Raw genomic sequence first — 43,473 nt, forward strand, 5'->3', positions numbered from 1 at the left:
ATACTTTTAAATCGATGCAAGCAATAGAGCGAAATAAAGTTGGTTTGTCTCTTGCTGATCTAGCAGAAAAAGAAGGCGCAGGGAAATGGATTGAAAAGCTTGCCGGTGATGGAAAAGAGTCTGTGGCAAAAGAAAATATCGTTACTGTGTTCCGTAATGGTGAAAAAGAACAGTATCAACTTGCGCCGGAGTTGTATCGTGCCGTGAAAGCAATGGACAAGGAAGTGACCAATAAATTTATATTGGCCGCATCGAAACCAAGCGATTGGCTACGTGCTGGGGCAACCTTAACGCCTGAATTTGCCTTGAGGAATCCGATTCGTGACCAGTTTGCAGCTTATGTGACGAGTGATGTCGGATACAATCCATTTGATTTTGTAAAGGGACTAAAAGAGGTTGGGAAGAAAAAGTTCGGAAAAGGCTCAGAACTATATGATGATTTTGTGAATCAAGGCGGTGCATATGGTGGATATTTATCTGCCGATCGTGATTTGTTGAAAGAACAATTAGAGGGGATAGGTAACCAGCAAAAAGAAGGTCTTTCAAAAGCCATACAAACCATCACCGCTCCTGTGAATCCGAAGAATTGGCTGAAAGTATTACAAACAATTTCTGAAGTGTCTGAGGAAGCGACAAAAGTGGGAGCGTATCAGAAAGGTTTGAAGAAAGGACTCACACCTGAAGAATCGGCTTATCAAGCGCGTGACCTCATGGACTTCAACCGTATGGGGAATTCCGTACAGTCTGCCAATCGTGTGTTCACATTCTTAAATGCCAATCTACAAGGAAAAGATAAATTGATTCGCTCCATGAAAGAACATCCGATTCGGACGAGCGCTCGTATTGCTGGTTCTACCCTTCCGCCAAGTGCGTTAGCTCTTGCAAGTTACGCAAATGCAAATGAGAAACAAAAAGAAATGATGGATAATATGACGCAGCAAGAAAAAGACACGTATTGGTCCTACGCGATTCCAGGTACGGATAAAGTAGGCAGGATTCCAAAACCATTTGATATTTCCTTACTGGCCAACACGGCAGAACGGGCGAATCGAATGAACGAAGGTGACCCCTACGCTTTTGAGGAATATGGGAAAACCATCAACGATGCGGTGAAAGTACCTTGGATGCCTACCGTCATTCAGCCAGTTGTGGAAAACATGGCAAACTATAGCTTTTTTAGAGATGGGAAGATTGTTCCAACGCGTGATGAAAAGAATTCACCGAAAGAACAGTATGGCCCGAATACGAGCCTGACGGCACGTGAAATGGCACATGCATTAGATACAGTTGGAATCGAAGCTTCTCCATACAAGATTGATAACGTATATAAAGGATATACGGCGGGATTGGGTCAGTATCCATTAAAAGGATTAGACGCAGTTATTTCATTGCTATCGAAGAAAGAAACACCGACACCGGTTGCGCAGGAATGGAATGAATCAGCGCCAGGTGCAAAAGCATTCTTTGTCAATGGACAAGGTGGCGGTAAAGTCATGGAAGATTACTACAACATCATGGAAGAACAACAAGCGATTGGGGCAGATAGTAAAAAGAATGACGAAGACGCACCAAATGCGGATGAAATGAAGGCGTTCCATAAAGTAGATAAAGCAATGGCGAAATTACGTAAAGAGTATTATCAAGTGAAATCAGATACAGCGATGGATTCAGAGATTAAACGAAGTGAATTAGATCGTCTGGATGAAGAGATGCGTGCACTTGCGCGAGAAGGCATTACCATTTTTAGACCTGATTACAAATAAGGGCTCTCCGGGGCTCTATTTTTTATTGCCGAGGAGTGGATACCAATGGAACACTGCAGAGAATGTGAGGAAGCAAAACAGGAAGTACAGGATATTCAAGTCCGTCTCGCCGTTGTGGAAAGCAAGGTGGCGAAGATTGAAGAGAATATCGAGAAAATTTTAAGTAACACCAATTGGTTAGTAAAAAGCATTGTAGGCGGAATGATTGCAGCAATACTTACGTTTGTATTAAAAGGGGGACTATAAAACATGACAAGAGAGAACATGCAAAAACGATTACGTAACTGGAAAACATGGGTGGCACTTGCCTCCCTTCTGGGATTTATTTGTGCGAAGGCTGGATTACTAGAGACGAAGAGTTTTATCGATGAAGTGTTACCGTATATTTTCACACTAGGTGTTTCAATAGGAGTATGGACCGACCACGAGGGAACAGCACAAACAGACAAATAAAAACAAAGAGAACGCATCGCCAATCGGTGGTGCGTTTTTCTATGGGAGGAGAAACAAAAATGAAACGATTACTGGGAATGTTGTTCACATTATGTCTTGTATTTTCACTTTCTACGAGTGTTTTTGCCGATAGAATACTTTTGATACCTGATGTACCGAAAACACCTTATCGAGGCGGTGTAGGGGCGTATGAGGGAGTGGTTGCCCACAGTACCGCAACACCGGAAGCACCGGCCATTAATATTCAACGTTATGAAACTCGTACCTGGAGAAATGCATTCGTTCATTACGCAGTGGACTGGAATGAAACCATTCAGATTGCGGATACAAAATATATTGCGTATGGTGCTGGACCAGCAGCGAATAAACGATTTGTCCATGTAGAATTGTGTGAAACGGCTGATTACGCGAAGTTTAAACGGAGTTATGAAAAGTATGTAAGATTACTGGCCAGAATCTTAAAAGATAATCATCTATCCGTAGAAAAAGGATTGTGGACGCATAACGACGTGAGAAAGTACCTCGGCGGTACAGATCATGAAGACCCGATTGACTATTTACGTAGCCATGGTGTATCAGAAACTCAATTTAGAAGTGATGTGCAGCGGGCGTATAACAGCGATAATGTATCTCTACCTGTTGAATCATGGGGACCTATGGAACCAACACAAGGTATTGCTTATATTCTTGGAAGCAATGTGAACCTGCGAAAAGGACCAGGAACAAATTATGGCGTGATTCGTCAGCTAAACAAACCGGAAGCGTATCAAGTGTGGGGAGAGAAAGATGGCTGGTTAAACTTAGGCGGTGACCAATGGGTGAAATATAATCCAGCGTACATCAGGTTTGAAAAGCAGGAATCAGTAAATCCAGTTGTAGGGAAACGTGTTGTGGCCAAAGTGGATAACCTTTGGTTCTATAATTCGCCTTCATGGCAGAATGAAGAGGTGGCGGGTACTTTGGACGCAGGGGAAGGATTTACAATTGATGAGAAGGTAATTGTAGATGGGTCTCCACAATTTAAGGTGCACAATAGTAAAGGGCGCACATACTATATGACATCAAGCGAAGCCTTTGTGTATGTGAAGTAGGGAATGAAGGGAGAATTATTATGGGTAATGATTCTAAAAATAATAAAGAAACAAATAAAAAAATTTCCCCCGAAGAAAGGACTACAAATATGAGGAGATTTCTGGAGGAACTTTATAGGATGGAGTATTCTGGATATTTACCAGAGGAATCTTATCATGTTCATGAGAAAATGAGAGGTATATATTTGTGAAATAGATAATTTACAAGCGGAGCACTTTTGAGAGAAAGTGCTCCGTATATTTATATGTAAAACGTAGAAAATTCCTACATAATCTTTAGCAGAATTTATAATATTAACAAGAAATATCAAGTGATAAGTCGAATAGGGAGATAAATCTAGCATTATATGACAATTACTAGTAAAATACTCATTTTGATATTGATGTTTTGTATCTTTTTGTTATAATTTTTGTATATACTACACATCATAAATCTGTTTAACTAATAGTTAAAAGAGGTGATTGGATGTGCAATAAGGAGGACAAGGATATGTTCGCCACTAGACGTAAAGTAGTTAGAAAACCAAAATTGTCAAAAAATAAATTTGCTAACTTAACTAAAAAAGATTGGAAAGAAACGAACGAACAGTCAAATAAAGACAGAGGGATTTCTGGTATCACCTATCGTGATATTTATGGAGGTAATTGAAGTTGTCTGATTTCTTAGATAAACGAGGTTGGCAAAATATTGAAAGAGGTTATGAGTATGAGGCGGTCATGTTATATCCATCAGATACTAAACGACCTCTTTCTTTTTTTGTGCCTGAAAGTGAGGGTGCGAATAAAGGTGAAATTTTAAATTCTATTGGGAATTTTAATCCCCAAGTAGTACGAGGGAAAATTCGGGCGAGGGAGCAGAAAGTTGTAGTCACTGTGAAACCTAGAAGAATTGTCGTACTAACAGATAATGAAATTAATGCAACGGAAGAATTTGAATACATACTTGTTGCCCCTATAAATACAATCAAAGAATATGAAAAATCTAAAGATTGGTATAGCAAATTAAAAGATGATGAGCATCCTATTTTCACATACCTTCCCAAGGGGAGTTTAGAAAGATACGTGGATTTAAGCCAAACAGTTAGTATACATAAGAGTTTGCTACTTTATAAGAAAGAAAAAGTTAGCGAGGAAAGAATGGAAATTCTTGAAGAAAATATTCTTCAATGTTTATCTCTAGGAATCATTGAAGAAGAGTAAAAGCAAAAAGCGCCTTCCCCAGTTGAAGGCGCCTCTCATGTGGTGATTCTCTAGATGTCATTTACAGTATATCCAATATAATTGAAAAATAGAACTTTTTATTGACTGTAAAAAATATGTATTGTATGTTTGAAGTGAAAGTTCTCTGATCTATTGTACAACGAAGAATCCGTCTCCTTTTGGAGGCGGATTTTTTATTTGTATACTTTAGAAATAACGAGACTGTTGTTATACATCTTATCTACTTGTTCTTTGTCATATCCATACAATAGCGTTTCTTTATCATCTACAAATAAACAAGTCCCCATATTAAACCCACGGCAGCCAGCCATAATTTTAGGAAGTTTAGGAATATAACCTATAGTCTCAATATCCATGAGAACAAATTTAACTGCATTTGCTTTTTTATTCTGCTGGATATTTTTCAGCAGATGACTCATAAATGAAAAAATCTGATTCCTCATAAAAGGTACAAAATCCTCTTTTTGTTGATCTCTTTCGGTATATGTAAAATAAACAATCATTTTTTGTTTCAACAGCTGTAGTAAGTCTTGTTTAGAGTTTGAATGTAATTCTGTATAAGGTAGTAGTAGGGTTTCATATCCTTGTGCATATTTTTGAGAAGAAGTTTTTTGATATAGGATGCCCTTATAGTCTAATATAAACAAGGATTCATTTTGATGTTCCACAATAAATTTTGTGACCTCAGACAGTCCACTTCCTAGATGATAGTATCCCTCCATAATCTGATTGAGTGTTTTGAATGGTGGTTTTTGCATTGTTTTCACCCCTTACTTCTTTTTCTTTACTGAACCTATATTTTCGGTTTCTTCAATCCAAATGTCTTCTAATCGCATTTCTAACACTCGAGCAATTCGATATGCAACAGGTAGTGTCGGCAATCCGCCTTTAAGTAAATTTGTCATTGCAGAATTACTAATTTTTGCTTGTTTTGCAACATGTGTATATTTGATTCCTTTTGTATCGAGTATTTGCTTCAATTCACTTCGCATAAATACCACATCCAGTTATAAATTTTAGATTGTCTTTATTAATAATTTTATATGGACAGGCAATAATCCTTCTTCCAGTTCATATACCTATATTACTTCCATACGGAAGCCCACGAGGACTTCTACTTAGAATTCCGTATAGCACTGCAGATATCAAGAAAGGAGAGGGTTATATGCGTTCTCAGTATAGTTATCTTAATGCGACACCGTATTTATATTCATCAAAAGAATTACGTCACATGTATAACGAGTCAAGATCCAGAAAAGAAACGGAAGCAATTCTTGCTCACATGAGGAATCATGAAGTATTTGATAACAAAGAGTACAAAGGGTATTTCAGCTTATCACAAGTCATTGAAGAAGATTTATATGGGGAAGAGGAGGATATATTGAATTGGCAAGATTTAATGGAGCGGTATCAGATTGTAGCTACTAAATCGGGGATTAAATTTCGTGAAAAAGAAGAACTGACCGAGGAGGAATGGTTATGACACTTGCAGGAGAAGCGGTAATTATTTGGACAGCAACAGGTTTGTCTGTAATCGCGATGAGTGTAGCTGAAAAAATGGGGAAGAGTGTTCCACATTGGCTTCCACGTATAACCTTGTATACGACGCTTACGGGCTCGTTCTTATATCTTCTACGTTATATTCTCGTTATGTTTCTATGAAGGAATACGATGTGGAAGAGAGGGACAATAGACCTCACAAGCAAAAATGCTCGTCCTGTTATCTTCCAAAAAAATGCAACTATATCCTTATAGGATATATAAGGAGTGTTCATCTATGCTTGAATTATTGTTAATACCCGTTGCTTCATTTGGATATGCCTTGGTAAGCAATAAGCTCAAACGTAAAGATGATGATAAACGCAAGATACAAGTATTCTTTGAAGTGTCTGGAATCGCAATCAAAAAAGAAGAAAAGCTCCATTATCCAAAATTTCAAAAGAAAAATATTGATGATCGCAGTACAACATACATTTACACTTTACCTGTTGGTATGCCAAGTAAAATCATTCAGAAGGTTGAGGATGTTGTTTCTGAAGGACTAAATAAACCCGTTCGAATCCAGTATGATAATTATGAATTGAACATTCGAGTATTCCATAAAGAAATACCTACGAGATGGGAATGGTCAACGGATTTAATTCAAGAGCGCAAATGGCGTGTACCAATTGGGCAAAGTTTAGAAGAGTTAATTTGTCATGACTTTGATAAAACACCGCACATGACTTTAGGTGGACTAACGAGGATGGGAAAAACGGTGTTTTTAAAGAATGTATTCACTTCACTTACTGTAGCTAATCCAGAGCATGTTCACTTTTACATTATTGATTTAAAGGGTGGATTGGAGTTTGGACCTTACACGAACGTAAAACAGGTAGAATCTATTGCGGAAAAGCCAATTGAGGCCTTTCAAGTATTGAGTATGATTTTAAAAAGGATGGAAGAAAAAATGCTTTTTATGAAAGGACACCATTATACCAATGTGGTAGAAACAAATATAAAAGAACGTTATTTTATTATCGTGGATGAAGGCGCAGAACTTTGTCCTGATAAAAGAATGAATAGAGAACAACAAAAGTTATTAGGAGCTTGCCAACAAATGCTGTCTCATATAGCGCGTATAGGTGGAGCATTAGGGTTTAGACTAATTTTCTGTACACAGTATCCAACTGGGGATACGTTACCACGCCAAGTGAAACAGAATTCAGATGCGAAGCTAGGCTTCAGGTTGCCAACAGCAACAGCTTCACAAGTTGTTATAGATGAACCAGGGCTTGAAACTATACACAGCATTCCAGGGCGTGCGATTTTTAAGACTGATCGATTGACTGAAGTGCAAGTTCCTTATATCTCGAATGAAAAGATGTGGGATGTACTAAAACAATATGAGGTGAAGAAAGATGAACATCCAGACACATATCAAAATCAACAGACAAATGCTGATTCTGACCTCGATTAGAAAGCTGAAATTTGCTACACGTAGGCATTTAATGGCTATACATGATTTAGGTGGCATAAGAAATGCAAACCGCATATTAAAGGATTTAAGCTTATTTGTGAATAGTACAGTGTATAAAAAAGAACATGTATATTACCTAAATAAAAATGGTAGAGAGCTATTTGATGATAATGAGAAAGTTATACCCAATAGTCGGTTAGCGCATAGTCTTATGAGAAATGAAGCATGGCTTTATCTGTTTTGTCCCGATGACTGGCAAATAGAAGCGCCCATCCGTTATAAAGTAAATGACCGAAAGAAAACGATTATTTCTGATGTGAAATTCCGAGATGACGACGGGATATTAAATGCTGTAGAAATTGATCGTAAACAGACGATGAATATAAACGCTGAAAAAATGAATCGGTACGGTGAATTCACTGTGTATTATAAAAATAAATATAACGGGAAAGTCCCTATTATTCACTTTTTTACACTTACATCATACAGGCAAAAGACGTTAGAACAATTCGCTGTGCAACAAGGTGTATATGCAAAAGTACATGTTATACCTGAATTGTAAAGTGAAATCAGGACATCTGCTCTATTCAATACAGCCCCATTTCATCAGCTTCTTCTTTTGATATTTTGTAATATACTCCTGGAACAAGAGAGCGGTCTATCGTCTTCGTGGATGGTTCTTTTATTCCAGTGTTTTCTAACCAATTGTAAAAAACGAATGGCTTTTCATTGTTAGGTACGTCAGAAGAGCTTGTATGCGCTTTTTTAGGTGCTTTAAGTAGTTTGATGTTGTCCGAATAGACACGAGAAAATAAGGCTTGTACACTGTCTGTAAGAATACCGTTGTTTTTTAAGAATCTATCAATTTTTCCTAGCGCATTAAATGCAAGACGAAATAGACTTTCATCACAATTGCTACCTACACGCAGACCAATAATCGATGCGGTAGTTTTTAGAATAGGATGATACGTTCCGGCTTTGATTGTATGGTACATCATTTCTTGGTATTCGTTCACAAAATACGTATGGACTCTTTCGAACTCTTTGTGTATATCGTTTTGCGCTTCATTTAGCTCAATTTCAATTGATTCCATTAAGGATACTCTATCATTATTTTTTTCTTGTTTTAAAGTAGTTAAAGAGTTAATAGAGTTATTATAGTTAGAACTCGTGTTTTCATCTTTCAGGCTTACAGCCTCAACGGTTTCAGGGTTTTTCTGTTCGGCAACCTGCTCGGCATTTTGTTCGGCAATTTGGTAGGCATCTATGTAAAATACTTCTTTCATGATTGTTGTGAAATTAGGGTGCGTTTTTAATACAAATACATATTTATTCTTACCATCAGCTAATCCAGCGACTAGGATTTCACCTGTTTGTTTTAATGCACGAACAGTATCGGTCACAGTTCTTACAGAACAGTCAGCCTTATCTGCTAGTGTTTCAGCAGAAATCTTGCATATGCCATTTCCTGAGAGCATGTAAATAATATGATCCATTACAACTTTCCGCTTAGAGCGAGAAGGAAATAGACATTCAAAACTTTGATTCGCATCATCGACACGTTTTCTCATAGCAGCTATAATTTCATATTTCTTTTGCGTGCTTAATCGATTTTGTTGTATATATTTTTGAACATCAGCATTATAAGCAGTCAGTTTTTTCATAAGGGCTCGTCTCCTTTGAAAATAAAAAAGCAACAGAATGCCACAAAATGTAAGCAAACTGTTGCTAGGAGACCCTTATGTACGGTAAAATGGGGTACATAAAGAGTTACAGCAAGTGTTTGCCTAGTAGACGTAGGCGGACGGTTAATAAAGTGGTTGCACACTCTATTAACACGCTGTGCTCTTTTATTTTTGTTAGTTTTATTTTGAATTTTTGAGGTAACAAATTGGTCACAAACAACTGGAAAAGTGTTGCCATTTATAATTTTCGATAAAGTACAAAACTGCGTAATCTAGCGGTTTGTTGCGCTTTTATGAAATATAAATTTCATACCTCACAGATTGTGTAGATCAATTAATGGTTATTAAAACATTACCTGGTAATGCACATGTTATTGGTGTTTTATTTGATGAATTAGATTGGAAAGAAAAAATAGGATGTATATGTGGAAATGATACATGCCTTATAATTTCACAGTCGAAATCAGATAGGGAGATTATAGAAGAAAGGTTAAATTTAATTATTTAGATGCAAAAATCCTGTTTTTAATTTTATTAAAAACAGGATTTTTGTTTAAATACGGAAGTTAAATATTCAACATATATGCGTAATATATGTATTTTTTATTGGGAAATCGAGATAGTTTGTTATAAAAATACATATTCGTATGATTTAAAAAAAATAACTTGTTTAATATTTCACAATGATAATGTGGATGATTTCACAAAGATGAAAGTGCAGAGCATTTATTATGTACTTGTAAGACATCAAACATATTTAAAAGGAGGTACAACAAATGAAACATCCGATACATGTTACTTCAGAAATTGGGGAATTACAAACGGTTTTATTAAAACGACCTGGTAAAGAAGTGGAAAACTTGACGCCAGATTATTTGCAGCAATTATTATTTGACGATATTCCATACTTACCAATTATTCAAAAAGAGCATGATTATTTTGCACAAACGTTACGCAATCGGGGTGTTGAAGTTCTTTATTTAGAAAAACTAGCCGCTGAGGCGTTAGTAGACAAAAAACTTCGAGAAGAATTTGTTGATCGTATTTTAAAAGAAGGACAGGCCGACGTAAATGTTGCACATCAAACTTTAAAAGAATATTTACTTTCCTTTTCAAATGAAGAATTAATTCAAAAAATTATGGGCGGTGTACGGAAAAGCGAAATTGAAACAAGTAAGAAGACACATTTATATGAATTAATGGAAGATCATTATCCGTTTTACTTAGATCCAATGCCTAATTTATATTTTACTCGTGATCCAGCAGCTAGCGTGGGCGATGGCTTAACGATAAATAAGATGAGAGAACCAGCGCGTAGACGTGAATCATTATTCATGGAGTACATCATTAAATATCATCCAAGATTTGCAAAACATAATGTACCAATCTGGTTAGATCGTGATTATAAATTTCCAATTGAAGGTGGCGACGAGCTAATTTTAAATGAAGAAACAATTGCAATTGGAGTATCTGCTCGTACTTCAGCTAAAGCAATTGAACGTTTAGCTAAAAATCTCTTTAGCCGACAAAATAAAATTAAGAAAGTGTTAGCAATAGAAATTCCAAAATGCCGAGCATTTATGCATTTAGATACAGTATTTACAATGGTTGATTATGACAAGTTTACAATTCACCCAGCCATTCAAGGGCCAAAAGGGAATATGAATATTTATATTTTAGAAAAAGGATCAGATGAGGAAACTCTTAAAATTACACATCGTACTTCTTTAATGGAAGCATTAAAAGAGGTATTAGGCTTAAGTGAATTAGTTCTTATTCCATGTGGAGGAGGAGATGTAATTGCTTCTGCTCGTGAACAATGGAATGATGGCTCGAACACATTAGCAATCGCACCAGGTGTAGTTGTTACATATGATCGCAACTATGTATCCAATACGTTATTACGGGAACACGGTATAGAAGTGGTTGAGGTGCTAAGTTCAGAATTATCTCGTGGTCGTGGGGGGCCACGTTGCATGAGTATGCCAATTGTTCGTAAAGATATTTAGTATAAATAACGGAGAAAGTAGGGATGAAGCATGTTAATGACTAGACCAAATTTAAAAGGAAGAAGCTTTCTAGCAGAAAAAGATTTTACACAAGAAGAATTGTTATATTTTCTAGATGTAGCAGCAGAATTAAAAGAGAAAAAGAAAAATGGTATCCCGCATCATTATTTAGAAGATAAGAATGTAGCGCTCTTATTTGAAAAAACCTCCACTCGTACGCGCTGTGCATTTACGGTAGCATGTACAGATTTAGGGGCGAATCCTGAATATTTAGGGAAAGGTGATATTCAGCTTGGGAAAAAAGAATCCGTAGAGGATACAGCAAAAGTGTTAGGGCGTATGTTTGACGGAATTGAGTTTCGTGGATTTAATCATGAGACTGTAGAATCTTTAGCACAAAATTCTGGTGTGCCAGTTTGGAATGGATTAACAGACATGTGGCATCCAACACAAACACTAGCAGATTTATTAACAATTAGAGAACATGTAGGGAAATTGAAAAATGTGAAGCTCGTTTACGTTGGAGATGGACGAAATAATGTTGCTAATAGCTTACTAGTTGGTGGAGCAATCGTTGGAATGGATGTACGTATTTGTACACCGGAATCTTTATGGCCTGCACAAGAAGTAATTGATTTAGCAAAAAAATATAATGAACAGGTAATGATAACAAGTAATGTGGAAGAAGCTGTTGCGAATGCAGATGTAATTTATACAGATGTATGGGTGTCTATGGGGGAAGAAGAAAAATTTGCTGAACGTGTCGAGTTATTGAAACCTTATCAAGTAAATATGAAAATGATTAAAGAAACAGGGAATGAAAACGTGATTTTCTTACATTGTTTACCTGCATTTCATGATGTTGAAACGATGTATGGCGAAGAAGTTTATGAGAAATATGGGTTGAAAGAAATGGAGGTAACTGACGAAGTATTCCGCAGTAAACATTCAAAAGTATTTGATCAAGCTGAAAATAGAATGCATACAATTAAAGCGGTTATGGCAGCTACTTTAGGAAACATGGAGTAAAGAAGAAAGGGAGTCTTCCTTTCTTCTTTCTCCTCCTTTAGACACTATCATTCACTATTGCTTTTGTATTGTTATTGCAATTAAAGAGAGGTGAGTGGAATGGGTGAAGATAAGAAATTAGGGTTGTTTACACTAACGGCTCTTGTAGTTGGGTCTATGATTGGCGGTGGAGCCTTTAATTTAGCGAGTGATATGGCAAAAGGTGCTGGTGCTGGAGCCATTATTATTGGCTGGGTTATAACAGGAATTGGGATGATTGCACTTGGATTATCTTTTCAAAATCTAACTGTAAAACGGCCAGATTTAGATGGTGGTATTTTTAGCTATGCAAAAGCAGGGTTTGGTAATTTTATGGGATTTAATAGTGCGTGGGGATACTGGCTATCTGCTTGGCTTGGGAATGTAGCTTACGGTACATTATTATTTTCTTCATTAGGATATTTCTTCCCGATCTTTGAAGGCGGTCAAAATGTAGAATCCATTATTGGTGCAAGCGTATTATTGTGGTGTGTTCACATGTTAATTTTACGTGGAGTTCAATCAGCAGCACTTGTGAATTTAGTAACTACAATCGCAAAATTAGTACCTGTATTTGTATTTATTGTCATAGGAATCTTTGCGTTTCATATTGATACGTTCTTAGATGGATTTTGGGGGCAAACTGGTTCTTTTTCATGGGGAGCAGTTGGCAGCCAAGTTAAAAGTACAATGCTTGTAACTCTATGGGTATTTATTGGGGTAGAAGGGGCTGTTGTTTTATCCAGTCGAGCAAAAAATAGAAGTGATGTAGGGAAAGCAACGGTTATTGGCTTAATTGGTACACTTATCATTTACATTTTAATCACATTATTGTCTCTTGGACTTATGCAGCAAGCAGATATTGCTGGTTTGAAAAATCCGGCTATGGCTTATTTATTTGAAAGTGTTGTTGGAAAATGGGGTGCTATTTTTATTAATTTAGGTTTGGTTATCTCTGTATTAGGTGCTTGGTTAGGTTGGACTTTGCTCGCTTCTGAAATTCCATATTTAGCGGCTAAAGATGGAGTATTTCCAAAATGGTTCGCAAAAGAAAATAAAAATAAGGCTCCAGTAAATTCATTATGGATAACAAATGGTTTAATTCAAATATTCTTGTTAACATTCGTCGTTTCTGATCAGGCGTATAACTTTGCATTCTCTTTAGCATCTTCAGCCATTTTAATCCCATATGCTTTTTCAGCATTTTATCAACTGAAGCATAGCTTAAAATCTGAAGAAGTAGATCGAAATAAAAATATAATAATTGGTTTGATAGCAAGTATTTATGGCGTGTGGTTAGTTTATGCAGCTGGTTTAGAGTATTTATTATTAACAATGACTTTATATGCGCCAGGTATTTTTATTTTTTACAATGTTCAAAAGCAAAAGAGTTCGAAGCAAATATTTACTCGAGTGGAATTAGCATCATCCGTAGCAATTGGTGCTTTAGCATTCTTTGCGATTTATGGATTAATTACAGGCAGTATTACTTTATAAAGCGCTGTGAAAGCGAAATCAACTGGAGGGCTGGAATATGGCACGAAGAAAAATTGTAGTGGCACTAGGAGGAAATGCGATACAGTCTGGAGAAGCTACTGCGGGAGCGCAGCAAGAAGCGTTGGAAAAAACGGCAGAACAACTTGTGAAAATAATGGAAAATGATGTGGATATAGTAATTGCGCATGGAAATGGCCCACAAGTGGGGAATATTTTATTACAGCAAAAAGCTGCAGAAACGGAAAAGACACCTGCAATGCCATTAGATACTTGTGGGGCAATGAGCCAAGGGATGATTGGATATTGGATGGAAAATGCGATTGAAAAGGCATTGAAAAAACGGAATATACAAAAAGATGTAGCAACGGTTATAACACGCGTTGTTGTGGATAAAAAAGATGAGGCATTTAAAAATCCAACTAAACCAATTGGTCCTTTTTATACAGAAGAAGAGGCCAGAAGATTAATGGATGAAACAAAAGCAGTGTTTAAAGAAGATGCTGGTAGAGGATGGAGACGTGTTGTTCCATCACCGAAGCCTGTAAGTATTCATGAACATAAAGTTATTAATTCTTTGGTCGAAGATGGAAACATAGTGATAGCTGTTGGCGGAGGGGGAATTCCAGTAATTGATTCCGAAGAAGGGTTAAAAGGAACTGAAGCGGTTATCGATAAAGATTTCGCTGCGCAGAAATTAGCAGAATTAGTAGATGCCGATACGCTCGTTATTTTAACTGCAGTTGATCATGTGTATGTAAATTATAATCAACCGAATCAAAAAAAATTAGAGCATGTCACAGTGAATCAACTAGAAGAATATATGGAAGAAAAACAATTTGCTGCGGGAAGCATGCTTCCAAAAATTGAAGCTGCGATTAATTTTGTTAATACAAATCCAAAAAGAAAAACAATTATTACGTCTTTAGAAAAAGTATATGAAGCACTAGAAGAAAAAGCTGGTACTATTATTTCAAAACAGAATGTATGCATGTATGTTTAAATTATTATGTACGCTACTTAGTAGTAAAAAAAGAATGAGGTTAATAACTTCATTCTTTTTATTTATTAATATTTTTTGTACTCATTGTTCATAAAGTTTTCATGATGAAATCTGAATATATAAGTTAATTATGATAAAATTCAAATTGAATACGTTTTCTTGATTTTTCGCTCCAACATACAGCAAGAGAGAGGGAATTTTATGAATAGACGGAACGTAGTTAAGGACTTAAAGCAGTTCGAATTATTTGCTCATTTAACAGAAAAAAAATTGAAAGGCTTAACAGAGTTTGTTTATTGGCGAACTTATAAAAAAGGTCAATTTTTATTTTTAGAAGGAGATTCAAGGGAAAGAATCTACTTCATGTTAGATGGTTTTGTAAAGTTAGAGCGGGTTAATCAAAATGGGAACTTATTATACGATGACTATGTAAAGCGGTATTCTATTTTTCCTTATGGTGGTATGTTTACAGACAGAGGATATAACTATACAGCAGAAGCAATGACGGATGTGGAAGTATATTATATTCCAACGGTAATTTTTGAAGATATGGTAAAATCCAGCAGAACGCAATTGATGTACGTTGTTCAGCAATTATCATCTATATTAAAATTGAACGAAAATCGAGTGCAAAATATTACAATTCCTAATGCACAAGATCGTGTTATCCAAACGTTAAATTATTTAATGCAGGATTTAGGAGAACAGAGTGGGGAAAAGATTGTAATTTCATGTCCGCTTACAACAATTGAAATATCCAAAATATCTGGAACATCTCGAGAGACAGTTAGCAGCGTATTAAAACAATTAAAAAATGATAGCATTGTTACAATTTTAGATAAAAAAATTACAATACATGATCCAACATATTTTGAAGAAATCTCTATGTGAAAATGGTATATTGATTTTTTAATTCATAATGTATATTAATAAGGTTCTTTATATATTTATAAGGAACTTTTTTACGTTATCCTCTATAAAAAGATTGTATAGTATGGTAATAATAGCTAAAATCGATAATAAAAAACAAAGTGAAGGGGAGAAAGAATGATTCGTATTGAGTATGATCGATTAGTAGCTATTTGTTACAGTATAGGGGTTTTGTTATTATTAAAAATTCCAAATGATAATGAATTAATTGGGGAAAAATTATTCAATGTCTATAAGGTTCCGATACATACGTATGTTTATATGGATTATAAAGTCTCAAATATATTGATTGTTTCTTTCACACTACATGTAATTGCATTTATATTATTTTTAAAATGGCTAGGAAAAAAGGAGTCTAGTACATTTAGAAAAATGAATAAGATAAAAGTAGTAGGCATTAGTATATTGATTTTAATGATGCCGTTTATTTTAAATAACATCATCCAAACATTGAATAAAACATGGTACTACGCAGGAAAAACAGGGGTAGAAGCAATAGAATATAAAAAAGAAGATAGCCAGTGTAGGATGGAGAAAAATGGAGAGGGTATCGAACCAAAGTGCATTGTTACTTTAAAAAATTATCGTAATCATTCACAAGCATTAAAAGTTGTTTTATATGATAATGCAAATGAGAATTCAAAAGGTTATCCAGTACCGAAACCAGTCTATTTACAAAAACATGAGACAAAGCAATTCGAATTTCAAGTTCCTGTTTCTTATAATAGAGGTATTGAAAAAGATAAAGTACCAAATATTAAATTACATTCATTGCATGAAAATGATACGAAATACAATTAATCTGTAAGTAAAAGTTTATGAGTAGGAGCAAGAATTTGAAACGATATAGAAAATCAACTTGAATCATCCAACATACTGTGAGGTAACGGCATATTGGATGATTTTTTTATGTTATCCCCTTGTTTCACGTATGAAAAGGAGGAATACTTTGTTGGAAATGAAAAACATCACAAGGATCATACATGGTTTTCACCTTACGCAATCTGTGAAAGTTAGAGCCATAATAACTAGTTTGCCAATTTTTAATGTCGATATCGGGCCAGTTCACATAGTCACCTAGTGTATAAGGATCTAAGCTTTCTCGTAAATCTTTAACCCAGCGTATATTTCGATTTTCTTCATCATCGTATTTCCAAGAGGTAATGTATTCTTGAGCAATAATTGCTTTACGATGAAAATAAGCCGTTTCATTCGGCTGAATATTTTCAACAGCACCTATGAGCGATTGATGCCAAATACTAGCATCTTTATTTGGGGCATGAGAAAGAAAGTATTGCATGAGTTGAATGCCTTTAAGGGGAATAGGTTTATAGACATAGGAACCAGAGCGCTTGAAATTTTCAGGGATGTTACCGCCATTAAAAAATTCAACAGCCTTTATATAAGGAACTTCTTCTATAAAGAGAGAGGGGCTACCAGTTTCAAGAAGAGGGGATAATAGGGAATGGAGTTCAGAGGGAGAACCGACAAACTCGCCTTGTGCTTCGATTTTATTTTGTTGCTTGGCGAATAATTCGATCGATGAAGTGAGACGTTCATCTATATAAGGTGCCCAGTTTTGCCACGCTTGAAATGCAGCAATAAAGTCTTCCCATTCCCATGTAATTGAGAAAATTGATACATTTTTTATCGGGTGGACTCGAAAAGTTAAGGAAGTGACAATTCCGAAGTTTCCACCACCGCCACCACGGCATGCCCAAAAAAGGTTAGAATTTTCTTGTTCATTTGCACGAATGAGTTTTGCACCAAATTTTCCACACGCTTGTACCATTTCCACTTCCATTAGTTGATCACATGTTAATCCAAATAAGCGCGAAAGCATACCAATACCACCGCCAAGTGCTAATCCAACAATTCCGACGCTTGCACTTGTACCAGCAGGAATTGTAACACCGTAATTCCAAAGCTCTTTATAAACAGTGCCAAGATTTGCACCAGCCTCAATTGTTGCTGTTAATTTATCTGTATTAACAGTAATGCGATGCATTTCACTCACATCAATAATAAGTCCTCTATTTAAAAGAGAAAAATTTTCATAGCTATGACGTCCGCTTCTTAACCGAAATGGTATATGACGTTCACGTGCCCATTTTAAGGCGTTACAGACATCCTTGTTATTTTGACAAAAAACAATAATACAAGGGAGTTTTGGAATACTTAAATTTAAATTCATTCGGGCTACGTCGTAGTCAGGATCTGTGGGAACAACGATACGACCTGTTAATTTTGTTTGCTTCAATTTATTACTCCTTTCTAAAATAATCAGAGCTTTTTATTAATATATGAAAAATGTCTGTAATACGCGTGGACAAGGAGAGGTGAAGAATGAGATTTACCTTTGTGAGAAATAAATAAAGTATAAGAATAAAGAATCTACATAGAGTTCAATGAAAACAGTTGCAAACTGTTCATATTTTGTTATGATAGTGTTACGAAAGCGTTTGCATAAAATTTCCGATGGGATGCAAAAGGAGAGAAGGACTATGAATAAGACATGGTGGAAAGAAGCGGTTGCTTATCAAATTTATCCACGAAGCTTTATGGATTCAAATGGTGATGGTATTGGAGATTTACAAGGTATTATTGCAAAACTGGATTATTTAAAAGATTTAGGTATAGATGTAATTTGGATTTGTCCAATGTATAAGTCACCTAATGATGATAATGGTTATGATATTAGTGATTATCAAGATATTATGGATGAGTTTGGTACAATGGCAGACTTTGATGCTTTACTAGATGAAGTTCATAAGCGTGATATGAAGCTTATTATTGATTTAGTTATTAATCATACGAGTGATGAACATCCATGGTTTATTGAATCACGTTCATCTAAAGATAATCCGAAGCGCGATTGGTATATTTGGCATGATGGTAAAGATGGTGCGGAGCCAAACAACTGGGAAAGTATTTTTAATGGTTCGGCATGGGAATATGATGAAGAAACAGAACAATATTATTTACATTTATTCTCACGTAAACAACCAGATTTGAACTGGGAGAATAAAGAAGTTCGCGAAGTACTATATGATACGGTTAATTGGTGGCTTGATAAAGGTATTGATGGTTTCCGCGTTGATGCGATCAGTCATATTAAAAAAGAAGAAGGCCTCAAGGATATGCCAAATCCAAAAGAGTTAAAATATGTGCCATCTTTTGATAAACATATGAATGTGAAAGGTATTCAACCTTTATTAGAAGAGCTAAAAGAAAGTACATTCTCTAAGTACGATATTATGACTGTTGGTGAAGCAAATGGCGTTAAGATTGAAGATGCTGAGCTTTGGGTTGGAGAAGAGCAAGGTAAGTTCAATATGGTATTCCAGTTTGAACATTTAAGTTTATGGGATGCAGAGAAGAAGAAAGACCTTGATGTTGTAGGATTGAAAAAAGTATTAACGAAATGGCAAAAAGGATTAGAGAATAAAGGATGGAACGCTTTATATATTGAAAATCACGATAAACCACGTATCGTTTCAACATGGGGAGATGATAAACAATATTGGCGTGAAAGTGCAACAGCTCTAGGAGCGATGTATTTCTTTATGCACGGTACACCGTTTATTTATCAAGGACAAGAAATTGGTATGACAAATGTTCAGTTACCAAATATTGAAGATTACGATGATGTAGCAATTAAAAACTTATATCGCGAGAAAATTGCAGAGGGCGTACCACATCAAGATATGATGGAGATTATATGGGCTTCTTGCCGCGATAATTCACGTACACCTATGCAGTGGAATGATGAGATGAATGCTGGTTTCACAACAAGTACACCTTGGTTTAGCATGAATCCAAATTACAAAGAAATTAATGTTGAAAAGCAAAAAAATGAAGAAAAGTCTATTTTCAATTTCTATAAGAAAATGATTGCCCTGAAAAAAGAGCACGATGTACTGAACTATGGTACGTACGATTTACTTTTAGAAGACGATCCACAAATTTATGCATATACACGTACGTTACAGGATGAAAAAGTCATTGTAATTAGTAATATCTCAAAAGAGGAAGCAGTGTATAATGAGGATTTATTTGCACTAGAACGCAAACGTTTGCTTTTAAATAACTATGAAGTTGCGGAACATGAAGAAGTAACAACAATTGCTTTAAAACCTTATGAAACAAGGGTTTATCGCATTTCATAATAAAAAAGGATGCTCTTTGAGCATCTTTTTTTATGAAAAAAAATAAATTTCTATTGCAAAGTGAAAACGCTTTTATTAAAATAGATTTATGAAAACGGTTGCGTAAAGATAAAAATAAAGTAACATAAGGAATCGTTTTCATAAAGGGAACAGAAATTATAATTTAAATCATTATGTTGTTATAAATAAAGGGGAGGAAGAACAGATGAAAATTACGTCTTTTGATTTTTGGCAAAAGTTCGGGAAAGCGTTATTAGTTGTTGTAGCCGTAATGCCAGCAGCTGGTTTAATGATTTCCATCGGTAAGTTAATTGGTATGTCTGCTGGGGATATTAACGCAGTTCACACAATCGCTCGCGTAATGGAAGACATCGGTTGGGCAATCATTACAAATCTACACATTTTATTCGCAGTAGCAATTGGGGGATCTTGGGCGAAGGATCGTGCAGGTGGTGCATTTGCAGCACTATTAGCATTCGTCTTAACAAACCGAATTACAGGAGCTATATTTGGCGTAAACGCTCAAATGTTAGCGGATTCAAAAGCGACAGTTTCTTCAGTAATAGCAGGAGATTTACTTGTAAAAGATTACTTTACTTCTGTACTTGGTGCACCAGCATTAAACATGGGAGTTTTCGTGGGGATTATCACAGGTTTCTTAGGAGCTAATCTATATAACAAATATTATAACTATAATAAACTGCCACAGGCATTAGCATTCTTTAATGGAAAACGATTTGTACCATTCGTTGTAATTCTTTGGTCTACAGTTACTGCGATTGTATTATCACTTCTATGGCCATTCATCCAAAGTGGGTTAAATGAATTTGGTCGCTGGATTGCAGCTTCAAAAGATAGTGCACCAGTTGTTGCACCGTTTGTATATGGAACGTTAGAGCGTTTATTATTACCATTTGGTTTACACCATATGTTAACGATTCCGATGAACTATACAGAGCTAGGCGGAACATATACGATGCTAACTGGTTCAAAAGTTGGACAAGTTGTAGCAGGACAAGATCCATTATGGCTTGCATGGATTACAGATTTAAATAATTTATTGGCAAATGGAGATACGAAGGCATATAACGATTTATTAAATAACGTTGTACCAGCTCGTTTCAAAGCTGGACAAGTTATCGGCTCAACAGCAGCGTTAATGGGGATTGCATTTGCGATGTTCCGTAACGTTGATAAAGAAAAGCGTGCAAAATATAAACCAATGTTTTTATCAGCAGCATTAGCAGTATTCTTAACAGGTGTAACAGAACCAATTGAATTCATGTTCATGTTTATTGCTCCAGTATTATATGTTGTATATGCTATTACAACAGGACTTGCATTCGCGTTAGCTGATTTAATTAACTTACGTGTTCATGCATTTGGATTTATTGAGTTAATTACTCGTACACCAATGATGGTTAACGCAGGTTTAACAAGAGACTTAATCAACTTTGTTATTGTTTCATTAGTGTTCTTCGGTCTTAACTTTACACTATTTAATTTCTTAATTAAAAAATTCAACTTACCAACACCAGGGCGTGCAGGTAACTATATTGATAATGAAGATGAGGCATCAGAAGGAACAGGAAATGTACAAGATGGTTCATTAGCAACAAAAGTTATCGATTTATTAGGTGGAAAAGAAAATATTGCTGACGTAGATGCTTGTATGACACGCTTACGTGTAACAGTAAAAGACTTAGATGTTGTTGCACCAGAAGCACAGTGGAAACAAAATGGTGCTTTAGGGCTTATTGTAAAAGATAAAGGTGTACAAGCGGTATATGGTCCGAAAGCTGACGTATTAAAGTCAGACATTCAAGATATGTTAGGTGCGTAATAATATGAAATTGCTAACTTTAAACTGTCATTCTTGGCAAGAAGAGAATCAAATAGAAAAGATAAAATACCTTGCTAAAGTAATTCAAGAAGAAGAGTACGATGTCATCGCATTGCAAGAAGTAAGTCAGTCCATACAAGCTGAAAATGTATGCGGTAACAAGAAAAAAGATAATTTTGGACTTTTACTATTAGAAGAGTTAAAAGCGCTACATGTAAAAGATTACAATATTACTTGGGATTTCTCTCATATTGGTTATGACGTGTACGAAGAAGGATTAGCGATTATAACGAAGCATAATATTATAAAAGAAGATACGTTCTTTATTTCAGAAAACGAGGATACAACGTATTGGAAAACGCGTAAAATTGTAAGTACAACAATTGCTTATAATGGTAAGGATATAACGTTTTATTCTTGCCATCTCGGTTGGTGGAATGATGAAGAAGAGTCATTCAAAGGTCAAGTCGATCGTTTGATGGAGCGTGTAGATAGCAATAAGCTCGCCTTCTTAATGGGGGATTTTAATAACAATGCTCGCTTGGAAGGCGAAGGTTATGAGCATATGATGCAAAAAGGGTTGTATGACACATATGAATTAGCAATAGAGAAGGATGAAGGAACGACTGTCCAAGGCGAGATTGCTGGTTGGGATGAAAATAAACATAATTTGCGAATCGATCTAATATTGTGTAACCAAAGTAAAAAAGTTCATTCTTCAAAAGTTATTTTTAATGGTACAAACAGAAATGTAATTTCAGATCATTTCGGTGTAGAGGTTCAATTGGATATATAATAGAAGAAATCCTCACAGAGAATAAAAGCTGTGAGGATTTTTTTTAGGAATACAAGTATTTCCAAGAGAAAATACTTGTATTTTTTATGACATTTCATATATATTTGTTATTATTGAATGTAAAACCGATTTGGTCATTTTGTATTCATACTTTGACTCACTTCGTTATATAATAAAGTAAGTGAAAGTTAATGGGAAAAAATAGTACGTTTTTGGTTAATACACGATGTAGAAAGTGATATAATTGCAAAATGCATGTATCATTTTCTAAAGAAGGAAAAATATATAATTAGGTGATAACTTCTATGAAACAGATTTGGCGTATTTATAAGACAGATTTACGGAATGTAGCCAAACATTGGGCTGCAATTGTTATTGTTTTAGGATTAATGATTTTACCATCGTTATATGCATGGTTTAACATTAAAGCTTCTTGGGATCCGTATGGAAATACAAAAGAGGTTCCCATTGCAGTTTCTAACCAAGATGCAGGTTCTAATTTAAGAGGGAAAGATATTAATATCGGGAAAGAGATTGTAGACTCCCTTAAGAAAAACAAAAATCTTGGCTGGAAATTTGTAGATGAAAAACAAGCAATTTACGGAGTTGAGCGTGGGGATTATTATGCAAGTATTACGATTCCAAAAGACTTCTCTGAAAAAATTGCAACTGTTCTGGATGAAAATCCTAAAAAACCAGAACTGGATTACTATGTGAATGAAAAAGTAAACGCGATTGCACCGAAGATTACAGCAAAAGGTGCATCAGGTATTACAGAAGAAATTAGTAAAAACTTTGTAAAAACAGCAAACGGTGAGATTTTTAAAATTTTCAATGACCTTGGAATCGATTTAGAAACAAACTTACCAAGTATCGAAAAAGTAAAAGATCTTGTATTTAAGTTAGAAGCGCAGTTCCCAGAAATGAATACACTTATGGATAAGGCGTTAGATGATGCGACTCGAGCAGAAGATGTTGTGAAAGTAGCGCAAAAAGAGTTGCCGGTTGTAGAAAGTGTAATAAATGATGGGCAGGAAGCATTGGCGAATTTAGATAAGTTCTTTGCAAGACAAGATCAAACATTAAAAAATGCTCCAGGGACGATAAGAAATGATTTAGTGGCAGCAAAAGGCGTTATGGATAGTGCAGATGCATTTACTGACTTTTTAATGAATCCAGGTGTAGAACTAAATATTCCTGACTTGTCTGGAATGAATGGATTACCTGAATTCCCAGCGAGACCAGATCTTTCTAAGTTGAATAGTGATGGTTATAAGAGTATAGCGCAAAATATTAATCAAACAGTAAATAATGTTTTAAGTTCATCACGTGCAGGAACAGCTTATGGGAAAAGTGTTTTAAATGGATTGCAAAATGGTCAGTTTGATCCAGAACAAGCAAAGAAAGATTTAAATGCGGTATCAGAACGATTACAAACTGGTACAGATGGTATTTCATATCTTATTAATTTCTTTACTGAACTTCAAAAATCGGCGACTACTGATTTTGGTCAAAGCTTTTTCCAAGGGCGAGTGAATCACTTAACTAATGTTAAAAAAGGTATGGAAAATGCAAATAACGGTATTAAAGATATTGTAAATGTTATTGGCAAAGGACAAGAAGTAAAGAAAGATGTAACAGATGTAGCGAATCAAAAATTAGATGCAGCAAATGGATTAATTGATCAAGCTGAAAAAGATTATAATGAAACGTTTGTAGCAGATTATAAAAAAGCAGTTAGCACAGTCGATCAAGCCAAAGTTGATGCAAATGCAGTATATGATAATGCAAAAGCAGATTACGATAAAGTAAAAAATGGTATTGAGGGTGCAAAAGCAGATTTACAGAAAGCAAAAGAAGATGTACAAAATAGAGGTATTAACGGTTTAGATTCAACGAAAGTAGCTTTAAATAGCTTAAATGGTCAATTCCAATCTGGAATCGGTTTAATTGATGATATGATTCCAGTTCTAGAAAGTACAAATAAGGTTTTAGCGGATGTAAATAGTGATAAAAACCTTAATAATGGAATCGCAAAATTAAACAAAGCGAAAAGCAGCTTACAAAAAGGTGTAGAGGCAACGAATAAGGGAATTACACTTCTTAACAATGGCCAGAAACCTACAAAAGATGTAATTGAAAGTATTAACAATGCTGCGAAGGGCGGATCAGCTCAATTAACAGATGTATTATCGACGTATGATTCAGAAATTGTACCTAATTTCAATACAGCAATTGCTCGTACAAAAGAGATGTCGAAAAATACAACTCAAATTTTAAATGATGCAGACAAAAAGCTTCCAGATGTTAAAAAATTACTAGAAGATTCATCAAAAGGCTTAGTAGACGGTAGAAAGAAATTAGTAGACATTAAAGCTGAAATGCCGGAGACTGAGAAAAAGATTAAAGGCTTAGCAAATAAAATTCGTGATTTTGAATCTGAAGAAGATATAAAAGACATCATACGCTTATTGAAAAACGATGTTGAAAAGCAAAGTGATTACTTTGCGAATCCAGTAAATTTAAAAGAGAATAAATTATTTGCGATGCCGAACTACGGTTCAGCGATGTCACCATTCTATACAGTGCTTGCACTATGGGTAGGCGCATTATTAATGGTTTCATTATTAACGGTAGAAGTGCATGAAGAGGGCGCGAATTATAAGAGCCATGAAATTTACTTCGGACGTTTATTAACATTCTTAACGATAGGTCTTTCACAAGCGTTTATCGTATCGATGGGAGATATATTCTTACTCGGTACGTACGTAGTCGATAAGTTCTGGTTTGTATTATTTAGTTTATTTATTGGTGGAGTCTTCGTTTGTATCGTATACTCACTCGTTTCTATTTTCGGAAACGTTGGGAAATCGATGGCGATCATTTTACTTGTATTGCAAGTAGCAGGGTCGGGCGGAACATTCCCAATTCAAATGACACCGAAATTCTTCCAAGCAATTTATCCGTTCTTACCGTTCACATACGCAATTAGTGCAATTCGTGAAACGGTTGGCGGAATGCTTTGGGATATCGTAATAAGAGACTTACTTGTGTTAAGTGTTTTCGTAGTAGTTATGATCGTTGCTGCGTTATTACTGAAAACACCAATTAACAAATCAAGTGAAAAATTTGTTGAGAATGCAAAAGGAAGTAAAATTATTCATTAAGAAAAAGGTTCCTACCGAGAGCGGTAGGAACCTTTTTGTTTAATCGAACTTTAATTTTTTTAATGCGTCTGCGAACGGGTTGTTTAATGGTTCTTCTTCTTTTTTCTGTTGTTTCATATATTTTTGAACGTCACGTTTATCAGCTTTGTTTCCAGATTCTTTTTTACGTCGCTCTTGGAATGTTGATAATTTCTCGCGATAGCCACATTTACATGCAAAGATTTGACCTGCACCTTCACCACGTAATTCTAATTTCTTCTTACATTGCGGACAGCGAGCGTTTGTTGTACGAGATACATTTTTACGATGACCACATTCACGATCTTGGCATACGAGCATTTTTCCCTTTTTGCCGTTTACTTCTAGCATTGGTTTGCCGCAGTCTGGACAAGACTTCGTTGAAATGTTGTCATGTTTATATTTTTTATCACTCGATTTAATTTCAGAAACAATTTCTTTCGTATAGTTCTTCATTTCCGAAATGAATACTTCTTTCTTGAGTTTTCCTTTTGCAATTGCCTCAAGTTTTTGTTCCCACTCACCAGTTAGTGTAGGTGATTTTAATTCTTCTGGTACTAAATCAAGTAATTGACGACCTTTTGATGTAATGTGAATATCTTTACCACGTTTTTCAATTAAGAAAGAGTTGAAAAGTTTGTCGATAATATCTGCACGTGTCGCTACAGTACCTAATCCACCAGTTGACTTTAACGTATCAGCAAGTTGTTTATTTTGAGTATCCATATATTTTGTAGGATTCTCCATTGCTGAAAGTAAAGTTGCTTCATTAAAGCGTGCAGGTGCTTTCGTTTGACCTGATGTTTGCATAATTAACTTTACAGTTAATGTATCGCCCTTTTCAATGCGAGGTAGAAGCTGCTCCTTTACGTCATCAGTTACATCATCGTCTTCAAATCGATTTTCGTATACTTCCTTCCAACCAGCATGTAAAATTGTTTTTCCGCGTGCAATGAACGTTTCACTACCAACTTTAGTACGTAATGTTAGTTGCTCGTATTCGAATGCTGGGAATAAAACAGCTAAGAAACGTTTTACAACTAAATCATAAATTTTGCGTTCTTTATCTGTGAATGCTGAGAAGTTAACGTATCCTTCTGTTGGAATAATCGCATGATGATCGCTTACTTTACTATCATCAACAAATGATTTGTTAGGTTTGATAGGCTTTTGTAATACTTTATGTGCGAAGGGACGGTATTCTCCAACACCACATGCTTTTAGACGTTCTGGAAGTGTTCCAACGATATCAGATGAAATGTAGCGTGAATCTGTACGAGGGTACGTTAGCACTTTATGCTGTTCATACAATTTCTGCATAATATTTAATGTTTCTTTGGCAGAGTAACCGAACTTTTTATTTGCATCACGTTGCAATTCAGTTAAATCGTAAAGACCAGGAGAGAATGATTTCTTCTGTTTCTTATCAATTTCCACAACAGTAGCATTTTGTTTATCTAAACTTTTTACAATACCATCAATTTTTTCTTTATTAAAACTACGGCTATTGCCATTTGTATCTTGCCAAGTAAGTTTGAGTTTCTCCATTGTTTGAGCTTCGATGCCGTAGTAAGTTTGTGCTTTGAAGTTCTTTATTTCATCCTCACGACTAGCGATCATAGCAACAGTAGGAGTTTGCACACGGCCGCAATTTAACTGGGCATTAAAGCGAGTTGTTAAAGCGCGAGTTGCATTAAGACCGATATACCAGTCAGCTTCTGAACGTGCAACTGCTGAAGCGTATAAATTGTCATAGGCTTTACCTGGTTTTAAATTTGCAAAACCATCTTTAATTGCTTTATCGGTTACAGAAGAAATCCATAAACGTTTGATTGGTTTATTTAGCTTAACTTTATCGATAATCCAGCGTGCGACTAATTCCCCTTCACGTCCAGCGTCTGTTGCTACAATAATTTCATTTACATCTTTTCTAAGTAGCTGACTTTTTACAGCATTAAATTGTTTACCAGTTTGTTTAATAACCGTTAATTTCAAACGCTCCGGTAGCATCGGTAAATCTTCTAAATTCCACTGTTTATATTTCACATCATAGCTTTCTGGATCTGCTAATGTAACGAGATGACCTAAAGCCCAAGTTACAATATATTTACTACCCTCAAGATAGCCGTTTCCTTTTTTATCACACTTCAGTACACGAGCAATATCTCGTGCAACGGAAGGTTTTTCAGCGATTACAACGCTTTTTGACATATTAAAAACATCCTTTCAAATTTCCATAAGTTAAATATAGCATACATCTTCTTGAGATTCAGTTTCGCTCCATATTTGAGCTGTTTTTAATGGAATGAACAAAACCCCCACTGATTAAAGTTTCACTTTATCCCGCATTAACGGGCAGTAAGATCCCCACCTCAAAATTCAACGAAAGCAAATAAGTTAGGTGGGGGAACAACTGCCCGTAAAAGCCTTCACTTTATCAGTTGCTCCTATATTAAATAGAAAAGTAAAGAACTTGTTATTTTACTAGAATAAGAGTAGACTTTGAAGTAGATGAATAAGAAACACATGGGAGTTTGTGGATACAAACTGAGAGGATGACTACTAGTCCGTCATTGACCATTTGAACCTGTTGGATAATGCCAGCGTAGGGAGAGTGTAAAAGCACATGTTCAGGCACTTTGCGTACGCGCAAAGTGTCTTTTTGTGTATCTCCCATCATTATAGTTAGGAGATGAAAAGGATGAATATGAAAGAAATTAGTAAAGTAGTGGATTTGGTGAGAGAATCTAATCCGTTAGTTCATAATATTACAAATGTTGTTGTAACAAATTTTACTGCTAACGGTTTGTTGGCACTTGGGGCATCGCCTGTAATGGCGTATGCAAAAGAGGAAGTAGCAGAAATGGCTAGCATTGCTGGAGCGTTAGTATTAAATATGGGGACACTTCGTCCTGAGGAAGTAGAAGCGATGTTACTCGCTGGTAAATCAGCAAATGTGAACAATGTGCCAGTACTATTTGATCCAGTTGGTGCAGGAGCAACTTCGTATCGAACAGAAGTTGCGAGACATATTCCGGCTGAAATCGATTTAGCAATTATCCGCGGAAATGCGGCTGAAATAGCAAACGTTATTAATGAGAAATGGGAAATTAAAGGGGTAGACGCTGGTACTGGAAATGGAAATGTTGTAAGTATTGCAAGGCAGGCAGCAGATGAACTAAATACAGTTGCGGTCATTACTGGAAAAGAAGATGTTGTTACAGATGGAGAGCGAACTGTTCTTATTCGAAATGGTCATCCTATTTTAACAAAAGTTACGGGAACAGGGTGTTTACTAACTTCGGTAATAGGAGCATTTGTAGCAGTTGAAAAAGATTATGTAAAAGCAGCAGTAGCCGCATTAACGTTTTATGGTGTAGCTGCAGAACTGGCAGCTGCTAAAACAGTAGAAAAAGGGCCAGGTAGTTTCCAAATTGAATTTTTAAATCAATTAGCGAATACAACTTCAGCTGATATGGAGAAGTATGGGAAGATTGAGGAGTTAGAGTAAGGGGGATGAAACACATGATGCGCATTGAAACAAAGAAAATGTCTAACCTATTACAAGTGTATTTTATTATGGGAAGCAATAACTGCACGAAGGATCCTTTAACTGTATTGAAAGAAGCGTTAGATGGTGGAGTGACACTTTTTCAATTTCGTGAAAAGGGGGAAGGTTCTTTAATTGGAGAGGATAGAGTGCGTTTTGCAAAAGAATTGCAGACTCTTTGTAAGGAATATAGTGTTCCTTTCATTGTAAATGATGATGTAGAATTAGCCATTGAATTAGATGCAGATGGTGTTCATGTAGGACAAGATGATGAAGGAATTACATCTGTTCGTGAAAAAATGGGAGATAAAATTATCGGTGTATCTGCTCATACAATTGAAGAAGCACGCTTTGCAATCGAACATGGAGCAGATTATTTAGGCGTTGGACCTATTTTCCCAACGAGTACGAAAAAAGATACGAAAGCGGTTCAAGGAACGAAAGGATTAGCTTATTTTAGAGAACAAGGAATTACAGTGCCAATCGTTGGTATTGGCGGGATTACAATTGAAAATACAGCGGCAGTTATAGAGGCGGGTGCGGAAGGTGTTTCAGTTATTTCAGCAATTAGTTTAGCTGAATCTGCGTATGAAAGTACGAGAAAATTAGCTGAAGAAGTAAAGAGAAGTTTGTAGGGAAGGACGTGTAGTATTTTAAGTGCTACATGGAGAAATGGACTGCCCCAAATTTTAAACAAACGTTTGATTAAAAAAGCACAAACCTTTTTAAATAAAGGTTTGTGCTTTTTCTTTAAAACATAATAGAAATTAAAAGCATTCCAATGCCGATAGAAGTAAATGTTGCGATTAAACCTGGAATCATAAAGCTATGATTTAATACGTATTTACCGATACCTGTTGTACCAGTACGGTCAAAGTTAATGGCAGCAACGATTGTTCCATAGTTTGGAATGAAGAAATATCCGTTTACTGCAGGGAACATCGCAATCAGTAGTGCTGGTGGAATACCAAGGGATAGTCCAAGTGGCATTAAGGCACGTACTGTTGCTGCTTGGCTGTACAGTAAAATAGATAGAATGAATAGCGCGATGGCAAATAGCCAAGGTGCACTTGTTACTAAATGCTGAATGGATCCTTGAATCATATTTAAGTTTCCGTTAAAGAAAGTATCTCCCATCCAAGCGATACCGAAAATAGCAACAACTGCTGTTGCCCCTGCTTTAAAGACGTTACCAGACACAATGCTTTCTACATTTGGTTTACAGAAAATAATAATAAGAGCCGCGATAGTTAACATAACCATCTCAATTGTGTTCGGCATGGAAAGACGAGCTAACTTCCCATCAACTATCCATCCTGGACGAAGTGCTTCAAATGAACCAAGAAGTACAACAAGGAAGGTTCCAACTAGGAAAAGGATAACTGATAATTTGGCGCCTTTTACACCTACAAATTCTTTTTTCTCTTCAAGTTTAGGAATCATTCCTTCGTTTAATCGTTTTAAGTATTCAGGGTCTTCATTTAATTCTTTTCCCATCTTACTAGCAACGAATGCTGCTAACATACAAGCAATGAAAGTAGAAGGGATACTTACTTTTAAAATATCTAATAAGGTAATTTTATAGTCAGCGAACATTGCTAAAAGAGCAACTGTGGCAGCTGAAATCGGACTAGCTGTAATTGCTTGCTGAGAAGCGATTACGGCAATCGACATTGGGCGTTCCGGTCTAATCCCTGATTCACGAGAGACTTCTGCAATAACAGGAAGTACAGAATAGGCAACGTGACCAGTACCTGCACATAGTGTGAATAAATAAGTAACAATTGGAGCAAAAAAAGTAATACGCTTTGGATTTTTTCGCAATGCTTTTTCAGCTAGATGAACAAGATAGTCCATTCCACCAGCAGCTTGCAAAGCACCAGCAGCTGTAATTACTGCCAAAATCATGAGCATTACATCAATAGGAGGCGCGGTCGGTTGTAAGTGGAAGACAAAAACGAGTATTGCCATACCAACTCCACCCATTACTCCTAAACCAACTCCGCCTAGGCGTGCACCAATAAAAATACAGAGTAACAAGGTAAGAAATTGTAGCCAAAACATGATAAACTACCTCCGAAATTCATTAATTAAGATATATTCGAATAGTTTAATTTGAATGAAAATTAAATAAATACCCGAAGAAATCCTTGTTATTTATACATTTTTTATTATATAACACAAAAAAAGTAACATTCACGTACTTTTTGAAATTATTTCGAAAAAGCAATGCGTTAAAAATTTGTATTTATATCTCTAAATAAGTAGACATTTTGATTTATATGTTGTAATCTTTGAAAGAGAATAAATTAATTCTCATAGAACTCCCATATCGTTCAACTCGTTCAGCGAGAAAGGCAAACTGATGGAAACATGAGGACGCAAAACTACAGGAGCTAAGGTCGAAAGGCTATGCTAGCCAGTTACCGGACGGATAGGGTTGGTCTTGGCCAATGCTTTTACATTGGCTTTTTTTTATTCTCGAATATATTGAGAAACATTTTCAAACAAAATATTCGTATATTTTGTTTTTTTGTTATGTTAATTAAGGAAGGTGGATATTAATGAAAAAGTATTGGCATAAGTTAACGTTTCTTCAAAAGAACGTCTTATTAACCGTACTAGTTATTTTGACGCTTGTTGGAAGTATGGGCGCGTTAAGTTTCAACATGTTTCAAAATAGTATGATGTCTTTATTTGAAAGACAGTCTATTGAAACAGGAGATACTGTAATAAATCAATTAGACGCAGAATTAGTGAAAGATCTTGCGAAAGATCCTACAGCCCAAAAGGAGAAGAAGGAAAAGTTAAAAGAGCAATTAGATGAAGTGACAAAAGATTTAAAAAGTGTTGGACAAACGTATATTACGGGAGCAAAACCCAATGACAAACGAGAATTACAAATCGTTGGTTTGACTACAGAGTTAACAAATGCAGTACCTGTAAAGCCGGGTGACTATTATGAACAACCAGCTCATTGGATGAAGGCATACGATAAAGTGATAGATACGAAAAAGGCACAAATGACAGAAGTATATGAAGATGAACTAGGCTCATGGGTGACAATATTAGAGCCCATTACGGATGGAGAAAAAAATATTGTCGCAATTGTTGCGGCAGATGTAGATGCTTCTGTTATTCCAGATACAAAGAAGAAATTTATGATGCAAGGTTTACTATTCATTTGTATTTCATTAGCTATTGCGACTGTTATTCAATTCTTTATTGTTCGTAATTCGTTAGCCCCATTAAAAGACCTAAGAGAGGGATTACGTAAAGTTGGTGAGGGTGATTTAAGTATTAAATTAAAAGAAAGACCAGATGACATTGGTATTATTAATACTTATTTCAATGCAACGATTGAGAAATTTAAAGGAATTATAGATAAAGTAAAACAAACTGCAGAGCAAGTTTCTTCTTCATCACAAGAATTATCGGCAAGTACTGAGGAAAACAGTATGGCAGTTCAAGAAATTGCAGGTTCCATGGAAGGTTTAAGAGTAGGAGCACAGTCTCAAGAAACTTCAGTACAACAATGCTTAGGAATTGTGCACGGAATGGAAAATAAGGTGGAAGAGATAACTGGGGCTGCGAAACTGGTTGCGGTTGCCTCAGAAGGTATGGAGCAACATTCAATTGAAGGTAATGAAGTAATTGGACAAATTATTAATCAAATGAATTTAATCCAAAATGCAGTAAAAGATTTATCTTCGATTATTTATTCATTGGAAACAAGATCGAAGGAAATTAGTGATATCGTAACCGTAATTACAGGTATTTCAAATCAAACCAATTTACTTGCGTTAAATGCTTCTATTGAAGCTTCACGTGCTGGGGCTGCTGGAAGAGGATTTGCAGTGGTCGCTGATGAAGTACGTAAATTAGCTGAGCAAACTGAAACGTCAGCGAAAGATATAGCTAAATTAATTGGGGAAACACAAGCTGAAGCAGAAGAGGCTGTAGTTTCAATGCAAAAAGGTTCAAAAGAAGTAGAATCTGGAATTACTCTTGTTCAAAGTAGTGGTGCGTTCTTCGAGAAAATTTCAAAATCAGCACATTCTGTTACGGACCAAGTTAAGGCGGTTTCTAGCAATTCAGGTGATATTTTGCAAAATAGCCAAAATATCGTTCAAGTTGTAAATGAACTATCACATATTGCAAATACGTATGCGAATAGTAGTGGTAATATTGAAGAGAGTATGAAAGAACAGGAAATGTCAGTACAAGATATTGCAGAATTAGCTACTTCTTTAAGCTGGCTTGCACAGGAGCTGCAAGAGTTAATTGGGGAATTTAAAAGTTAATAGAATAATATAAGGTGTAGATTTAATCTACACCTTAATCTTTTTTTAAAATGAATAATTATATATTTATATCTAATGATATACGGTTGTGATTTTAATCATTGGTGGAACATGTCCTCCAATGATCAAAGTTTCATTTTTATATTATGGAGAGTGAGAGGATTCAGTATGAGTATTTTCTTAAAACGTTCATATGTGGAGAGATATGAACAATTTTCGCAACAAAATTATGAACCGTTTATGATACCAAAGGATATTCAAGTAAATGAATATACTCAAATGAAAATTAAGGATATACAAGCGTTTGAACGAAATAAATTAGATTTAATCGCAGCTACTTTTGTATGGCTATATCATGTTAGTAATGAAAAACGTATAGTGATACCTTATTACATGAGACAGAGTAGTTATCCGTTATGTATTACAATTGAACAAGAACTTTCTTATGAAGAGCTAAGGATAGAAATTAATGATCAAATCATGCAGTTAGAAAGTATGGAAGAAGAACGGAAGATATTGTTACAATATGATGAAGAAAAATGGGGGAAACCTGCAGTTACAGTAGGAAAAGAAAATAGAAATAGTCAATTAAACTTTATTGAATTAAAGGATAGTTGTTTTGAAGTTTCTTATAATGAAAAGCAATTGAAAGAAGAAACAGCACTTCGCTATATAAAGCAAATTCAGTATGTAATTCAGCAAGGTATAAAAAAAGAGACGCAATGTGTTGTAGATATGAATATTATTACAGAAGAAGAATTAGTGATATATAAAGAAATAAATGACACAGAAGTGCTATACCCGAATAAAAGTATTGCGGATATGTTTTGTGAAACAGTAAGGAAATTTTCAAAGCGTATAGCTTTATCTTCGGTGGAGGGAACATTAACATATGAACAACTAAATAAAAAAAGTAATAAAATTGCTCACATGTTATTACATCATGGGGTGAAACAAGGTGATTATGTCGGTATCTTTATGAAGCGAAGTATTGATACGGTAGTCAGTATATTAGCAGTTTTAAAAACAGGTGCAGCTTATATTCCGATTGACCCAGATTATCCAGCAAATCGAGTGCAATATATTATCGAGGATAGCCAATCAAAATTAGTTTTAACGAAAGAAGCGAAAGTACCGTTTGAGGATATTCGAGAATTATCTCTTTACGATATTGAACAATTTTCAGAAATAGATGTGAACGTGGCAATTGATCTTGATGATATCGCATATATGATCTATACATCCGGTTCTACGGGAAATCCGAAAGGAACAATGCTTGCGCACCGCGGAGTAGTGAATTTATGTACATGGATGCAAAGGCATTATGAATTAAGTGAAGAAGATATTTTCGCGCAGTTCCCTTCATTTAGTTTTGACGCATCTATTTGGGAGTTATTCGCGTCATTATTCTGCGGTGGAAATATATATGTGTTATTGGATGAACAAAGGCTTTCGGTAGAAGCTTTTGCAAATGCAATTTATAAAGCAAAGGCAACATCTATTTTAGGCTTAGCTACAATTTTCCTACAACAAGTAGCAACATATCTTCCAGATGAAAGTAAGTATAAGCTCGATTCATTAAAGAGGATTGCAGTTGGTGGAGAAATGCTTACTGCTGAAGTAGTAAAACTATGGCGAGAGAGAATTGGTACTCACGTTCAGTTAAATAACGCGTATGGCCCGACAGAATGTACAATTACAACAACGACATATCCAATTCCAGCGGAGTTAAACGATCAACTTGCTAGTATCCCAATCGGGAAGCCAGCGGATAATTATAAAGTTTGGATATTAAATGACAATATGAAAGTTTGTCCAATTGGTATTCCAGGAGAATTATATATAGAGTCAGTAGGTTTAGCAAAAGGTTACTTTAATAAGCCGGAAAAAACAGAGGAAGTATTTATTCCACATCATGAAAAACATGATAGTAAGATATATAAAACAGGTGATATTGTTAAAATATTGGAAGACGGAAATATTGAGTTTTTACATCGTAAAGACAATCAAGTGAAAATTAGAGGACATCGAATTGAATTGGGTGAAATCCAAAACACAATTGCAAAATATGAAATGGTAAAAGATGCAGCTGTATTTACGAAGAAAGGTGAAGAAGGTAGTCATTACTTAGTTGCTTTCTATACAACTAGTAATGAAGTTGCTATGGAAACTTTAATACATGATTTAAGAGAACGATTACCAGATTATATGGTACCGTCTAAATTAATTTATATTAATGAACTGCCACTTACACCGAATAAAAAGGTTGATTTGAAGCGATTAGCACAACTAGAAGCAGACTATGAACCACTTCGTTTACAAGAATATATTGCACCATCTACCGAAGCGGAAGAAAAAATAGCGAAAGCTTGGATTGATGTATTAGGAATCTCAAAAATTGGTGTTCATGATGATTTCTTTACAATCGGTGGGCATTCATTGAAAGTATTGCGAGTTTTAACTTTGTTGAAAGAAGACTTTCCGTATTTAACAATTCAAGACTTCTTCCAGGAACGAACGATATATGGGTTAGCACAAATTCAAAGAGAATTAAAAGTTGAGGAAGAAGAAGTATTCCATGAATATAAAGTTATACATGAGCCAGATCCAATTTCCCGTATAAATGAAGTGACAGACAGCAAAGTTTCAAATATCTTTTTAACGGGAGCTACAGGTTATTTAGGTTCACATATATTGTATGAATTATTAAAAGATACAACAGCACATATTTATTGCTTAGTAAGACCGACGCAAGATATACAACAAAGAATTGTTAATACATTAACAAATTACTTTAAAGATATAAGTCAAGAATGGTTGCAACGCATAACAGCAGTACCTGGTGATCTTGGGGCAGAGTATCTTGGTATGGATGAGGATAAATTTAAATTTATTCACTCCAAAGTTGATACGGTGATTCATTGCGGTGCAGATGTAAGACATTTTGGAGATGTAGCCCAGTTTGAAAATGTGAATGTGCAAGGAACGAGTCGTATGTTAGCCCTAGCGGAAGAAGGAGCATCATTCCACTTTATTTCAACAATTGGTATTCCGATAGAATTAGCAATAGAGCAATGGGACACATATGTGGAAACAGGTGATTTTAATTACGATGTAGAGTTAGAGAATGTGTATTCTGATAGCAAATTACAGGCAGAAAACCTTGTTCGTAAAGCGATACAAGAGGGTGTCCGTGGAAATATTTATCGTGCAGGTAACTTAGCGTGTCATTCAGAGACAGGTGTATTCCAACAAAATATCGAAGGAAACGCATTCTATCGTCTTATTAAAGCGATGCTACTTATTGGACAAGCTCCTAATGTGAAATGGGGAATCGATTTCACACCAATTGATTTTGCTAGTAAATCAATTGTAACGTATGTACAAGATTCACAAATAGATGGAGAAACGTTGCACATCTGTCATCCACATCAAATTGAGTTTGAACAATTTATACAGCTAATTGGAGAGTGTGGATACAATCTTGAAATGGTTCCACTTTCAGAATATGTAAATACCGGACTTGAATTAGCGAAGGGAAATGAAGTAGTAGCTGAGTTAATTGCTTCTCAAGTTGCAGGAGATGGAGCGCAGCAATCTGAAATTGTAATGGGTACACGTAGAACGAATGAATGGATTAAGAAAAAAGAATTGATAGTACCAGCAATCAATAAAGAATTTATACAGCAGTTATTAGCTCATGGTGAAAAAGTTGGATATTTTCCAAAAATAATGAAATGATTATGCATGCTTTTGTTTGTTCAATAAAATAAATCATGCTACAATGAAAACGAATTAAGGACCGGGGAGCCAATTGGCTGAGAGGATGTAAGTAAACATCGACCCTCAACCTGATCTGGATAATGCCAGCGTAGGGAGTTACTTAAAGTGATGTAGCATATGTTATTCTATAATAACTTGCATACAAGGCTTTCCTACGCAGTAGGAAAGCCTTTTCTTATTTTTGAAATTTAATTTTATAAGGGGGATTTTATTATGTCACAACAAGTTACAATGTCATTTTCAGTAGTACCACAAGCGAAAACGAAAGATGTATATTCTGTTGTCGATAAAGCAATTGAAGTTGTGCAACAATCGGGAGTTCGTTATGAAGTAGGGGCAATGGAAACAACTTTGGAAGGAGAATTAGATGTACTTCTTGATGTCGTTAAACGTGCGCAACAAGCTTGCGTCGATGCTGGAGCAGAAGAAGTGATTACTTCTATTAAAATCCATTATCGTCCAAGCACTGGTGTAACAATAGATGAAAAGGTTTGGAAGTACCGTGATGAATATGAAAAACCAGAAGCAATCTAAACTTATTACAACTATTTGGCTTATCCTTCTCATTGCAATATGGGAAGGATCTGTTTCATTATTTAAAATCGAACCGTGGATTTTACCAAAGCCTTCTGCCATTGTTCAAGAATTAATTGGGATGAAAGATTTACTATTACCAAATACGATGCAAACACTGCAGGAAGTTATAATTGGACTATTCTTTGCAATTTTATTGGGGACGAGCATCGCAATTATTATGGACGTTATACCGTTATTTCGTATTTTAATAAATCCATTGCTCGTTATTTCGCAAACAATTCCAATCGTTGTACTTGCACCGCTATTTATTATTTGGTTTGGATATGGGATGTTGCCAAAAGTAATGGTCGTAATACTCGTTTGTTTCTTCCCAATTGCGCTTAGTATTTTAGAAGGTTTTCAAACAGTAGATAAAAACATGTTGAAGCTGTTACAAACAATGAAGGCGACAAAGTGGCAAGTTTACCAGAAAGTAAAATTTCCAGCAGTGCTCCCATACTTTTTCTCAGGTTTAAAAATTGCAGTTACATATAGCGTAATGGGGGCAATTATCGGAGAATGGCTCGGTGCAAGTGAAGGATTAGGGGTTATGCTTACGAGGGCTACAAAATCCTTTTTGACTGCCCGAGTATTTGGTGTTGCAGCAATCATCGTTATGGTGACATTATGCCTGTATTTTATCGTAGAGTTTATGGCAAGAATAACAGCACCATGGATATATAGAAAGGACGGCAGAAAATGAAAAAAGGTTTAAAAGTTATGTTAGCTGCCTTATTAGCAGTAGGTGTGGCTGGATGTAATCCGGCGAAGAAAGAAGAAAGCGCAAGTAAAGATCAAAAAGTAAAAGTAGTATTAGATTGGTTTCCAAATACGAATCATACTGGCTTATATGTAGCGCAAGCGAAAGATTATTACAAAAAGCAAGGATTAGATGTAGAAATTATTCAACCAGGTGACAATGTAACAGCAGAGCAAATGATAGCATCAGGAAAAGCTGACTTCGCAATAAGCGCACAAGAAAATGTAACGTTAGCTCGTGTGGAAGGGATCCCTGTTGTGTCTGTAGGCGCGATTATTCAGCATAACACTTCAGCTTTTGCATCGCTTAAGAAAGATAATATGACGTCACCGAAAGCTTTTGAAGGTAAACGTTATGGCGGCTGGGGAGGACCAGCGGAAGAAGCGACATTAAAGACGATTATGGATAAGCATCAAGCTGATTTTAATAAAGTTGAAAAAATTATCTTAGGACAAACAGATTTCTTTAAATCAATCGGCCGTGATGCAGATTTCGAATGGATTTATTACGGTTGGGATGGTATTGAAGCGAAGCGTCAAGGAAAAGAGTTAAATACGATTATGGTGAAGGACTTAGATCCAGCGCTTGATTTCTATAGTCCTGTTATTATTACGAGTGAAAAACATACGAAGCAAGATAAAGACTTTGTGAAAAAGTTTATGAGTGCAACGACAGAAGGTTATAATTTTGCAATTAAGGAACCGAAAGAAGCTGCTGATCTTCTAATTAAAGCTGTTCCAGATGTAAATAAAGATTTAGTTCAAGAAAGCCAGAAATGGTTAAGTACGAAGTATCAAGATGATGCTAAAGCATGGGGAGTACAGAAGGAAGAAATTTGGACGAATTACATGAATTTCTTATATGATAACAAAGTTATTAAAAAGAAAATCGATGTAAAAGATGCTTTTACAAATGAATTCCTTCCAAGTGAAAAATGAGCGGATTACAAATAAAAAATATAGTGAAATCTTTCGATGGAAAGAATGTATTAGAGAATATTAGTGCCTCTATACAAGAGGGAGAGTTTGTTTCTTTTGTAGGCCCGAGTGGTTGCGGGAAAAGCACATTATTAAATATGATTGCAAATGTTGAAAATCCAACAAGTGGGAACGTAACATATAACGATAAGCAAGTACAAGAGCAAGATGTTGTTAGTTATATGCCACAACAAGATTTATTACTACCGTGGAGATCGGCTTTGCAAAATATCGTTCTACCATTGGAAATCGAAGGGAAACCGAAAAAACAAAGACTAACAGAAGGAATGGAAGCATTAAAGCAGTTTAAGTTAGATGAATATGCAAATCATTATCCAGACGAATTGTCTGGTGGTATGCGCCAAAGAATTAGTTTTCTTCGCACATATTTATGTGAAAAGCCAATTATGTTACTTGATGAGCCTTTTGGAAAGTTAGATGCATTTACAAAAATGGAAGTACACAGTTGGCTTTTAAACTCTTGGCACCAAGAGAAGCAAACAATCGTTATGGTTACACATGACTTGGATGAGGCAATCTTGCTTTCGGATCGCGTATTTATTTTATCTCAAAGACCAGCATCAATAGTTGGCGAGGTACAAGTGAAATTACCTAGGCCGAGAACGATGGATATGTTAACATCACTCGAGTTAAAAAAGGATAAGGAAGAGATTTTAAGTGTGTTAGCTCCTTATATGAAAAAATAGAAAAAGCCTTTTAACAGTTTTTGATATAATTACTGTTAAGGGGCTTTTTTTTAGAATATGAAAAAATGGAGAAGGAACAAAAGGAAAAATAGAGAATAGAATATAACAGAGTAGTTTATACTCTTAATATAACAAATGTTAAAGGAGTGAAAGGATAAAATGACTTTATCAACTGTTCTTCAAATGGTTTTAGCTTGATATGGGAGAAGTCTGCCTATTTTTTAAGATTAAGCTAAATTGAAGACAGCAGGTAAAGAACCTTAATCCTTTTTTACGATAATATGTAATGGGTAAGGTGTATTCACCTTACCCATTTTTATATGCATAATTAAATAAGGCTTCATACTGTTGGTCTCTCTATTTAGCTTATGGACGATAAGTAAAGGAGAGAAAAAAATGAGTATATTAACAGTAGAAAATTTAAATCATTCGTATGGTGAGAAAACCATCTTATATAATGCATGCTTTCGATTATTAAAGGGGGAGCATGTTGGGTTAGTAGGGAAAAATGGGATTGGAAAATCAACACTGTTAAGAATTTTAACAGGAGAACTTATACATGATGATGGGAACATTGAATGGTTTCCACATGTGAAGGTTGGATTTTTGCAGCAGCATATAGATTTACAAGAAGGGACAACAATTGAAGGATACTTTCAAAGTGCATTTTCTAACTTGTATGCGATTGAATACGAAATGTTAAAAATTGCAGAAGAGATGGCTGGAGCAGTAGAAGTAGAAAAATTGTTAGTAAGGTATGGAGAGTTACAAACTATATTGGAAAACTCTAATTTCTATCAAATTCATACAGAAATTGAAGAAGTAGCAATTGGTTTAGGATTGTTTGAAATAGGATTGGAAAAGGATGTTTCAAAGTTAAGTGGAGGACAGCGGACAAAGCTATTACTAGGAAAGCTTCTTCTAGAAAAAGCTGATGTTTTATTGCTAGATGAACCAACAAACTATTTAGATACAGCACATATAGAATGGTTGCAATCGTACTTGAAACTGTACGAAAAAGCTTATATTATCATTTCGCATGACGAAGTATTTTTGAACAATATTACGAATGTCATTTACCATCTAGAAGAACGAAAAGTTAAGCGGTATGTAGGGGATTATGAAAAGTTTTTACAAAGTTATCAATTGCAAAGGAAACAATTACAATCGGCGTATGTGAAACAACAAAAAGAAATTGCTCAGTTAGAAACATTTATTCAAAAAAATAAAATTCGAAAAGCAAAACAGGCAAAAAGTCGAGAGAAAGTATTAGAGAAAATGCAAAGGGTTGAAAAGGTAAATAATGTGCCTCAGTCCCGTTTTGCTTTTACTGTTTATAATGAACCAGTAAGTCGTATATTACAGGCTGAGAAACTAAGAGTGGGTTATAGTGAGCCGTTATTTCCAGACTTGAATTTACAAGTGAAGAAAGGAGACAAGATAGCTATTGTTGGTCATAATGGTATTGGAAAAACGACAATATTAAAAACGTTATTAGGTCAAATAAAGCCGCTAAGCGGCTCAATTTTTGTTGGGGACCGAGTGAGTCCAGCTTATTTTGCACAGGAAGAGTTTGCTTCAGAAATAACACCATTAGAGAAAGTTTGGGCAGAACGACCAGATATGACAAAGAAAGAAGTGCGCCAAGCATTAGCGAAGTGTGGATTGAAAGAAGAACACGTATTAAAACCTATTCGTTTATTAAGCGGTGGAGAGCAAACGAAAGTGCGTTTATGTGAACTTATCGTAACGAAAAGCAATGTTTTAATTTTAGACGAACCGACTAATCATTTGGATGTAGAAACTAAGATGGCTTTACAGGAAGCGTTACAACAATACACAGGAACAGTTTTAATTGTCTCACATGAACCTTCTTTCTATGAATCGTGGATAACAAAAGTATGGAATATAGAAGATTGGAATGCTGAACAATATGAATAAAGAAAAGGCGTTAGCTTTTATGAGCTAATGCCTTTTCTTTGTGATTAACATGATTTTCGAGAACTCTTACATGAGAATTGTATGAAGAAGCACTCTTATGGTGCGCTTATAAGCGTGCTTTTTCTTTTGTTATATTTATAATAATACGAAAGCCTTTCCCTAACAGGTGACTATCTTTCTTTGTATATATAGATAGCTCGAAATGGAATGAAAATAATTCCTATATGTAAAGGATAATGTGGATATTATAGGAAGACAATAGAAATTAAAGGAAATTCATGTAAAATTCAAATGAACTTCATATAAACTTCATATTGGAAACTAAATATAATTATAATAGGTTAATATGATATTTTGATTTTTCATAAAATTAAAAGTTTGAATTTAGGAGGTATTGCTCAAACCTAAATTCAAACTTTAGTGAAATAATTAATGGATATTACGTCTAGTTTTCGCTAATGACGGCATTTAAAAGTTCGGCAGGATTACCCGTTCCTGCACCACCAATTGTAATAGATCCACCAGGAGGAATTTCGCCATTCCATCCTGCGTTCGTAATTACATAATGATTATTTGTTTTACTACTAATTTTAGAATCCCAAACTTGTGTTAAATTGCCGTTATAATCAAATTCTAATTTCCAATTTTTAATAGGAGTCGTTCCGTTATTTTTAATTATAATCGAGAAGTTATAACCGCTTCCCCAATTCGAAGTGACTGAAAATGTAGCAGTGCCATTTCCATCAGGAGGTGTTGTATTAGCTTCATCCGTTTTGACGGTAAGAGTGGTAGGGTGTGATTTATTTCCAGCAGCATCTTTGGCAATTACTGAAAATGCGTATTCAGTATTAGGTTTTAAGTTTTTAATTGTAATGCTATTGGTTGTTGTACTCCATTTCTCTTCTCCAGCAGTAATTTCATATTCCGTAACTGCTACGTTATCAGTAGATGCAGTCCAGTTTAATTGAACTGAGTTTGAATTTTTATTCGTAACTACAATATTTTTAACATTCGTTGGTGGCTCAGTATCTTTTTGACTAATAGGTCCACCAAGTAATTCTTTTACTAGCGTATCAAGTAATTTTGGACCACTACAACTATATTTTGGACTTGTACGGCAATCCCCGCTTAGTTCCCAAAACATTGCTCCACTTAAACCTTTCGTCTTTATATATATAAGTTCCGTTTAATGTTTTAACATCGATAAAAGTGTCTATACTGCTTATT

At 35.3% G+C, this 43,473-nt stretch carries 36 protein-coding genes, 2 pseudogenes and 3 riboswitches; of the genes and pseudogenes, 31 read left to right on the forward strand and 7 right to left on the reverse strand.

The genetic code is table 11. The annotated features are described in order from the left end of the window. The 7 genes from ACODS7_RS17630 to ACODS7_RS17660 form a co-directional block, all read left to right on the forward strand. Positions 1-1,763: LPD38 domain-containing protein (locus tag ACODS7_RS17630; RefSeq protein ID WP_488827192.1), on the forward strand; the 1,763-nt coding region annotated here is incomplete at its 5' end. A 45-nt stretch (positions 1,764-1,808) separates the two neighbouring features. Continuing rightward, on the forward strand, positions 1,809-2,009 hold the full coding sequence (locus ACODS7_RS17635) for a hemolysin XhlA family protein (RefSeq protein ID WP_243169051.1): 201 nt from the start codon (positions 1,809-1,811) through the stop codon (positions 2,007-2,009). Between the two features lie 3 nt (positions 2,010-2,012). Continuing rightward, positions 2,013-2,216, forward strand: a complete 204-nt coding sequence (locus ACODS7_RS17640; RefSeq protein WP_243169052.1) for a hypothetical protein — start codon at positions 2,013-2,015, stop codon at positions 2,214-2,216. Between the two features lie 59 nt (positions 2,217-2,275). Further along, positions 2,276-3,307, forward strand: a complete 1,032-nt coding sequence (locus ACODS7_RS17645; protein WP_243169319.1) for an N-acetylmuramoyl-L-alanine amidase — start codon at positions 2,276-2,278, stop codon at positions 3,305-3,307. Between the two features lie 20 nt (positions 3,308-3,327). Next, positions 3,328-3,498: a hypothetical protein gene (locus tag ACODS7_RS17650; protein ID WP_243169311.1), complete on the forward strand. Its 171-nt coding sequence runs from the start codon at positions 3,328-3,330 to the stop codon at positions 3,496-3,498. Positions 3,499-3,797: 299 nt separating this feature from the next. Continuing rightward, positions 3,798-3,956, forward strand: coding sequence for a hypothetical protein (locus ACODS7_RS17655; protein WP_243169312.1), 159 nt, complete (start codon positions 3,798-3,800; stop codon positions 3,954-3,956). 2 nt (positions 3,957-3,958) lie between these two features. Beyond that, positions 3,959-4,507, forward strand: a complete 549-nt coding sequence (locus ACODS7_RS17660; RefSeq protein ID WP_488827195.1) for a type II toxin-antitoxin system PemK/MazF family toxin — start codon at positions 3,959-3,961, stop codon at positions 4,505-4,507. Positions 4,508-4,701: 194 nt separating this feature from the next. On the opposite strand, the gene ACODS7_RS17665 is transcribed toward ACODS7_RS17660, so the two are convergent. Both ACODS7_RS17665 and ACODS7_RS17670 read right to left on the reverse strand, forming a co-directional pair. Next, complete coding sequence (locus ACODS7_RS17665; RefSeq protein ID WP_243169314.1) at positions 4,702-5,286, reverse strand: type IV secretory system conjugative DNA transfer family protein; 585 nt, start codon at positions 5,284-5,286, stop codon at positions 4,702-4,704. 12 nt (positions 5,287-5,298) lie between these two features. Then, entirely contained in the window at positions 5,299-5,520 is a 222-nt protein-coding gene (locus ACODS7_RS17670) for a helix-turn-helix transcriptional regulator (RefSeq protein WP_098938268.1), read from the reverse strand. Between the two features lie 173 nt (positions 5,521-5,693). Here ACODS7_RS17670 and ACODS7_RS17675 point away from each other — a divergent pair, with 173 nt between their 5' ends. The 4 genes from ACODS7_RS17675 to ACODS7_RS17690 all read left to right on the forward strand — a co-directional run bounded on the left by ACODS7_RS17675 (position 5,694) and on the right by ACODS7_RS17690 (position 8,049). After that, positions 5,694-6,011 carry a hypothetical protein gene (locus tag ACODS7_RS17675; RefSeq protein ID WP_243169315.1) on the forward strand — a complete coding sequence of 106 codons (318 nt, stop codon included), beginning with the start codon at positions 5,694-5,696 and terminating at the stop codon, positions 6,009-6,011. After that, the gene (locus tag ACODS7_RS17680) at positions 6,008-6,190 is read left to right on the forward strand and encodes a hypothetical protein (RefSeq protein ID WP_000170776.1); all 183 of its coding nucleotides are present in this window, start codon (positions 6,008-6,010) and stop codon (positions 6,188-6,190) included. Before ACODS7_RS17675 ends, ACODS7_RS17680 begins: the two co-directional genes overlap by 4 nt. 115 nt (positions 6,191-6,305) lie before the next feature. Further along, on the forward strand, positions 6,306-7,487 hold the full coding sequence (locus tag ACODS7_RS17685; protein ID WP_243169316.1) for an FtsK/SpoIIIE domain-containing protein: 1,182 nt from the start codon (positions 6,306-6,308) through the stop codon (positions 7,485-7,487). Beyond that, positions 7,429-8,049: a replication-relaxation family protein gene (locus tag ACODS7_RS17690; RefSeq protein ID WP_243169317.1), complete on the forward strand. Its 621-nt coding sequence runs from the start codon at positions 7,429-7,431 to the stop codon at positions 8,047-8,049. Before ACODS7_RS17685 ends, ACODS7_RS17690 begins: the two co-directional genes overlap by 59 nt. Positions 8,050-8,074: 25 nt before the next feature. Here the strand turns inward: ACODS7_RS17690 and ACODS7_RS17695 are convergent, their stop codons facing one another. Further along, positions 8,075-9,151 (reverse strand): cytosolic protein, encoded by a 1,077-nt coding sequence (locus tag ACODS7_RS17695; RefSeq protein WP_243169318.1) that lies wholly within the window; start codon positions 9,149-9,151, stop codon positions 8,075-8,077. 340 nt (positions 9,152-9,491) lie between these two features. Between ACODS7_RS17695 and ACODS7_RS17700 the strand changes: the two are divergent. The 7 genes and pseudogenes from ACODS7_RS17700 to ACODS7_RS17730 form a co-directional block, all read left to right on the forward strand. Then, positions 9,492-9,680 (forward strand): annotated as a pseudogene (locus ACODS7_RS17700) (arginine repressor); the annotation flags it as partial. A 268-nt stretch (positions 9,681-9,948) separates the two neighbouring features. Further along, positions 9,949-11,181 carry an arginine deiminase gene (gene arcA / locus ACODS7_RS17705; protein WP_243168133.1) on the forward strand — a complete coding sequence of 411 codons (1,233 nt, stop codon included), beginning with the start codon at positions 9,949-9,951 and terminating at the stop codon, positions 11,179-11,181. A 30-nt stretch (positions 11,182-11,211) separates the two neighbouring features. Further along, positions 11,212-12,210: an ornithine carbamoyltransferase gene (gene argF, locus ACODS7_RS17710; protein ID WP_243168134.1), complete on the forward strand. Its 999-nt coding sequence runs from the start codon at positions 11,212-11,214 to the stop codon at positions 12,208-12,210. Between the two features lie 99 nt (positions 12,211-12,309). Continuing rightward, positions 12,310-13,725 carry an arginine-ornithine antiporter gene (gene arcD / locus ACODS7_RS17715; protein ID WP_000503413.1) on the forward strand — a complete coding sequence of 472 codons (1,416 nt, stop codon included), beginning with the start codon at positions 12,310-12,312 and terminating at the stop codon, positions 13,723-13,725. A 37-nt stretch (positions 13,726-13,762) separates the two neighbouring features. Further along, positions 13,763-14,725, forward strand: coding sequence for a carbamate kinase (arcC, locus tag ACODS7_RS17720; protein ID WP_043937744.1), 963 nt, complete (start codon positions 13,763-13,765; stop codon positions 14,723-14,725). Positions 14,726-14,926: 201 nt separating this feature from the next. After that, a complete protein-coding gene (locus ACODS7_RS17725; protein ID WP_001081905.1) occupies positions 14,927-15,616 on the forward strand; it encodes a Crp/Fnr family transcriptional regulator in 690 nt (229 codons plus the stop codon). 156 nt (positions 15,617-15,772) lie between these two features. Further along, positions 15,773-16,456, forward strand: a complete 684-nt coding sequence (locus ACODS7_RS17730) for a hypothetical protein (protein WP_029441501.1) — start codon at positions 15,773-15,775, stop codon at positions 16,454-16,456. 124 nt (positions 16,457-16,580) lie between these two features. On the opposite strand, the gene ACODS7_RS17735 is transcribed toward ACODS7_RS17730, so the two are convergent. Continuing rightward, positions 16,581-17,915 carry an FAD-binding oxidoreductase gene (locus ACODS7_RS17735; protein WP_043937742.1) on the reverse strand — a complete coding sequence of 445 codons (1,335 nt, stop codon included), beginning with the start codon at positions 17,913-17,915 and terminating at the stop codon, positions 16,581-16,583. A gap of 244 nt (positions 17,916-18,159) precedes the next feature. Between ACODS7_RS17735 and ACODS7_RS17740 the strand changes: the two genes are divergently transcribed. From ACODS7_RS17740 to ACODS7_RS17755, 4 genes are all read left to right on the forward strand, one after another. Beyond that, a complete protein-coding gene (locus tag ACODS7_RS17740) occupies positions 18,160-19,824 on the forward strand; it encodes a glycoside hydrolase family 13 protein (protein WP_029441503.1) in 1,665 nt (554 codons plus the stop codon). A gap of 205 nt (positions 19,825-20,029) precedes the next feature. Then, positions 20,030-21,667 (forward strand): PTS transporter subunit IIBC, encoded by a 1,638-nt coding sequence (locus tag ACODS7_RS17745; RefSeq protein WP_016117098.1) that lies wholly within the window; start codon positions 20,030-20,032, stop codon positions 21,665-21,667. A 4-nt stretch (positions 21,668-21,671) separates the two neighbouring features. After that, on the forward strand, positions 21,672-22,463 hold the full coding sequence (locus ACODS7_RS17750; RefSeq protein WP_048564637.1) for an endonuclease/exonuclease/phosphatase family protein: 792 nt from the start codon (positions 21,672-21,674) through the stop codon (positions 22,461-22,463). A gap of 305 nt (positions 22,464-22,768) precedes the next feature. Next, positions 22,769-25,630 (forward strand): YhgE/Pip domain-containing protein, encoded by a 2,862-nt coding sequence (locus ACODS7_RS17755; RefSeq protein WP_243168135.1) that lies wholly within the window; start codon positions 22,769-22,771, stop codon positions 25,628-25,630. A 39-nt stretch (positions 25,631-25,669) separates the two neighbouring features. Here ACODS7_RS17755 and topB read toward each other — a convergent pair whose 3' ends face one another. After that, the gene (gene topB, locus ACODS7_RS17760; RefSeq protein ID WP_029441506.1) at positions 25,670-27,859 is read right to left on the reverse strand and encodes a DNA topoisomerase III; all 2,190 of its coding nucleotides are present in this window, start codon (positions 27,857-27,859) and stop codon (positions 25,670-25,672) included. A gap of 305 nt (positions 27,860-28,164) precedes the next feature. Beyond that, a riboswitch (TPP riboswitch) is annotated at positions 28,165-28,277 on the forward strand. 72 nt (positions 28,278-28,349) lie between these two features. On the opposite strand from topB, the gene thiM reads away from it, so the two are divergent. Then, a complete protein-coding gene (thiM, locus tag ACODS7_RS17765; RefSeq protein WP_029441507.1) occupies positions 28,350-29,159 on the forward strand; it encodes a hydroxyethylthiazole kinase in 810 nt (269 codons plus the stop codon). 14 nt (positions 29,160-29,173) lie between these two features. Continuing rightward, positions 29,174-29,833, forward strand: a complete 660-nt coding sequence (gene thiE, locus ACODS7_RS17770) for a thiamine phosphate synthase (protein WP_016083676.1) — start codon at positions 29,174-29,176, stop codon at positions 29,831-29,833. Between the two features lie 115 nt (positions 29,834-29,948). On the opposite strand, the gene ACODS7_RS17775 is transcribed toward thiE, so the two are convergent. After that, complete coding sequence (locus ACODS7_RS17775) at positions 29,949-31,262, reverse strand: anaerobic C4-dicarboxylate transporter family protein (RefSeq protein WP_043937733.1); 1,314 nt, start codon at positions 31,260-31,262, stop codon at positions 29,949-29,951. A 282-nt stretch (positions 31,263-31,544) separates the two neighbouring features. Then, positions 31,545-31,629, forward strand: a riboswitch (cyclic di-GMP riboswitch). A gap of 133 nt (positions 31,630-31,762) precedes the next feature. Here ACODS7_RS17775 and ACODS7_RS17780 point away from each other — a divergent pair. The 7 genes from ACODS7_RS17780 to ACODS7_RS17810 all read left to right on the forward strand — a co-directional run bounded on the left by ACODS7_RS17780 (position 31,763) and on the right by ACODS7_RS17810 (position 42,246). Next, a complete protein-coding gene (locus ACODS7_RS17780) occupies positions 31,763-33,502 on the forward strand; it encodes a methyl-accepting chemotaxis protein (RefSeq protein ID WP_016083674.1) in 1,740 nt (579 codons plus the stop codon). 174 nt (positions 33,503-33,676) lie between these two features. Further along, the gene (locus ACODS7_RS17785; RefSeq protein ID WP_373371776.1) at positions 33,677-37,243 is read left to right on the forward strand and encodes a non-ribosomal peptide synthetase; all 3,567 of its coding nucleotides are present in this window, start codon (positions 33,677-33,679) and stop codon (positions 37,241-37,243) included. A gap of 52 nt (positions 37,244-37,295) precedes the next feature. Continuing rightward, a riboswitch (TPP riboswitch) is annotated at positions 37,296-37,397 on the forward strand. A gap of 101 nt (positions 37,398-37,498) precedes the next feature. Next, complete coding sequence (locus tag ACODS7_RS17790) at positions 37,499-37,819, forward strand: MTH1187 family thiamine-binding protein (RefSeq protein WP_016083672.1); 321 nt, start codon at positions 37,499-37,501, stop codon at positions 37,817-37,819. Then, positions 37,791-38,564 (forward strand): ABC transporter permease, encoded by a 774-nt coding sequence (locus ACODS7_RS17795; RefSeq protein ID WP_016083671.1) that lies wholly within the window; start codon positions 37,791-37,793, stop codon positions 38,562-38,564. The genes ACODS7_RS17790 and ACODS7_RS17795 overlap by 29 nt, the downstream gene beginning before the upstream one ends. Beyond that, positions 38,561-39,559 (forward strand): ABC transporter substrate-binding protein, encoded by a 999-nt coding sequence (locus ACODS7_RS17800; RefSeq protein WP_016083670.1) that lies wholly within the window; start codon positions 38,561-38,563, stop codon positions 39,557-39,559. Before ACODS7_RS17795 ends, ACODS7_RS17800 begins: the two co-directional genes overlap by 4 nt. Further along, the gene (locus ACODS7_RS17805; protein WP_243168136.1) at positions 39,556-40,305 is read left to right on the forward strand and encodes an ABC transporter ATP-binding protein; all 750 of its coding nucleotides are present in this window, start codon (positions 39,556-39,558) and stop codon (positions 40,303-40,305) included. Before ACODS7_RS17800 ends, ACODS7_RS17805 begins: the two co-directional genes overlap by 4 nt. Positions 40,306-40,701: 396 nt before the next feature. Then, positions 40,702-42,246, forward strand: a complete 1,545-nt coding sequence (locus ACODS7_RS17810; RefSeq protein ID WP_243168137.1) for an ABC-F family ATP-binding cassette domain-containing protein — start codon at positions 40,702-40,704, stop codon at positions 42,244-42,246. A gap of 445 nt (positions 42,247-42,691) precedes the next feature. On the opposite strand, the pseudogene ACODS7_RS17815 reads toward ACODS7_RS17810, so the two are convergent. Next, positions 42,692-43,420 (reverse strand): annotated as a pseudogene (locus ACODS7_RS17815) (cellulose binding domain-containing protein); the annotation flags it as partial. Positions 43,421-43,473: the final 53 nt, after the last annotated feature.

It is taken from the genome of Bacillus sp. FG16, from assembly GCF_057809515.1.

Coding starts and splice junctions, on each gene's coding strand:
- ACODS7_RS17635 (WP_243169051.1), top strand. CDS start 1,809: ATGGAACACTGCAGAGAATGTGAGGAAGCAAAACAGGAAGTACAGGAT.
- ACODS7_RS17640 (WP_243169052.1), top strand. CDS start 2,013: ATGACAAGAGAGAACATGCAAAAACGATTACGTAACTGGAAAACATGG.
- ACODS7_RS17645 (WP_243169319.1), top strand. CDS start 2,276: ATGAAACGATTACTGGGAATGTTGTTCACATTATGTCTTGTATTTTCA.
- ACODS7_RS17650 (WP_243169311.1), top strand. CDS start 3,328: ATGGGTAATGATTCTAAAAATAATAAAGAAACAAATAAAAAAATTTCC.
- ACODS7_RS17655 (WP_243169312.1), top strand. CDS start 3,798: ATGTTCGCCACTAGACGTAAAGTAGTTAGAAAACCAAAATTGTCAAAA.
- ACODS7_RS17665 (WP_243169314.1), bottom strand. CDS start 5,286: ATGCAAAAACCACCATTCAAAACACTCAATCAGATTATGGAGGGATAC.
- ACODS7_RS17670 (WP_098938268.1), bottom strand. CDS start 5,520: ATGCGAAGTGAATTGAAGCAAATACTCGATACAAAAGGAATCAAATAT.
- ACODS7_RS17675 (WP_243169315.1), top strand. CDS start 5,694: ATGCGTTCTCAGTATAGTTATCTTAATGCGACACCGTATTTATATTCA.
- ACODS7_RS17680 (WP_000170776.1), top strand. CDS start 6,008: ATGACACTTGCAGGAGAAGCGGTAATTATTTGGACAGCAACAGGTTTG.
- ACODS7_RS17685 (WP_243169316.1), top strand. CDS start 6,306: ATGCTTGAATTATTGTTAATACCCGTTGCTTCATTTGGATATGCCTTG.
- ACODS7_RS17690 (WP_243169317.1), top strand. CDS start 7,429: ATGAACATCCAGACACATATCAAAATCAACAGACAAATGCTGATTCTG.
- ACODS7_RS17695 (WP_243169318.1), bottom strand. CDS start 9,151: ATGAAAAAACTGACTGCTTATAATGCTGATGTTCAAAAATATATACAA.
- arcA (WP_243168133.1), top strand. CDS start 9,949: ATGAAACATCCGATACATGTTACTTCAGAAATTGGGGAATTACAAACG.
- argF (WP_243168134.1), top strand. CDS start 11,212: ATGTTAATGACTAGACCAAATTTAAAAGGAAGAAGCTTTCTAGCAGAA.
- arcD (WP_000503413.1), top strand. CDS start 12,310: ATGGGTGAAGATAAGAAATTAGGGTTGTTTACACTAACGGCTCTTGTA.
- arcC (WP_043937744.1), top strand. CDS start 13,763: ATGGCACGAAGAAAAATTGTAGTGGCACTAGGAGGAAATGCGATACAG.
- ACODS7_RS17725 (WP_001081905.1), top strand. CDS start 14,927: ATGAATAGACGGAACGTAGTTAAGGACTTAAAGCAGTTCGAATTATTT.
- ACODS7_RS17730 (WP_029441501.1), top strand. CDS start 15,773: ATGATTCGTATTGAGTATGATCGATTAGTAGCTATTTGTTACAGTATA.
- ACODS7_RS17740 (WP_029441503.1), top strand. CDS start 18,160: ATGAATAAGACATGGTGGAAAGAAGCGGTTGCTTATCAAATTTATCCA.
- ACODS7_RS17745 (WP_016117098.1), top strand. CDS start 20,030: ATGAAAATTACGTCTTTTGATTTTTGGCAAAAGTTCGGGAAAGCGTTA.
- ACODS7_RS17750 (WP_048564637.1), top strand. CDS start 21,672: ATGAAATTGCTAACTTTAAACTGTCATTCTTGGCAAGAAGAGAATCAA.
- ACODS7_RS17755 (WP_243168135.1), top strand. CDS start 22,769: ATGAAACAGATTTGGCGTATTTATAAGACAGATTTACGGAATGTAGCC.
- topB (WP_029441506.1), bottom strand. CDS start 27,859: ATGTCAAAAAGCGTTGTAATCGCTGAAAAACCTTCCGTTGCACGAGAT.
- thiM (WP_029441507.1), top strand. CDS start 28,350: ATGAATATGAAAGAAATTAGTAAAGTAGTGGATTTGGTGAGAGAATCT.
- thiE (WP_016083676.1), top strand. CDS start 29,174: ATGATGCGCATTGAAACAAAGAAAATGTCTAACCTATTACAAGTGTAT.
- ACODS7_RS17775 (WP_043937733.1), bottom strand. CDS start 31,262: ATGTTTTGGCTACAATTTCTTACCTTGTTACTCTGTATTTTTATTGGT.
- ACODS7_RS17780 (WP_016083674.1), top strand. CDS start 31,763: ATGAAAAAGTATTGGCATAAGTTAACGTTTCTTCAAAAGAACGTCTTA.
- ACODS7_RS17790 (WP_016083672.1), top strand. CDS start 37,499: ATGTCACAACAAGTTACAATGTCATTTTCAGTAGTACCACAAGCGAAA.
- ACODS7_RS17795 (WP_016083671.1), top strand. CDS start 37,791: ATGAATATGAAAAACCAGAAGCAATCTAAACTTATTACAACTATTTGG.
- ACODS7_RS17800 (WP_016083670.1), top strand. CDS start 38,561: ATGAAAAAAGGTTTAAAAGTTATGTTAGCTGCCTTATTAGCAGTAGGT.
- ACODS7_RS17805 (WP_243168136.1), top strand. CDS start 39,556: ATGAGCGGATTACAAATAAAAAATATAGTGAAATCTTTCGATGGAAAG.
- ACODS7_RS17810 (WP_243168137.1), top strand. CDS start 40,702: ATGAGTATATTAACAGTAGAAAATTTAAATCATTCGTATGGTGAGAAA.